A 56,852-nucleotide genomic window follows, 5' to 3' on the forward strand; every position below is an offset into this window, starting at 1 on the left:
TGGGACGTAAAGCGAAGCAGTCCCACACCCCTACCCCGGAGGACCGTCACCGGCAGCCGAACAGCCCCGCGCAGCGGCAACGCCCGCCGCAGGCGCAACGGCGGGGAACCCGAAAACGTCGGCCCAGGCAAAGCGCAGCGGAAGGGCCCGCCGCAGGCGCAACGGCGAGAAACAACCACGGCGGGACAGCCAAAAACGTGGGAGTCAAGCCAAGCGCAGCGGAAGGGACGGAACATCCCCCCGCTCAAAGCCGAACGTCTGGGCGTAGAGGGAGAGTTCCGCCTCCACCGCGCGGATGATGGTGTCCGCCCGCCGGAACCCGTGCCCCTCGCCGCGGAAGGCGAGGTACACGTGCGGGGTGCCGCGCCCGGCGACCGCGGCGAGGAAGCGTTCGCACTGGGCGGGCGGGCAGATCACGTCGTCCAGGCCCTGGAGCAGCAGGAACGGCGCGGCGATCCGGTCCGCGCGGTGCAGCGGCGAGCGCTCGCGGTAGCGGTCGGGGACCTCGGCGAGCGGGCCGACCAGTGACTCCAGGTACTGCGACTCGAAGTCATGGGTCTCGCCGTCGGCCCAGCCGGTGAGGTCCAGGATCGGATAGCTGATGGTGCCGCAGGCGTAGAGGTCGGTGCTGGTCAGCGAGGCGGCGGTGGTCCAGCCGCCGGCGCTGCCGCCGCGGATGGCCAGCCGGGCGCGGTCGGCGGTGCCCTCGTCGGCGAGCGCGCGGGCGACGGCGGCGCAGTCCTCGACGTCCACCACGCCCCACTGGCCGCGCAGCCGCTCGCGGTAGGCGCGGCCGTAGCCCGTCGAGCCGCCGTAGTTGACCTCGGCGACGCCGATGCCCCGGGAGGTGAAGTAGGCGATCTCCAGGTCCAGCACCAGCGGGGCACGGCCGGTGGGGCCGCCGTGCGCCCAGACCACGAAGGGCGGCAGCTCGCCGTCGGGGGCGGTGTGGTCGGGGCTGTGCGGCGGATGGATGTGGGCGTGGATGTCCCGCCCGTCGGGGCCGGTGAAGGTGCGGCTCTGCGGCCGGGGGTAGTAGGCCGGGTCGAGTGCGTCGACGTGCCGGCAGGCGATCGCCCGGGCCCGTCCGGTGCAGGCGTCCAGCTCGACGAGCTCGTACGAGCTGTGCGGACCGGCCGCGATGCCGATGACGCGGCTGCCCTGCACGGCGAGGGTGGGCGCCCACTCGGTCCACGGGCCCGCCGTGTCGACGAGGTCGCCGGTGACCGGGTCGAGGATGCCGAGGGTGGCCGTGCCCCGGCCGTGGATCACCGCGAGGGTGCCGTTGTCCAGGGGCAGGAACCAGCGCTCTCCGACGTTCCACAGCGGGCCGCCGAACTCCTCCTCGCGGGAGGGGCACAGCGCGCGGCTCGCGACCGCGCCGTCGTCGGGGTCGATGCGCTGCAGTTCCCACCAGCCGCTGCGGTCCGAGACGAACAGCAGCGAGCCGTCGTCGGCCCACTCGATCTGTGCGACGGACTCGCCGCCGGCGCCGGTGCCGAGGTCGCCGACGAGCGGCCGGACGTCCGCGAACTCGCCGGTGCCGGTGATCCGGGCGACCATCGCCACCGTGCCGTCCCAGGGCATCCGGGGGTGGTCCCAGGCGATCCAGGCGGCCCGCCGCCCGTCCGGGGAGATCCGCGGACCGGTGACGAAGCGGTTCCGGTCGTCGCTCAACTCCCGTACGCCGGAGCGGTGTTCGGCCGCGGAGCCGTCGAGCGGCACGGCCGCGATCACCCTGCGCACATCCGTCGGCCGCTCGCCGGTGAACTCCTCCAGGACGCACCACACCTCGCCGAGCTCCGGGCGCAGCACCGGATCGACCCAGCGCAGCCCGCCGCCGACGCCGGAGAGCGGGGTGAGCGGGCGCGGGTCGGCGCCGCCGTCCGACTCGTAGGCGTACAGCCGCTGGTCGGCGAAGTGGCTGAAGACGACCAGCGGGCCGCGGTCGGTGACCGTGCCGGCCCAGGGCTGGCCGCCGTACTCCAGTACCCGGCTGCGGACGTTCCAGGGGGCGGGCAGTACCGACTGCTCGGTGCCGTCCGGCCGGCGGCGGACCAGTGCCCGCCGGCCGCCCTCGCCGGGCCGTGGTTCCGTCCACCACACCTCGTCGCCGACCGCGCCGACGAAGGCCGGCCGGCCGTCGTGCGCGGCGACCGTCCGGGCGTCTATCGGGGAGGCCCAGGCGCCATAGGGGGCGGTGGTCACCATGCAGCAGTTCCTCTCGTCCAGCGGTCGGGCGGGCCCCGGCCGGTCAGGCCGCGCGCAGGAAGTGGTCGAGCACCCGGACTCCGAAGTGCAGGCCCTCGACCGGCACCCGCTCGTCCACGCCGTGGAAGAGCGCCTGGTAGTCGAAGCCTTCGGGCAGCTTGAGCGGCGAGAAGCCGTAGCCGGTGATGCCCAGTCGGGAGAACTGCTTGGCGTCCGTGCCGCCGGACATGCAGTACGGGACGACATGGCCGTCCGGGTCGAAGCGCTCGATCGCGGTGCGCATCGCGGCGTAGGTCGGGGAGTCGACCGGGGCCTGGAGTGCGACCTCACCGTGGTGGTACTCCCAGCTCACGTCGGGCCCGGTCAGCTCGTCCATGGTCGTACGGAACTCCGCCTCGCCGCCGGGGACGACCCGGCCGTCCACGTAGGCGACGGCGGAACCCGGGATCACGTTGACCTTGTAACCGGCCGTCAGCATCGTGGGGTTGGCGCTGTTGCGGACGGTGGGTTCGACCAGCTTGGCCGACGGGCCGAGTTCGGCCAGCAGCGCGTCGACGTCGAGGCGGGGGGAGGTGACGTCCACGTCGACGGCGTGCAGTGCGGCGAGTTCGGCGAGCGCGGCGCGTACGGTCGGGGTGAGCCGGACCGGCCACTCGTGGGCGCCGATCCGGGCCACGGCGGCGGCGATCCGGGTGACGGCGTTGTCGGGGTTGACCTTCGAGCCGTGGCCGGCGCGGCCGTGGGCGGTCAGCTTCAGCCAGGCCGTACCGCGCTCACCGGCCGCGATCGGGTAGAGCTGCAGTCCGCCGCCGGCGTGGAAGGTGAACGCCCCGGACTCGCTGATGCCTTCGGTGCAGCCGGCGAAGAGGTCGGCGTGCCGGTCGGCCAGGAAGCCCGATCCGTCGGCGGCGCTGGCCTCCTCGTCGGCGGTGAAGGCCAGCACGATGTCGCGCCGCGGCCGCACTCCGGTGCGCGCCCACTGCCGTACGGTGGCGAGCACCATCGCGTCCATGTTCTTCATGTCGATGGCGCCCCGGCCCCAGACCACACCGTCGCGGACCTCCCCGGAGAAGGGGTGGACGCTCCAGTCGGCGGGCTCGGCGGGCACCACGTCCAGGTGGCCGTGGACCAGCAGGGCGTCGGCGGCGGGGTCGGTGCCCTCGATGCGCGCCACCACGTTGGTACGGCCCTTGCTGCGCTCCAGCAGCGTCGGCTCCAGCCCGGCCTCGGCCAGCCGCTCGGCGACGTACTCGGCGGCCGGGCGTTCCCGGCATGCGCCGTCGCCCGCGTTGCCGGTGTCGATCCGGATCAGCTCCGAGGTGAAGCGCACGACCTCGTCCAGCGCCTGCTGATCGACGCCGGGGGCGTGCTCGGCTACGGGCTCCGCGAGCATCTCGACCTCAGCCATACTCTTCCTCCACGGCCGACGACACCACGGTGGTGACCGTCTTGAAGCACCTGATGGCTTCGTACATGTTCTGACTGGTATACGCGACGCGGCGTTCCCCGCTGCGCTCCACGCCGGGCACACAGGTCGCGGCGCCCACCAGATGCTCGGCGTCGAACTCCAGCTCGAAGCGGAACGGCCCGCGCCGGACCGGTTCGTGGCGCACGGCGAGCGCGGCGCCCTTGGCCGCCGCGGACCGGATGTCGGCCGCCGTACGGGCCGGTGGCCGGCAGACCGCCGCATAGCGCGAGACATAGTCCTTGACGGCCACCCCGGGCGCGTGCGGGGCGTAGCCCAGTGCGTCCTGGCAGGTGCGGTCGTCGCCGGTGACCAGCACCACCGGCACGCCGTACTCGGCGACCACGAGGGAGTTCAGATGCCCCTCGCTCGCCCGGGTGCCGTCGACCCAGACGCCGGTGAGCGTGTTGGCGAGGTAGGTGTGGGCGAGGACGCCCTCGGTGCCGGCTCCGGTGTGGTAGCCGACGAAGGCGATGCCGTCGACGTCGCCGTGCTGGACGCCCTCGACCATGCTCAGCGACTTGTGCTTGCCGGTGAGCATCTGGGCGCGCTCGTCGAGCTGTTCCAGCAGCAGGTTGCGCATCGACCAGTGGGCCTCGTTGATGAGGACCTCGTCGGCGCCGCCGTCGAAGAATCCGGCGACCGCCGCGTTCACGTCGGAGGTGAACATACGGCGGCAGCGCTCCCACTGAGGCGTGCCGGGCAGCACGTCGGCGGGCCAGGTCACGCCGGTGGCGCCCTCCATGTCGGCGGAGATGAGGATCTTCACATTCACCAGTCCTATCGCAGCTGGGAGGCGGTACGCACGGTTCCTGACAGCACTCGTTCACCACGGTTTCCAGCGGGCCGGCCGGACTCCCCACCCTAACCAGGCCCTTGGGGGTGACGCCCCGTCCAGCACCTTCCAGGGCCGCCCAGTTGGCCGCAAGACCGCGGCACCGGTGGCGCGGAAGCCGCGGAATGCTCGCGCGACGCAGCAACCCACACAGTTTCTGTCGCAAAGCGGAACGCCTTCAGCCAGAATGCGAACGGAGTTCCGACGGACTTCTGTCAGCTGCCGACGGCACTTGCCCGGTGCGGTAGAACATCCCGGACCGGCCTCCCACATGATGAGACAGAGGCAGAACGATGAGCAAAGCACTCAACGGCGTCTGGTTAGCGCAGTCCGGTGACGCACGGGCCGACGGCGACGGCGACGGAAATCAGCTCGCGATCCTCACCGAACTGGTCACGCAATCACTTTGCGATCGCAATCCGAGCTTCCGGGAATGCCTGGAGAACGGGGCCCGTACGCAGGTCACCCGACTGATCGAGGACGTCCTGCGCGGCGGCCGCCCGCTGCCCGAGACGGTGCGCGCGGTCATGCTGCGGACCGGCACCGACATCCACCTCGTGGCATCCGCGCTGGGCGACTGCCTCGTCAGCGCACCCGGCGAGGCGCCGGGCCTGCTGATCCCCGGCCCGCTCGCCGAGGACCCCGGCGGGCGGGCCCGGCTCAAGGGCGTACTGCGCCATCGCGCCGCCGCGGTCGGCCACGCGGTGCCGGCACACGACGCCGCCACCTCCGTGCGCTCCGCGACCCGCCTGCTGGCGCTGGCGGCCCCGTACGACGGACCCGACGCCGGAGTGATGTTCGTCGACGACCACCTCTCCTCCCTCGTCCTCCTGCAGGACGAGTCGCTGGCCCGCACGCTCATCGCGCGCCGCCTGAGCCCGCTGGCGGGCCTGTCCCCGGAGCGGTGCGAACGCCTGGAGGCCACCCTGCTGGCGTGGCTGGGCGGTATGGGCGCCCCCGAGGTGGCCAAGGCGCTCAGCATCCATCCGCAGACGGTGCGCTACCGGATGCGCCAGCTGGAGAAGCTCTTCGGTGCCCGGCTCCGGGACCCGCGGACCCGCTTCGAGATCGAGATGGCGCTCCGCAGCCGCCGGCTGATGGCCGGCGCCCACCGCCGCCGCGCGGCCGTGGCCCGCCGCCGGGCGGCCGGCGGGGCCCGCCGCGCCCTGCCCCGGCGGTAGCCGCCCGCCGAGGGCCCGCGCTCGCCCCCGGTTCCGTCCGGTTGCGAATCTCACACCCGCCCCCACCCCCGCAAATCCGGACAATCCACCCCAGGTGCCCGAGGCCGCCGCGTCGCCGCCCCGTATCGTCCCCCTTCATGCACGGAACACGCATATCGACCTGCACGCGCCGCGGGCTGGCCGCGCTCGTGGCTGCCGGGTCGCTGCTCACGGTGCTCACCACGGCGACCCCGGCCTCGGCCGGCACCGCCAGCACACCCGTGGACGGCGCCAAGGTCGTATGCACCTCGCAGAAGCCGGGTCTGGCCCCCGTCCTGTCGCAGGACATCGCCGACGCCCTCGACCGCCACAAGGCCGCGTCCGCGCTGGCCGTCTACGACCGGCGCACCGGGACCCGCTGCGAGTTCCGCTCCGGTACGCACTTCGACTCGGCGAGCGTGGTGAAGGTCACCGTGCTCGGGGCGCTGCTGCGGCAGGCCGAGGAGGCCCACCGCAAGCTCACCCCGCGCGAGGTCCGGCTGACCACCGCCATGATCACCAAGTCGGACAACGCCGCGACCTCGGCGCTGTGGCGCCAGATACGCCCCGCCGGGGTCAAGCGCTTCCTGACCCTGGCCGGAATGCGGCACACCGTCCCGGGCCGGGACGGAGCCTGGGGCCTCACCCAGGTCACCGCCGCCGACCAGCTCGCCCTGATGCAACTGCTCACGACGGACGGCCCGGTGCTCACCCGGGCCTCCCGCGGCTATGCGCTCGACCTGATGCACCGGGTCGCCCCCGACCAGCGCTGGGGAGTCCCCGCCGGCGCACCGGCCACCGCCACCGTCCACGTCAAGAACGGCTGGCTGCCGCGCAAGACCGACGGCTGGCGGGTCAACAGCGTCGGCACCTTCAACGGCGGCGCCCACGACTACGGCATGGCGGTCCTCACCACCGGGAACCACGCCATGCGCGACGGGGTGGCCGCCGTGGAGAGCGCGGCCCGCGTCATACACCGCGACCTGCTGCGCTGACGGACCGCCGCCCAGCGCCCCCGGCCCCGGCGGTACGACTAAGCACTCCCCCGAGTGACCGACACCGCGATCACCCCCGCGCGCGGGGCCGCCGGCGGTATCAACGCCGCATGATCAAGGCAGACCTCACGGGAGTTCCCGAAACGGCGTTGTGGACCCTCTATCACCGGGCCACCGAGGCCGCCCGCCCCGACACGGTGCTGCCCGACCCCCGCGCCGTACAGCTCGTCGCCGAAGTCGACTTCCCCTTCCGGGAGCGGCTGGGCGCCGCCCGCCCCTGGGTGGCGCAGGCGATCGCCCTGCGCGCCCTCGGATTCGACCGCGTGGTGGCCGAGTTCCTCGCCGCCCACCCGGACGGCACCGTGATCGCACTCGGCGAGGGCCTGGAGACCCAGTTCTGGCGGGTGGACAACGGCCGCGCCCGGTGGGTGACCGTCGACCTCACCGACCCGCTGGCGCTGCGCGAGCGGGTACTGCCGCACGGCTCGCGCCAGCGCCTCGTCGCCTGCGACGTCCGCGACAGCCAGTGGACGGCGGGCATCGACGCCTCACGGGGGGTCCTGGTGACCGCGCAGGGCCTGATGATGTACCTCCAGCCCGCCCAGGTGACCCAGCTGATCGCCGCCTGCGCCGGCGCCTTTCCCGGCGGCACGCTGGTGTTCGACTCCGTCTCGCGGCGCTTCAGCAACCGCACCCGCACCGGCGGGAAGGGGCCGGGCGGCCATCGTCTGCCCCCGATGGCCTGGGGCATGGACGCACACGAACGGGACCGGCTCCGTGCGGCCCATCCCGCCATCAGCGAAGTGTCCGACGTGCCGCTCCCCTCGGGCCGCGGCGTCCTCGGCTATCTCGCACCCCGCGCCGCGGCGCTGCCCCTGCTCCGCGGCGACCGGCCGCTCATCACCCGGCTGCGGTTCGGGGCCGGCCTGCCCCGGCAGGAGACGCCCGTCCTGCGGTAGGGCGCGGCTCGTCACCGTCTCTGCGGACCAGGGCGGGCGGTCGGGACGCCGCCCAGGAGGCGCGCGGTCAGTCCTCGTGGCCCAACTGGAGGTCGCGTTCGGTGCGTCCGCCGCCCGCCACCCGCAGGACGGTGGCCATCGGCGGGTACCCGGCGGCGATCACGGTGTATTCACCGGCCGACATGTCCACGAAGCGGAACAGTCCGTCGGCTCCGGTGGTCGCGGTGTCGACGACGTTGCCGGCGGCGTCCAGGAGGGTCACCCGGGCGTCCTCGACGGGACGGCCGCCGCCGGTCCGTACGGTCCCGCGCAGCACCGCGCCGCCGGCGAGTTCGATGTCCTGGCGGGTCTCGCGGGACGCCTGGACGGTGACCGGCAGCGCGGCCGGCCGGTACGCCGGGGAGCTGGCGGCGAGGGTGTACTCACCGGCCACCAACTCGCCGATGACATAGCCCCCTTCGCGCCCGGAGCGGGTGGTCGCGACGACCTCGCCGCGCACGTCGGTGAGGGTGACCATGGCGTCGCGTACGGGGGTGCCGTCGGCGGTGGTGACGGCGCCGGCCAGGCGTCCGGCACCGCCGAGCACCACGTCCAGCTCGACCGGCCGCTCGCCGACGGTGACGCTGACGGCCTGCGGCTGGTGCCCGCCGGCGGCCGCGATCAGCACATACGAGCCGGCGCCCGGGGTCCCCAGCGCATACCGCCCGTCGTCGCCGGTGGCGCCGCGGCCGACCTGCCGGCCGGTGACGTCGATGAGGGTGAGCGCGGCGCGCGGCACGATGGAGCCGTCGTGGTGCTGGACGGTTCCGCACACCGGGACGCCGGAGTGCCCGGTGGCGGGGTAGGCGCGGGGCCAGGCGTAAGCGGGCGCGGGGCCGGGCGGCTTGGCGACCGTCGCGTCCGCGGCGGAGCGGGCCGGCGGAACGGCGGCGGAGGCGGCCGCGTACGGCGCATGCGGGGTCGAGGAGGCCTGCGGGGCAGGAGAGGCGTGGGACACCAGCGGTTTCCCTTTCAGGAAGAAGGCGAGCACAAGGCCCAGGAAGAGCACCGGCACGAGGTAGCAGAAGATCCCCGGCATGGTGTGCGCATGGGCGGCGACATGGGTGTCGCGCAGCGGGGCGGGCAGCGCGCGCAGCAGCTGCGGGGTGATCGACTCCGGGTCGGGCAGCCGGCCCGGCCGCGGCAGCCGGTCGCCGAGCCCGGCGGCCAGCCGGTCGATGAGTACGGTGCCGAAGAGGGCGGCGGCGACACCGGCGCCGGTCTGCCGGAGGCCGCGGTCGGCGGCCACGGTGGCGGGACCACGGCCGCGGACACCGGCCCGTACGGCGAGTGCCAGCACCGGCAGGACGAGGCCGGTGCCGATGCCGAGGACGCCCGCCCAGAAGCTGTAGACCTCGGGGGCGGTGCCCGGCCGCATCCGCGACAGCAGCCACATCGCCTCCGCCGCCAGCGCACAGCCGAGAACGGGGAAGATCTTGTGGTGGCCGGTGCGGCTGATGAGCCCGCCGGAGACGAGGCAGGCAACCACCGTGCCGCCCGTCGCCGGCAGCATCAGCAGCCCGGATCCGGTGGCCGAGGCGCCGTCGGCGGGCTGCGAGAGGGCCGGCAGGTAGCTGGCGACGCCGAAGAGGGCGATACCGGCGACGGCCCCGGTCAGACCGGCGACGCTGCCGACCGGGGCGCGCAACAGCCGTAGCGGGACCGGTGGTTCGGCGGCGAAGTACTCGACGGTGCGGAGCAGCAGGGCGGAGCCGAGCGCGCCGGCGCCGAGGCCGAGGACGACCCGCGAGTCCCAGGCGTACTCCGTACCGGCCCAACCGGCCAGCAGGAACAGGCACAGGGCGCATCCGGCGAACAGCAGCACCCCGGCGAGGTCCGGTCCGCGGCGGCGGGCGGGCCGGGGCAGCCGGAGGGCGAAGGCGATGACCGGGAGCGCCAGGGTCCCGAAGGGGACGTTGAGGGCGAAGCACCAGCGCCAGGAGGCGTGGTCGGCGCAGAGGCCGCCGATCAGCGGCCCGGCGATGCAGCCGAGTCCGAGGGCGGCGCCGGCCAGGCCCAGGTATCGGGCGCGGGCGCGGGGCGGTACGACGTCGGCGATGACCGCCCGCGCGCCGATCACGAGCCCGCCGCCCCCGACGCCCTGTACCGCCCGGAAGGCGAGGAGTTCGTCCATGCTGCGCGACCAGCCGGCGAGCGCCGAGCCGGCGGTGAAGACGAGGACCGCGAGGAGGACGGCGGTCTTGCGGCCGAAGAGATCGCCGAGCCGGCCGTGGAGCGGCAGACCGAGGGCCGCCGCGAGGAGGCAGGAGGTCACCGGCCAGGAGGTCACCGGCCAGGACGACCCGGCCGGGCCGTGCAGCGCACCGGCGATCTCCGGGAGGGCAGTGGCGACGAGGGTCTGGCTGAACGCCGTGAGCAGCAGCATCAGCGTCAGGGCGGCGAAGACCGTGCGGACGCGGCGGGGGCCGAGCGGCACCGGCGCCGAGCCGCCCGGCCCCCCGGCCGGGTCGCCGGTGACCGGCGCCGTGGCCGCGCCGGGTGCGGGCGCATCGGGCCGCCCGGCCCGCCCGCCCAGGGTGGTCCCGCCCACGTGCTGCTCCCCTCGTCACGCCTGCTGCCGCCCAATTTCTCGCATTGGGCGACAACAGCCATCAAGCGCGGCGAAAGGGTGCGGGCGGGGCGGGATCGGACGTCAAGTACGTTGCCCCGGGCGCCCATTGGGCTCCTATCAGGGCTTTCCGTACGGAAGCGATCCGGCGAGCGGGAGACTTCGGCTCGCCGGAATCCACCCGAACCGGTGAGTGTGGCGACACACGCTCAGGGTGACGGAAGTGATGGGAGATCACTCCACCACGGAAGGGCGCGGTCACTTCTCCATACGGGCGGCGAGCTTGGCGAGGATGGCGTCGTAGATCCGGCCGAGACCCTTGGGCGCGAAGGTCCGCTCGAAGAAGCCGCCGATACCACCGGCACCCTGCCAGGTGGTGGTGACGACGACCTTGGCCCGCTTCTCGCCGGCCGGGGTGACGACCCATGTCGTCACCATCGAGGAGTTGCGGTCTTTCTCCACGAGCTGGCCGTCGGTCGGCTCATCGACCTCCAGCAGACAGTCGCGCACCCGCTTGCTCGTGGCCTGGAGCTTCCAGTGGACGAGGGTGCCCTTGCCGTCGCCGCCCTCGCGGACCTCGTACTCGCTGAAGTGCTCGGGCAGCAGCTGCTGGCGCGTGCCGCTGTAGTCGGCGAGCGCGTCGAACACGTCCTCCGGGTCCGCCGCGATCTCGCGCTGCGTGGTGGCCTCGACCTGACCCATGTGTGTCTTCCTCCAGTAGTCGGCTGCCGGTCCTGCGATGCGCCGCCAAGCCAACCACCACTGGGCGGCGCGCCCAAATCCGGGGGGACGGACCACAAGGGAACACTTGTTCTATTATTGCGACGGGGGCTCGGCAGCACGCAGAAGGAGGCCCGATGCGCTGGGACAATCTGAGCGAAAGCCGCTCCGCGCTGTTCGGCACGGACGTCGTCAGCCGCACGATCGACACCCCCGAGTTCCGCGGGATCACCTTCCACGAGGTGCGCGCCCGCTCGATCGTCAACCGCGTCCCGGGCGCCTCCCGGATGCCGTTCGAGTGGACCGTGAACCCCTACCGCGGCTGCAGCCACGCCTGCGTCTACTGCTTCGCACGCAAGACGCACGGCTACCTCGACCTGGACACCGGGCTCGACTTCGACTCGCAGATCGTCGTGAAGGTCAACGCCCCGGAACTGCTCCGCCGTGAGCTGGCCGGGCGCCGCTGGCGCGGTGACCACATAGCCATGGGCACGAACGTCGACTGCTACCAGCGCGCCGAGGGCCGCTACGGCCTGATGCCCGGCATCATCGAGGCGCTGCGCGACTACGCCAACCCCTTCTCGATACTCACCAAAGGCACGCTGATCCTGCGCGATCTGCCGCTGCTGCGGCAGGCCGCCGAGGTCACCGACGTCGGCATCTCGGTCTCCGTCGGCTTCCTGGACCGCGAGCTGTGGCGCACGGTCGAGCCCGGCACGCCCGCCCCGGAGCGCCGGCTGGACGTGGTGCGCACGCTCACCGGGCACGGCATCCCGTGCGGAGTGCTGATGGCGCCGGTGATCCCCTTCCTGGGGGACGCGCCGGAGCAGCTGCGCGCCACGGTCCGGGCCATCGCACAGGCCGGCGCCGGGTCCGTCACCCCGCTCGTCCTGCATCTGCGGCCCGGCGCCCGCGAATGGTTCATGGCCTGGCTGGCGCACCACCACCCGCATCTCGTACGGCGCTACGAGACGATGTACGCGGACGGCGCCTACGCCCCCAAGTGGTACCAGCGCCGGATCACCCGGCAGGTCCATGAACTCGCCGCCGAGTACGGCATCGGCCCGGCCCGTCCGGGCCAGCACCGCCGGATCCCGCCACCGGCCCCGGACCCCGCCCCGGCCCCGACGGCCGACACCCCTTCCGAACCGACACAGCTGACGCTGCTGTGAGCCCGGTTCGCTCCCGAGCCGCTGCTTTCCGAGTCGCCTGAGCCTGAGCCGCTTCCCATTCGCCTGCTTCCGCGCGGCTTTCCTTCCGAGCCGCTTGCGCGCGGGTCGTTCCTACCCGGCCGCTTGCGCGCGGCCCGCCCCTACCCGGCCGCTTCCGCGCTGAGGCTGGTTGCGCGGTCTCACGCGGAGGCGGCCGGGACCGCCTCCAGCGCCCGTGCCAAGCGGTTGCGCGCCTCCGTCTGGGCGGCGATCCGCCCGTCGATGGCGGCGAGCCGCTCACGGGCGATGCGCAGGCCCTCGGGGGACGGCGGGGCGGTGGTCATGTCCCCGTCCAGGCAGGGTGTGAAGCACCGGACGTCGGCGAGGGTCAGCCCGGCCGCCAGCAGATGCCGTATGTTGCGCACCCGCACGGCCGCGCGCTCGTCGTATTCGCGATAGCCGTTCGCCGCCCGCTCCGAGGAGATCAGTCCCTCACGCTCGTAATGACGCAGCGCACGCGCCGACGCTCCCGTGATCTCCGCCAGCTCACCGATCCGCACCGGTACGCCTCCCGTCCCCCGTTCGCCGCCGCCGACATCAGCCAGCCGCGCTTGCTCAGGAAGTGAACTCCTCGCGCCGGCGGTTGGTTCCCGCGATCAGCCCACCACCGCTCCCCCGTCCACCGGGAGAACCACCCCGGTCACGAACGACGCGGCCGGTGCGGCGAGCCGGGTGACCGCCCAGGCCACCTCCTCGGGGCGGCCGACCCGCCCCACAGGGGTGTGCTCGATCTGCCACTTCCGTACGGCCGCCCGCTGCTCCGCGGACCATCCCTGGTGCACCGCGATCGGGGTGTCGATCGCGCCGGGGGCGACCGCGACGACCCGTACGCCGCGCGGCGCGAGCTCCACCGCCCAGCTGCGGGTGAGGAGTTCGAGGCCCGTCTTGGTCGCCGCGTAGACCGAGTTGCCCGGCCAACCGCGCTGCCCGACCGAGGTGCTGATGTTGACCACGACGCCGCCGCTGCGTTCCAGGTGGGGCACCGCTTCCTGGGTCAGCAATACGGGCGCCACGAGGTTCGTCGCGAGCAGCGGCGCCATCTGCTCCTTGGTGAAGGTGCCGAGCGCCCCGCTGCCCACCACTGCCGCGTTGTTGACCAGGACGTCCAGCCGGCCGTAGGTCTCGACGACGTGGCGCACGATGTCCTCGGGTGCGCCGTCCGCCGTGACGTCCGCGACGTACGGAACGATCTCGCCGCCGCCGGCTCCGGCACCCGTCGCCGTCTGCGCCGCCGTCTCCGCCAGCGGCTCGGCCCGGCGCCCCACCGCCAGCACGCGCGCGCCCTCCGCCGCGAACGCGCGGGCGGTCGCGCGCCCGATCCCCGTCCCGGCCCCGGTGACGACCACGACCCTGCTGTCCGTACCGGGCGCAGCGGGCCCGGTGTGCGTTGTGTGTGTCATGCCGCGAGTCTCGAACCCTGACACCTGCGGCAAGGTCAAGCGGATGTCCCGGGGCCCCCGGAGCTCCCCCGGAAATCACCCGGAAATCACCCGGAATTCCCTTCGGTGATCCCGTGCCCGGCCTCCTACCCTCTCCGGCACGGACCGCCCGGCGGACGGGCCGACGGCAAGGCCGACGGCAAGGCCGACAGGTGGAGGGAATCGCCCCGGGTGCCGAGGAGTTGCCCGCGGCCCGTACGGCACGCGCGCGGGCGAGCGGGTTCCGCACGCTGTACCTGTGGGTGGTACGCGGCAACACCCTCGCCCAGCACTTCTACGAGCGGGCCGGTTTTGTACCGGACGGGGCGGAGGAGGCGTACGAGGTGGGCGGCCGCAGCGTCCCCGAGCTGCGCTACCGGCGCCCGCTGACGCCGGGCCCTGAGGTGTCGGGACCGGAGGTGCCGGGGTGAGAGTCACCGATAGCGGAGGCACCGGGTTCGGAGCCTCCCGCGTCCGACCCCCCGTCCGGCCCCCCGTCCGGGCCCCCGGCCGGGCCTGCATCGCCGTCGCTGCCCCGCCCCTCCCCCTCGGACCCGCCGCCCGCCGCCTCCTCGTGAACCCCCAGCCGGGCCAGCGACGCCGCCGCCGCGGCGGCCAGGCGGGGGTGGGCGACGGCGGCGGTCAGCGTGGGTACGGCGCGCCGGTCGCCCAGGGCGCCCAGGCCCTCGACGCAGGCGAGCGCCACCCGCCAGTAGGGGTTGTGCGGGGTCAGCAGCCGCTCCAGGGTCGCGATCAGCGCCGGTACGGACTGCGGGGCGCGGAGCTCGGCGAGCAGCCGGACCGGATGCAGTGCGTAGGCGGTGCGCAGCGGGTTGGTGGCGAGCGCGGCCGCGGCGCGGGCGGTACGCGGGTCGCCGAGCCGGCTCAGGGCGTGCGCGGCGGTGGCGCAGCGCACCGGGTCGCGGTAGTTCAGCAGCAGTACGAGCGTCTCGAAGGCGCGCTTGTCCCCGGCGCAGCCGAGGATGAAGGCGGCGATCTCCCGGGCCCACAGGGGACGTTCCACCGCGACCAGCATCCGGGCCAGTTCCTCCCGCCCGGCGGGGGTGTTCTTGCGGGCCAGCCCGAGCAGGCGCTCGTAGGCGACCAGATCCTGCGGGGAGCGGAGTTCGGCCCGCACCCGGTCCGTCAACTCGTGGAATTCGTCTTCCATTTGCCGCTTCCCTCCCGCCGGGCCATGCCGGGTCGACGACGTGGCCTGCACCACAGCCTAATGACCCGCATTACCCCTGGCGCTCTGGTTACCCACCGGTTAACCTTCTGGCACGAGCAGCACCACTGCTCAGGCGGCCTGGTGACGCAGCCGCCACAGAGTGAAGTCGGTTCGGCACCGCACAGCACGACACCAGTACGGAGCACACGGCACGGCCCCGGGACAGGGCCCGCCGCGCCTCCCGCACCGCCGGCGCTGCCAGCAGCGCGCTGCGGCCTTCGCGGCCTTCGCCGCTTCTTTGCCGTCGCGTATCGCTATGCCTGGCGTCCGCGCGGACACCCCTCAGTCGTCACTTCTCCCCTGCCCCCAGGGGAACACCCTCAGGAGTCTCGCGATGGACCCTCAGTCCACCCCTGATCTCTCAACCGAAGCCTCCCAACTGTCCCTTGCCACCGTGGCCGTCGTCGGTCTGGGGACCATGGGCACCGGTATCGCCGAGGTGCTGACCCGCGCCGGCCGTGAGGTCATCGGCATCGACACCGACGAAGCCGCGGCCCGGCAGGCCGTCACCGCGCTCGAAGCCGCCACCGCCCGCGCGGTGCGGCGCGAGCGGATCACCGAGCGGGAGCGCCAGGACGTCCTGGCCCGCTTCCGCACCTTCACCGATCTGCAGGCCGCCGCGGACGCCGACCTCGTCATCGAGGTGGTGCCCGAGGACTACGAGCTCAAGCGGCAGGTCTTCGCCGGGCTGGACGCCGTGGTGCGTCCGGACGCCATCCTGGCCACCGGCACCAACGCGCTGTCCGTGACGCGGCTGGCCGCCGACTCCCAGCGCCCCGAGCGGGTGCTCGGCGTGCACTTCTTCAACCCCGCACCGGCCATGAAGCTGGTCGAGGTGGTCTCCTCGGTGCTCACCGCGCCGGCCGCGGTCGCGGCCGTCACCCAGCTCGCCCGCGACCTGGGCAAGGACCCGATCTCGGTCGGCGACCGGCCCGGTTTCGTCGCCGACGGCCTGCTCTTCGGCTACCTGAACCAGGCAGCGGCGATGTACGAGTCCAAGTACGCGACCCGTGAGGACATCGACGCCGCCATGCGGCTCGGCTGCGGCCTGCCGATGGGCCCGCTCGCGCTGCTCGACCTGATCGGCGTGGACACCGCCCGTACGGTCCTGGAAGCGATGTACGCCGAGTCCGGCGACCGGCTGCACGCCCCCGCGCCGGTCCTGGGCCAGCTGGCCGAGGCGGGGCTGACCGGCCGCAAGGCGGGGCGCGGCTTCTACACGTACGAGGCGCCGGGCAGCCCCACGGTGGTGGCCGACGCCGAGACCCCGGCGGCGGCTGGCGGGGACGCCGCCGGACGCCCGGTCTCCAGCGTCGGCGTGGCCGGTTCCGGGACGATGGCGAGCGGTATCGCCGAGGTCTTCGCCAAGGCCGGCTTCAAGGTCGTGCTGGCCGCCCGCAGCCTGGAGAAGGCCGAGAAGGCCAAGGCCAGGATCGCCAAGTCGCTGGGCCGTTCCGTGGACAAGGGCAGGCTGACCGCCGAGGCCCGGGACGCCGCGCTGGCTGCGGTCACCCCGGCCGGCTCGCTCGACGCGTTCGCGGACGTGGACCTGGCGGTCGAGGCGGTGGCCGAGGACCTGGCCGTCAAGCAGCAGCTGTTCAAGGCGCTGGACAAGGTCTGCAAGCCGGGCGCCGTCCTGGCCACCACGACCTCCTCGCTGCCCGTCGTGGCCTGCGCCCGCGCGACCTCGCGCCCGCAGGACGTCATCGGGATGCACTTCTTCAACCCGGCGCCGGCGATGAAGCTGGTCGAGGTCGTGCGTACGGTCCTGACGGCGGACGACGTGCACGCCACGGTGCGCGAGGTGTGCACCAAGGTCCGCAAGCACGCGGTGGACTGCGGCGACCGGGCCGGCTTCATCGTGAACGCGCTGCTGTTCCCGTACCTGAACAACGCGATCAAGATGGTCCAGGAGCACTACGCGAGCCTGGACGACATCGACGCCGCCATGAAGCTCGGCGGCGGCTACCCGATGGGCCCGTTCGAACTCCTCGACGTGGTCGGCCTGGACGTGTCCCTGGCCATCGAGAAGGTCCTGTACGCCGAGTTCCGCGACCCGGGGCTCGCCCCCGCGCCGCTGCTCGAGCACCTCGTCGCCGCGGGCTGCCTCGGCCGCAAGACCGGCCGCGGCTTCCGTGAGTACGCCCGGCGCTGACGCGTGGCGCCGCCCCCGCCCGGCAGGGGGAGGCTGGGGTGGACTGCTGGAACCCGACGGCGGTCCACCCCCGCTCACAAGGGCGGAGGCGGCACCTCATGCCGCAGGTCGCGTAAATATGCAGTACCGTCCCCACATGTCCCAGCCCGCTCGCACGCAGCCCTCCGACGCCCCCGACACCAGCACTCCCGGCACTCGCCGCGCGGCCGCACAACGGCTCAAGATGCGCCGCGAATTGTCGGCGGCGGCCATGGAGCTGTTCGCGACCAAGGGCTACGAGGCGACCACCGTCGACGAGATCGCGGCCGCCGCGGGCGTCGCCCGGCGTACGTTCTTCCGCCACTTCCGTTCGAAGGAAGAGGCGATCTTCCCCGACCACGACGACACCCTCGTGCGCGCCGAGGCCGTCCTGGACGCCGCCCCGCCGCACGAGAACCCCCTCGACACGGTCTGCCGCGGCATCAAGGAGGTCATGCGGATGTACGCGGCCTCCCCGGCCGTGTCGGTGGCCCGTTACCGCCTGACCCGCGAGGTACCCACCCTCCGGGAGGCCGAGATCGCCTCGGTGGCCCGCTACGAGCGGCTGTTCACCCGCTACCTGCTCGGCCACTTCGACGAGGGCGCCCATCGCGAGGGCGACGACGACCCGCTGCTCGCCGAGGTCGCCGCGTCCGCCGTGGTGACCGCGCACAACCACGTCCTGCGCCGCTGGCTGCGGGCCGGCGCGGAGGGCGATGTCGAGGCCCAGCTGGACCACGCCTTCGAGATCGTCCGCGAGACCTTCGGTGCCGGCATCGGCGCCGGCCGCACCGCCACGGGGGAGCAGCCCCCGGCGGCCGTCTCACGGGAGGGCGAGGTCCTGGTCGCGGTGGCCCGCACGGACGCCCCGCTGGACGAGGTCATGCGCACCATCCGCAAGGCGATCAAGGACCGCAAGTAGTCCGCGGCGGTCTGACGGACGGGCGCCGGCCCGGCCCGTGACCCGAATGGCCTAATCACCACCCCGTACACGCTGTGTGCGGGGATAATTCCGCTGCGTTAACATCCTGCCGCCGATCGGGCGATCTGTTGCTCATGCGTGCCACCCGGATGACATCTGAGAGAAATTCTTGGCACTCAGTGTCTTGTCGACTGGCACGCGGTGTCATACGTTGAGGGTGTCCGGGCGGCCGGCGCGCAGAGATCCATCGCGCGCCGGCTGTCCCACCAGCCCCACGCGGCTGTCCGCCCGGACGCCTGCGTCACAGGCAACCTCCCAGCTCCGGCTGGGTTTCGCGCACACCAGCGCTGCCCGGCACCGCGGCCGGCGCCTCTGCACCCCAGCAGAGACGGCGGAAGCGGCGCCACCCCGGCCGAACCGACGGCACCACCTCCGCTCCACCCCCGACGTTCCCTCAAGCCGTTTCCCTCAACGGTTCCCCAAGCTCTCCACCTCGGTCGAGCAGGGGAGGCCCCAACCGCCGGAGGCACCCCGTGAACGAAATCCTGGACGCAATCCTCGCGCCTGACAGCACCAGCGCCGACTTCGCCGCGCTGCCCCTCCCCGAGTCCTACCGCGCGGTGACCGTGCACAAGGACGAGGCCGACATGTTCGCCGGCCTGCCCAGCCGGGAGAAGGACCCCCGCAAGTCGCTGCACATCGAAGACGTGCCGGTCCCCGAGCTCGGGCCCGGCGAGGCGCTGGTGGCCGTGATGGCCTCCTCCGTGAACTACAACTCGGTGTGGACCTCGATCTTCGAGCCGATGTCGACGTTCGGGTTCCTGGAGCGCTACGGCCGCCTCTCCGAGCTCACCAAGCGGCACGACCTGCCGTACCACGTCATCGGGTCCGACCTGGCCGGCGTGGTGCTGCGCACCGGGCCCGGCGTCAACGCCTGGAACCCCGGCGACGAGGTCGTGGCGCACTGCCTGTCCGTCGAGCTGGAGTCCTCCGACGGCCACAACGACACCATGCTCGACCCCGAGCAGCGCATCTGGGGCTTCGAGACCAACTTCGGCGGCCTGGCCGAGATCGCGCTGGTCAAGTCCAACCAGCTGATGCCCAAGCCCCGGCATCTGAGCTGGGAGGAGGCGGCGGCGCCCGGTCTGGTCAACTCGACCGCCTACCGCCAGCTGGTCTCGCAGAACGGCGCGGCGATGAAGCAGGGCGACAACGTCCTGATCTGGGGCGCGAGCGGCGGGCTCGGCTCGTACGCCACCCAGTTCGCGCTGGCCGGCGGGGCCAACCCGATCTGTGTCGTCTCCAGCGACCAGAAGGCGGAGATCTGCCGGAAGATGGGCGCCGAGGCGATCATCGACCGCAACGCCGAGGGCTACAAGTTCTGGAAGGACGAGCACAACCAGGACCCGAGGGAGTGGAAGCGCTTCGGGAAGCGGATCCGGGAACTGACCGGCGGCGAGGACGTGGACATCGTCTTCGAGCACCCGGGCCGGGAGACCTTCGGCGCGTCCGTGTACGTCACCCGTAAGGGCGGCACCATCGTGACCTGCGCCTCGACCTCCGGCTACCAGCACGAGTACGACAACCGCTACCTGTGGATGTCGCTGAAGCGGATCATCGGCTCGCACTTCGCCAACTACCGCGAGGCGTGGGAGGCCAACCGGCTGATCGCCAAGGGGAAGATCCACCCGACGCTGTCGAAGACGTACACCCTGGAAGAGACCGGGCAGGCGGCCTACGACGTGCACCGCAACCTGCACCAGGGCAAGGTCGGCGTGCTGGCGCTGGCGCCCGAGGAGGGTATGGGTGTGCGTGACGAGGAAATGCGCGCCAAGCACCTGGACGCCATCAACCGGTTCCGGAACGTCTGAGGCATCTCGGACGTTACGAACCACGAGGATTCGGGCCAGATATGACTGAGCGTCAGAAGGATCGTCCGTGGCTGATGCGGACCTACGCCGGGCACTCCACCGCCGAGGCGTCCAATGAGCTGTACCGGCGCAACCTCGCCAAGGGCCAGACCGGCCTGTCGGTCGCGTTCGACCTTCCGACGCAGACCGGCTACGACCCCGACCACATCCTCGCCCGCGGCGAGGTCGGCCGGGTCGGGGTCCCGGTGTCCCACCTCGGCGACATGCGGCGGCTGTTCCAGGACATCCCGCTGGACCAGATGAACACCTCGATGACCATCAACGCGACGGCGATGTGGCTGCTGGCGCTGTACCAGGTGGTCGCCGAGGAGCAGGGCGCCGACATCGCCAAGCTGTCGGGGACCACCCAGAACGACATCGTGAAGGAGTACCTCTCGCGCGGGACGCACGTCTTCCCGCCGGGGCCTTCGCTGCGGCTGACCACCGACATGATCACGTACACGGTCAACCACATCCCGAAGTGGAACCCGATCAACATCTGCAGCTACCACCTGCAGGAGGCGGGCGCCACTCCGGTCCAGGAGATCTCGTACGCGATGTCCACCGCGATCGCCGTGCTGGACGCGGTGTTCGCCTCCGGCCAGGTCCCCGAGGACCGCAAGGGCGATGTCGTCGCCCGGATCTCCTTCTTCGTGAACGCGGGCGTCCGCTTCGTCGAGGAGATGTGCAAGATGCGCGCCTTCGGCCGCATCTGGGACAAGATCACCCGCGAGCGGTACGGCATCGAGAACCCCAAGCAGCGCCGCTTCCGCTACGGCGTCCAGGTCAACTCGCTCGGGCTGACCGAGGCGCAGCCGGAGAACAACGTCCAGCGGATCGTGCTGGAGATGCTGGCCGTCACGCTCTCCAAGGACGCCCGCGCCCGCGCCGTCCAGCTCCCCGCCTGGAACGAGGCGCTGGGCCTGCCCCGCCCCTGGGACCAGCAGTGGTCGCTGCGCATCCAGCAGGTGCTGGCGCACGAGAGCGATCTGCTGGAGTACGAGGACATCTTCGCCGGCTCGCACGTCATCGAGGCGAAGGTGAACGACCTGGTCACCGACTGCCTCGCGGAGATCGAGCGGATCCAGGAGATGGGCGGCGCGATGGCCGCGGTGGAGTCCGGCTACCTCAAGTCGCAGCTGGTCTCCGCGCACGCCGAGCGGCGGGCCCGGATCGAGGCCGGCGAGGAGAAGATCGTCGGCGTCAACTGCTACGAGTCCACCGAGCCCAACCCGCTCACCGCGGACCTCGACACCGCCATCATGACGGTCGACCCGGCCAACGAGGCGCGCGTCGTGAAGGGCCTGCACGACTGGCGCGACAACCGCGACGAGTCGCGCGCCCAGGAGGCGCTGTCGGACCTGAAGAAGACCGCGGCGGGCGACGGCAACCTCTTCGCGGCCACCCTGGAGTGCGCGCGCGCCGGTGTGACGACCGGCGAGTGGGCCTGGGCGCTGCGGGACGTCTTCGGCGAGTTCCGGGCGCCCACGGGCGTCTCCAGCGCCCCCCTGGCGGTCGCCGCCGAGGAGGGCAGCCCGCTGGCGGCGGTCCGCGAGAAGGTCGCCAGGACCGCGGCCGAGGTGACGTCGGCGGACGGCTCCGCGAGCGGCGGCGGCAAGCTGCGGCTGCTGGTCGGCAAGCCCGGCCTGGACGGCCACAGCAACGGCGCCGAGCAGATCGCCGTACGGGCCAGGGACGCCGGGTTCGAGGTGATCTACCAGGGCATCCGGCTCACCCCGGAGCAGATCGTCTCGGCGGCGGTCGCCGAGGACGTGCACTGCGTCGGCCTGTCGATCCTGTCCGGCTCGCACGCCGAGCTGGTGCCGGAGGTGCTCAAACAGCTGCGCGACGCGGGCGCGGGCGACATCCCCGTCATCGTCGGCGGCATCATCCCCTCCGCCGACGCGACCGCGCTGCGGGAAGCCGGAGTGGCGGCGGTCTTCACCCCGAAGGACTTCGGTATCACGGAGATCATCGGCCGTATCGTCGACGAGATCCGGAACGCGAACCGGCTCGACCCCCTGGAGGTCCCGGCATGACCCCTCCCCCTCGGCTCCGTCCCCGGCGCTCCTGTCTCGCGGTCCCCGGCAGCAACCCGCGCTTCCTGGAGAAGGCCCAGGGCCTGCCCGCGGACCAGGTCTTCCTGGACCTGGAGGACGCCTGCGCCCCGCTCGCCAAGGAGGGCGCACGGCACACCATCGTCGATGCGCTGAACGGCGGCGACTGGACCGGCAAGACACGGGTCGTGCGGGTCAACGACTGGACGACGCACTGGACGTACCGGGACGTCATCACGGTCGTCGAGGGCGCAGGACAGAACCTCGACTGCATCATGCTGCCGAAGGTCCAGGACGCCCAGCAGGTCGTGGCGCTGGACCTCCTCCTCACCCAGATCGAGAAGACGATGGGTTTTGAGGTCGGCCGGATCGGCATCGAGGCGCAGATCGAGAACGCCAAGGGCCTGGTGAACGTCGATGAGATCGCCGGTGCCTCGCCGCGCCTGGAGACCATCATCTTCGGTCCGGCCGACTTCATGGCGTCGATCAACATGAAGTCCCTGGTGGTCGGCGAGCAGCCGCCCGGGTATGGCGCGGACGCCTATCACTACATTCTGATGCGCATCCTGATGGCGGCTCGGACCTACGATCTCCAGGCAATTGACGGTCCGTACCTTCAGATCAAGAACATTGACGGCTATCGCGAGGTGGCCGGCCGGGCCGCCGCGCTCGGCTTCGACGGCAAGTGGGTACTGCACCCGGGTCAGGTCGAGGCCGCCAATGAGGTGTTCTCACCCTCCCAGGAGGACTACGACCACGCCGAGCTGATCCTGGACGCCTACGAGTGGCACACCTCGGAGGCGGGCGGAGCCAAGGGTTCCGCGATGCTCGGTGACGAGATGATCGATGAGGCGAGCCGGAAGATGGCGCTGGTGATCGCCGGCAAGGGCCGGGCCGCCGGCATGGCCCGCACGTCCAAGTTCGAGGCCCCGGAGGCATAAGCACGATGCAGTTCGGCCGTACCTATGAAGAGTTCACCGTCGGCGATGTGTACAAGCACTGGCCGGGGAAAACCGTCACCGAATACGACGACCACCTCTTCTGCCTGCTCACGATGAATCATCACCCGCTGCACATGGACAGCAACTACGCGGAGCAGACCACCGACTTCGGAAAGAACGTCGTCGTCGGCAACTACATCTACTCGCTGCTGCTCGGCATGTCGGTGCCGGACGTCTCCGGAAAGGCCATCGCCAATCTGGAGATCGAGTCGCTGAAGCACGTGGCGCCGACCTTCCACGGCGACACGATCTACGGCGAGACGACGGTGCTCGACAAGACGCCCTCGAAGTCCAAGTCGGACCGCGGCATCGTGTACGTCGAGACCAAGGGCTACAAGCAGGACGGGACCCTGGTCTGCGTCTTCCGGCGCAAGGTGATGGTCCCCACGGCCACCTACATCAAGGAGCGCGGCGGCGAACAGCCCGGCCGCCCGGAGCTCAAGGCCCCGCCGGCCAAGAAGGAGAAGTAACCGCCATGAGCCGTCTTGCGCAGACCGAGGGCCTGACCGACATCCAGCGGGAAATCCTCTCCACCGTCCGCGACTTCGTGGACAAGGAGATCCTGCCGGTCGCCACGGAGCTGGAACACCGCGACGAATACCCGACGCAGATCGTCGAGGGCCTGAAGGAACTCGGCGTGTTCGGCCTGATGATTCCCGAGGAGTACGGCGGGCTGGGCGAGTCGCTGCTCACCTACGCGCTGACCGTCGAGGAGATCGCCCGCGGGTGGATGAGCGTCTCGGGCATCATCAACACCCACTTCATCGTGGCGTACATGCTCAAGCAGCACGGTACGCAGGAGCAGAAGGACTACTTCCTGCCGAAGATGGCGGCCGGTGAGATCCGGGGCGCCTTCTCGATGTCGGAGCCGGCGCTGGGCTCCGACGTGTCGGCCATCTCCTCCAAGGGCGTACGGGACGGCGAGGACTACGTCCTCACCGGCCAGAAGATGTGGCTGACAAACGGCGGCTCGTCCACCCTTGTGGCGGTGCTGTGCCGTACGGACGAGGGCCACCCGGAGGGCACCGCTCCGCACAAGTCGATGACGACCTTCCTCGTGGAGAAGGAGGCCGGGTTCGGTGAGGTGCGGCCCGGCCTGACCATCCCGGGCAAGATCGACAAGATGGGCTACAAGGGTGTCGACACCACCGAGCTGATCATGGACGGGCTGCGGATTCCGGCCGATCGGGTGCTCGGCGGCCAGACCGGGCGTGGCTTCTATCACATGATGGACGGCGTCGAGGTCGGCCGGGTCAATGTGGCCGCGCGGGGCTGCGGCGTCGCCCAGCGCGCCTTCGAGCTGGGCGTTTCCTATGCGCAGCAGCGACACACCTTCGGCAAGCCGATCGCCCAGCACCAGGCCATTCAGTTCAAATTGGCAGAAATGGCGACAAAGGTCGAAGCGGCCCATGCGATGATGGTTAATGCCGCTCGCAAAAAGGACTCGGGCCAGCGAAACGACCTCGAGGCGGGCATGGCGAAGTACCTGGCCTCCGAGTACTGCAAGGAGGTAGTGGAAGACGCGTTCCGCATCCATGGCGGTTACGGCTTCTCCAAGGAGTACGAGATCGAGCGCCTCTACCGCGAGGCCCCGATGCTCCTGATCGGTGAAGGTACCGCCGAGATCCAGAAAATGATCATTGGGCGCCGGCTACTCGAGGAGTACCGAATCCAGGGGTGAACGCCCCATTTAGGCTGGTTTGATCTAGACGAAGATCACACCCCGTCATGGTACTTCGGCCACGGATTGGCTCTGGCTCTTGGCCAGTTGCCGCTCGCAACCGATAGCATCCCCGGAAAGCCGCCGTCCCCCATACCCATATGCGGCATCCTCCGCTACGAAGGTCATCCATGCCCCACAGCCAATCCTCTGCACAACGCGACAGCCTGGCCGGCGTACGCCTCGCGCGCGGAGCGTCGCCGTGGCTCCTGCCGACCGTTGCCACGGCAGCGGTCAGCCTCGCCCGGTCCCGCCGTTCGGGTCGCTGGGCCGCCGTTGCCGTGCCCACCACCGCTCTGGCGGCGGGCATGCTGTGGTTCTTCCGCGACCCCGAGCGAGAGATCGCTCAGGGCCGGGTCATCTCTCCGGCGGACGGCGTGGTGCAGAGCATCATGCCGTGGAAGGACGGACGCACCCGCGTCGCGATCTTCATGAGCCCGCTGAACGTCCACGTCAACCGTGCGCCGCTGGCCGGCACGGTGACCTCCGTGGAGCACATCCCCGGCGGATTCGTTCCGGCGTTCAACAAGGAGAGCGAGAACAACGAGCGGGTCGTCTGGCACTTCGACACCGAGCTCGGCGACATCGAGATGGTGCAGATCGCCGGCGCGGTGGCCCGCCGTATCGTCCCCTACGTGCCCGAGGGCACCAAGGTGGAGCAGGGCGAGCGGATCGGTTTGATCCGTTTCGGCTCGCGCGTCGACGTCTACCTCCCGGAGGGCGTCGAGGTGGCGGTCGAGGTCGGCCAGGCCACCACCGCGGGGGTGACTCGCCTTGACCGTGATTGATCCTGAGACACAGGCGGGCTGGGCGCCCGAGACCGACGAAGACGAGGACGACATGCCGCTGTCCACGCGGCTGTCAATAGCGGACACCCTCACCCTCGGCAACGCGATCTGCGGCTTCATGGCGGTGTACTTCACCACCACCGGGGTCCTCATCCCGCACCTCACGGGGACCGAGGACGGCGGGATGGCGCGGCACAGCGCGGCCATGGCCGTGATCCTGATGCTGCTCGCGTCGGTCTTCGACCTCTTCGACGGGCTGGTGGCACGCAAGCTGCGGGCCTCGGCGATGGGGGCGGAGCTCGACAACCTCTCCGACCTGATCAGCTTCGGGCTGGCACCCGCGTACTTCGTGGTGACCTGGGGCATGGTCGCCCTCCAGAACGCGCACCAGCGGGTTTCCCTGGTGGCCGCGGTCGTCGTGCTGCTGGCGGTGGTGCTGCGGCTCGCGCGGTTCTCCTGCGTCACGCTGCGCGACGGGATCTTCCAGGGCATGCCGAGCCCCTTCGGCGCCCTGACCGTCGTCGCGATCGTGCTGCTGGAGCTGCCGTTCCTGCCGACGCTGCTGGCGATCATCGGGGTGGCCTGGCTGATGGTGAGCCGGGTCGAGTACCCCAAGCCGCGGGGACGGCTCGCGGTGGCGATGCTCAGCTGGATCGTGCTCAGCATGGGCATGCTGGCGGCCTGGGCGCTGGACGCCCCCGGCGGCCAGCTGCTGCTGCAGACCGGCTGCTCCCTGCAGGTGGTCCTGGGCGCGATGATCCCGCTGTTCGCGACGGCCCGGAGGGTCAACACCTTCCGCGACAACCGCCGCGAATCGCGCGCCGAGTCGCGCGCCGCGCAGCTGCCCTAGCGGACCGCACCACGACACACCACGCCGAGAGCCCCGAGCGAACCATTCGCTCGGGGCTCTCGGCGTTGTGTCAGGTGCGGCGGTTGCCGCCTCCGCCCTCAGACCAGGAAGTCGCGCGCCAGGTTCTCCGCCGCCCGCTCCAGCAGGGGGCCCGCCTCGGCCATACAGCGCGCCGGGTCGGACTCCAGGTCCGTGAGGGCGTAGGCGCGCTGGATGCCGGCCCGGCCCAGGGCCTCCTGCGGCAGCTGGAGCCGGCCGCAGACCGCGACCACGTCCAGGCCGGCCGCGCGGGCCGCGGCGGCGACCCCGGCCGGCGCCTTGCCGTGCAGCGTCTGCTCGTCCAGCGAACCCTCGCCGGTGATCACGAACGTGGCCCTGGCCAGCGCCGGCGCGAAGCCCAGCACATCGAGCATCACCTCGATGCCCGGCCGGAACTCCGCGTCCAGACCCACCAGCGCTCCGTAGCCGATACCGCCTGCCGCGCCCGCGCCGGGCGCCAGGGCGTGCTCCGCGGCCTTGGGGCCGACCGCGCGCTCCAGCACCTCGGCGTAGTGCGCCAGCGCGGCGTCCAGTACGGCCACGTCGTCCGCGCTCGCGCCCTTCTGGGGGCCGTAGACCGCCGGGGCGCCCTTGGGGCCCGTGAGGGGGTTGTCGACGTCGCTGGCGAGCACGATCCCGGTCGTGGCCAGCCGGGGGTCCAGGCCCGACAGGTCGGCCGTGGCGAGGTCGCGCAGCGGGCCGCCGCCGGGGGCGACCGGCTCGCCGTCCGCGTCCAGGAAGCGGGCGCCCAGCGCCGCGAGCATGCCCGCGCCGCCGTCGGTCGTGGCGCTGCCGCCGACGCCGAAGACGATGCTGGTCGCGCCCGCGTCCAGGGCCGCGAGCAGCAGCTCGCCGGTGCCGTACGTGGTGGCCGTCAGGGGGGCGAAGACACCCCCGGGGAGGTGCTGGAGGCCGGACGCCTCCGCCATCTCCACGACCGCGGTGCCGTCGTCGCGCAGCGCGAAGGTGGCCGTCACCGGCACGCCGGTGGGGCCGGTGACCCGCACCTCATGGCGGGTGAAACCGGCTGCGAGCGCCGCCGCGACCGTGCCGTCGCCGCCGTCCGCGACCGGGACGGCCGCCACGTCCAGATCGGGGACCACGCGCCGCAGACCGGCCGTGACGTGCTCGGCGACCTCGACGGCCGTGAGCGAACCCTTGAACTTGTCCGCGGCGATCAGCACATGTGCTGTGTGTGTCCTTGCTGCGTCCGCCACCGTGTTTCCCCTTGCTTTCGAACTGGCAGTCGCGCCGCTGTGACCTTATCCGGCGAGCGGCCCGGCGAACAGGGCGTTCCGGTCCGTGGCGCTCCCGGGCGCGCGGGAGCACACCCGCGAGGATCCGCCGGCCAGGGACCGGACTGCCCTAGGCTCGCGCCGTGACGACCACGGATTACGCCACGTACATCGCCGGACTGCCCCGTGTGCTCGCGGGTGCGGGAGCCGTCTTCCGCGATGCGGACGGCCGCATCCTGCTGGTGGAGCCCAACTACCGCGACACCTGGATCCTGCCGGGCGGCACCGTCGAATCGGACGCCGGTGAGTCGCCCCGCCAGGCAGCACGCCGGGAGACCGCCGAGGAGATCGGCCTGGACGTCGAGCTGGGCCCGCTGCTCGCCGTCGACTGGGTACGCGGGGAGGGGCGGCCGCCACTGGTGTCCTACCTCTTCGACGGCGGAGTGCTGGCCCCGGACCGGCTCGCCGCCATCCGGCTCCAGGAGGAGGAGCTGCTGTCCTGGCGCATGGTCCACTGGGACGAGGCCCAGACCCTCGTGAGCCGCCAGATGGCACTGCGCCTCGACGCCGCCCTCAAGTCCCTCGCAGCCGGCCGCGGACCGGCGGAGCTGGAGGATGGGGTGGCGCCGGCGGCGGGGGGTGCGGGGGGTGACGGCGGCGGGGGGTGACGGTGCTGATGGCGGGGCGGGGTGAGGTTAGTGGCGGGGGCTTGGGCGCGGCGGGGGTGGCGGGGACAGTGGGCGTGGCGGGGTGAGGTGGGGTGAGCAGCTGCTGGGAATATGCTTCGCGGCCGCCTCGTTGTGGCCCCGCAGGGGGCGCTGAAAACCCTTACGGGATGTGTTCCCATTCCCCCTAGGGTGGCTCCCCATGGAATACACCACCGCTCCTTCCGTGGAAGTGATCGCCGACAAGGCCGCGCAGGTGCCGGGAGTCATCGGGGTGATGCTCGGCGGGAGCCGTGCGCGGGGGACGCATCGAGCGGACTCCGACTGGGATCTGGGCCTCTACTACCGCGGCGAGCCCGATCTGGCCGGGTTGGCGGCGCTCGCCGCGGAGGTGGTCGGCGAACCCGTCGAGGTGTACGGGCCGGGCGCCTGGGGCGCATGGGTCAACGGCGGGGCCTGGCTCGTACTGCCGGACGGCAGCCATGTGGACTGGATCCTGCGGGATGCCGACCGGGTGCGGCGCGTGTGGGACGAGTGCCGCGCGGGCCGTTTCGAGATCGGTGTCCAGGCCGGTCATCCGCTCGGCTTCTGGTCGCCCGCCTACCCGGGCGAGGTGGCGCTGGGGCGGGTCCTCTCCGACACCGACGGGGAGCTGGCGCGCCTGAAGGAAGCGACTCAGGACTATCCGGAGGCACTTCGCGCTGCGCTGACCGGTGCCGCGGTGTGGGACGCGGGGTTCTCGGTGGCGATGGCGGGCAAGTCGTACGCGGCACAGGACGTCCTGCATGCGGCCCTGTGCCTGTCCCGGGCGGTCGGCTATCTCGTCCAGGCCCTCTATGCGCACCACGGAGTCTGGTGCCTCAACGAGAAGGGCGCGCTGGCGGGGGCCGCGGCCCTGCCGGAAACGCCGTCCGGTTTCGCGGACCGCGCCGCCGCTCTGCTTGCCCGGCTGGGGCGTACGGAGGAGGAGTTGGGGCGCACGCTCGCGGAGTCGGAGCGGCTGGTGGCCGACGTACGCGCGGTGGTGGGCGGCTAGCGCGGGGCTCTCCGCGGGGCCTCGTCGGGCGGTGGGCGGCTAGCGTGGGCCTCTCCGCGGGGCTTTCGGACGAGCCGGGCCCGTGGCGGTCCGGCGACGCGGCCCACGGTGCGCTGCCCGCCTAGCCTTGGACGCACCCCAGCGCCGCCGCCACCGCGACCACCGTGATCACCAAGAGGACGCCGGCGCCGTAGCACAGCCCCATCCTGATCTCCCGCTTGGCGCGCAGGGCGAGATACGCCGTCAGAAAGGGCAGCAGGACGGGGACGAGGAGCGCCAGGTGCCACTGCTGGTGAAAGATCGCCAGGGCGATGAGCAGCGGTGGCATCAGCAGTGTGCCGAACGCCGCATACAGGACGCGGTTCAGGAACCGCTCCATCGTGGCCACGTCGGCGTCATAGAGAAATCCCACGACCGCTCTGCACCTCTTCTCTTCCCCTTCTCTTCCTCACTGCCGCCGGCACATCGTATTGCTGAGACAGCAGGCCATACGGTCGGAGGGGTCAGCGGCTGATGCCGACCGCATGGCCGTAGGTCCGCGGATCGTTGACGAAATCGAGCATGGCGCGGGCCACGTCGGCACGGGTGATGACGGCGCCGGCCGGTCCGGCCTCGACGGCATGGCGGTACCGGCCCTCTCCCAGCTTGTCGAGCAGGCGGGGCGGGCGTACCGCGGTCCAGTCGAGGTCGCTGTCGCGCAGGACGGCCTCCATACGCGCCAGATCGGTGTACAGCTCCTTGAGCACCGCCCACAGCAGGGGCCCGAACACCCGGTGGGCGAGGAACGGCTGGCCGGCGCCGGTGCAGTTGAGCGGACCGGCGCTGACGACGAGCAGGCGCCGTACGCCGGTCGCGGTCATCGCCTCGACCACCGCGCGGGCCGAGGTGGAAGCGGGCCGCTGCGGGTCGTGTCGGCCGAGCTGGCCGATGCCGGAGAGCACCGCGTCGGCGCCGTCGACCACCGCCTTGACGGAGGTGGCGTCGAGTGCGTCCGTGCGGATGACCGTCAGGCGGTCGTGCCGTTCGGTCAGCTTCTCCGGGCTGCGGAGGGCGGCAGTCACTTCGTGCCCGTTCGCCAGGGCCTGGGTGACGAGCTGACGGCCGACTCCGCCGGACGCGCCGAGGACGGTGAGTTTCATGATCGCTCCCGGGGAGACGAAAACGCTGACGGGAAGGGTGAGTGAGCACTTACCAACCAGTGTGGGTGAGTGTTCACTCACCTGTCAATGTAGACTCGGCGCATGACCCGAGACGCCGCCGCTCCCCTGACCGGAGGCGCCCTGACGCGCTCCCGCATCCTCGATGCCGCCGCCACGCTGATGACGACCGTGGGCCTGACCCGTACGACGACCAAGCAGATCGCCCGGGAGGCCGGTTGCTCCGAAGCGGCTCTCTACAAGCACTTCCGGAACAAGGAAGAGATCTTCGTGAGGGTGCTGCACGAGCGCGCACCGCAGTTCTCGGACGCGCTGGAGCGGCTGCCGCAGCGGGCGGGCGACGAGCGGGGCCCGGCTTGGCATCTGAAGGAGGTGGCGCTGGCCGCCGTACGCTTCTACCGCCGTGCGTTCCCGATCGCCGCGTCGCTCTTCGCCAGCCCCGAGCTGCTGGAGACACACCGCCGCAGGCTGCACGAACTCGGCACCGACGGGCCGCAGAACGCCACCCAGCACCTGGCCGCGTATCTCGAGGCCGAGCAGGCGCTGGGCCGGATCTCGGCCGGTATCGATCCGCACGCGGCGGCCATCCTGCTCATCGGGGCCTGTTTCCACCGTGCCTTTCTCGACCTGTTCTTCGACTCCGAGGCGCCGCCCGGTGCGCTGCGCCCGGAGAGCGAGGAGGACTTCGCGGCCGAGACGGTACGGGCCCTGGTCGATGGCCTCGGGCCGGTGGGTGGGGCTTAGCCCTACCGGTGGGTGGGCTAAGCCCTGAGAGCGGGTGGGGCTAAGCCCTAGGTGCGGGTGGGGGCTTGGCCCTGAGAGCGGGTGGGGGCTTCGCCGTAAGGGAGGGGCGAACGCATCCCGTAGGGGATGCGAGGGCCCCTTGCGGGCCTCAACAAGGCGGGGTGGGAAGGTATTTCCGGGCGGCCGGTGATCTCCGCCGCGAACCGTGCGGGCCGTGCGAGCCGCGCGAGCCGTGCGAACCGTCAACCGCAGGCCTCCGCCGGGAACAGTGTGTCCTGTGTCTGTTCGAAGGCGAGCAGGCGGCGTTTGCGGTCCAGGCCGCCGCCGTAGCCGGTGAGGCTGCCGTCGGCGCCGACGACGCGGTGGCAGGGGACGATGATGCCGACCGGGTTGCGCCCGTTGGCCAGTCCCACCGCGCGGGCCGCCGACGGGGTGCCGAGCCGCTTGGCGAGCTGCCCGTACGAGAGCGTCTCGCCGTACGGGATGGTGCACAGTTCAGCCCAGACACGGCGCTGGAAGGGCGTGCCGCGCAGGGCGAGGGGCACGTCGAAGGTGGTCAGCTCGCCCCGGAAATAGGCCTGGAGCTGGGCGATGGCGGTGGCGAACGGCGGCTCGTCGGGGCCGGCCGGGCTCCCGAAAGTCTCCTGGGGCGGGCGGTGGCGCTGGTCGGTCATGTAGAGGCCGGTGAGTGCGGCGCCGGCGGCTACGAGGGTGAGGGGTCCCACCGGGGTGTCATTGAGGACGGTGTGGGTGAGGACAGCGGGGGTGGTGTCGGTGCGGGGGACGTTGGGGCTGGGGGCGTCGGAGCTAGGGGAGTCGGCGCGAGAGGCGTCGGCGCGAGAGACGTGAGCGTGGGGAGCCGGGGGCTCGGCGGCCTCGGCGGCCTTGGGGCTGTGAACGGTCATGGCTGCAGGCTCAGTTCGTCGGGAGGTGGTTGATGGGGTGGTCGTCGGTCGCCCAGAGGTACTGGACGGCGTAGGCACGCCAGGGGCGCCAGCGTGCGGAGTGCCGGACGAGGGCCGCGGGGGTGTGCGGCAGGCCGAGGCCGGCGGCGGCGCGGCGCAGTCCGAGGTCGGTGGGGGTGAAGGCGTCCGGGTCGCCGAGGCCGCGCATGGCGATGCATTCGACGGTCCAGGGCCCGATGCCGGGCAGCGCCGCGAGCTGTGCGCGGGCCGCGTCCCGGTCGCTGCCCACACCCAGTTGCAGCGCGCCGGAGCCGAGGGCGGCGATGACGCCGGTGAGCGTGGCGCGGCGGGTACGGGGCATGGCCAGCGACTCGGGGTCGAGCTCGGCGAGCGCGGCGGCGGACGGAAAGAGGTGGCTGAGGCCGCCGCCGGGGTCGTCGACCCGCTCGCCGTGGGCGCGGACCAGTCGTCCGGCGTGGGTACGGGCGGCCGCGGTGGAGATCTGCTGGCCGAGGACCGCGCGGAGGGCGAATTCACCGGCGTCGACGGTGCGCGGGACCCGGCGGCCGGGCGCCTTGTCGACCAGCGGCGCCAGTTGCGGGTCAGCGCGCAGCAGCCCGTCGACCGCCTCCGGGTCCGCGTCGAGGTCGAGCAGTCGGCGGCAGCGGGCGATGGCACCGGCCAGATCGCGCAGGTCGGTGAGGGCGAGCCGGCAGTCGATGTGGTCCGGCCGGGGGGCCAGTGCGACGATGCCGTGCCCGTAGGGGAGGCTCAGGGTGCGGCGGTAGGCGCCGTCCCGCCACTCCTCGACGCCGGGGACAGCGGTCGCAGCGAGGTGCCCGAAGAGGTTGTCGGGGTTCAGCGGCTGCCGGAAGGGCAGTCGCAGCGCGAGCGTGCCGGGCAGCGCGGCGTGCGGGCCGGGCCTGGCGCGCTGCCGCAGTTCGGTCGGGGAGAGCGCGAAGACCTCCCGTACGGTCTCGTTGAAGGTGCGGATGCTGGCGAATCCGGCGGCGAAGGCCACCTCGGCCATCGGCAGGGCGGTGGTCTCCACCAGGAGCCGGGCGGTCTGTGCGCGCTGGGCGCGGGCCAGGGCGAGCGGTCCGGCGCCCAGCTCGGCGAGCAGCTGCCGCTCGATCTGCCGGGTGCTGTAGCCGAGGCGGGCGGCGAGGCCGGGGACGCCCTCGCGGTCGACGATGCCGTCGGCGATCAGCCGCATGGCGCGGGCGACGAGGTCGGCCCGCTCGTCCCACTGCGGCGAGCCGGGGCTGGCGTCCGGGCGGCAGCGCTTGCAGGCGCGGAACCCGGCCTGCTGGGCGGCGGCCGCGCTCGGGTAGAACCGCATGTTCTGGGGCTTGGGCGGCACCACGGGGCAGCTGGGGCGGCAGTAGATGCGGGTCGTGAGGACGGCCGTGTAGAACCAGCCGTCGAAGCGGGCATCCTTGGACTGCACGGCGCGCAGACAGCGCTCGGTGTCGGTGTGCATGACCTCAGGATTGCTCAGCGGGCGGCTCCGGGCTGGCGAGAATCCGACATCAACGTCGGGCGACCAGGGATGCCGCAGGTCACCCGCCGTCACCCGGCCTCCGCTGCGGACTCCGCTGCGTACCCTCGGATGCTTCCCCCTGCCCCGCGAACCGATCGAGCGCCCCTATCACCGCCTCCTTCGTCGTACGGCTCCCCTTGTGCCCCGCGTCATCGATCACGATCAGCTCGGCGTCGGGCCAGGCGCAGGCCAGTTCCCAGGCGGTGTGTACGGGTGAGCCCAGGTCCTGGCGGCCGTGGATGAGCACCCCGGGGATACCGGCCAGCTTCCCGGCGTCGCGCAGCAGAGCGCCCTCCTCCAGCCAGGCGCCGTGCGAGAAGTAGTGCGAGCAGATCCGTACCAGGGCGAGGCGCGCCTTCGACGGCCGGTCGCCGTAGGGGTTGGCCGAGCCGGACGGCTCCAGGGAGAGCACCGCGTCCTCCCAGGCGCACCAGTCGGCGGTGGCCCGCTCCCGTACCGCCGGGTCGGGGTCCGCCGTCAGGCGTGCGTACGCGCCGACGATGTCGCCGTCCCGGTCCGTGCCGGGCGCGCCGGCGAGGAAGCGCTCCCACTCCTCGGGGAAGAACCGGCCGACGCCCCGGTAGAGCCAGTCGGTCTCCGAGCGGCGGGTCGTGGTGACGCCGGGGATGACGATCTCCGACACCCGCTCGGGGTGGCGTTGCGCATACGCGAGGATCAGCGTCGAGCCCCAGGATCCGCCGAACAGCAGCCAGCGGTCGATGCCCAGGTGGCCGCGCAATCGCTCCATGTCGGCGAGCAGATGGCGGGTGGTGTTGTGCCGCAGGTCCGTGGCCGGGTCGCTCGCGTGCGGGGTGCTGCGCCCGCAGCCGCGCTGGTCGAAGAGGACGAGGCGGTAGCGGTCCGGGTCGAAGTACCGCCGCGCCCTGGTGGTGCACCCCGACCCCGGTCCGCCGTGGACGACCAGTGCGGGTTTGCCTTGCGGGTTGCCGCAGGCCTCCCAGTACACGAGGTTGCCGTCGCCGACGTCGAGCATGCCGGTGTCATACGGCTCGATCGGCGGATAGAGCTCACGGGCCGTTTCTTCAGGGGGTGTTGACGTCTGTGCTGTTGATGTCTGTGCTGTTGACGTCTGTGCTGCGACCATGACCCCAGGGTGTCATGGGGGTCTGACACCTGGCCTTCGTCCGACCGGCCGGCCGTGGCGTCCCCTGTCCGTGAGCGCCCGTCAGCTCTCGGCCAGGGCCGTCTCGTACGCCTCGCGGGCGCGGTCGTCGAAGACGACGAAGCGGATCTCGTCGAAGGTGTCGGGGGAGGCGGCGACCGCGGCGCGTACGGTGGCGACGGCGGTGCGGGCGCCGTCGGCGATCGGCCAGCGGTAGACGCCGGTGGAGATGGCGGGGAAGGCGACGGTGCGGGCGCCCAGTCCGGCGGCCACCCGGAGCGACTGTTCGTAGCAGGAGACGAGCAGGCCGGTGCGGTCCTCGGTTTCGGAGTGCACGGGCCCGACGGTGTGGATCACCCAGCGCGCGGGCAGCCGGCCGGCGGTGGTCGCGACGGCCTGGCCGGTGGGGAGGCCGCGCCCGTACTGCGCGGCGCGCAGGGCGCGGCACTCGGCCAGGATCTCCGGGCCGCCGCGCCGGTGGATCGCGCCGTCCACTCCCCCGCCGCCCAGGAGCGAGGAGTTGGCGGCGTTGACCACGGCGTCCACGGTCTGTTCGGTGATGTCGCCCTGGACCAGGGTGAGGGAGGTGCCTTTGGTGCTCATGGTTTCCGAGGGTAGAGCCTGTCCGCGGCCGGTTTGCCGGACAGGCCCGGTACGGGTCCTCGGCGCGGCCGGTCGGGTCAGCGCCGGCCCGCCCGCAACCGCTGCCAGGCGCGCTGTCGCCCCCTCAGCGACGGCTCGCCCGCAACCGGCGCCACACCGTCTTCGCCGCATAGTGCCCGGACATGCCGTGTACCCCGGGGCCGGGCGGGGTGGCCTGGGAGCAGAGGAAGACGGCGGGGTGGGCGGTTTCGTAGGGGACGCGGGCGAGCTTGGGGCGGATCAGGAGGCGCAGGCCGGCCGCGGAGCCGGTGGCGGTGTCTCCGCCGACGTAGTTGGCGTTGCGGGCGGCGAGTTGCGGTGGTCCGGCGACCGCGCGGGCGAGCACGAGGTCGCGGAAGCCGGGGGCGAAGCGCTCGATCTGCCGCTCGACGACGTCGGTCGCGTCGCCCTCCCAGCCGTTGGGGACGTGCCCGTACGCCCAGAAGACGTGCTTGCCCTCGGGGGCGCGGGTGGGGTCGATCAGGCTGGGCTGAGCGGTGATCAGGAAGGGTACGGAGGGGTCCTGGCCGTGGGTGGCGGCGTGCAGCGCGGCGGCGATCTCGCCGCTGGTGGGGCCGATGTGGACGGTGCCGGCGCGGTGGGCCTCCTTGGCGGTCCAGGGCACCGGGCCGGACAGCGCGTAATCGATCTTGAAAACGCTGGGGCCGTACTTGACGTCGCGATAGGCGTTGCCCAGTCCCGCGATCCGGGCCAGCGCGGTCGGGGACGTGTCGAAAATATACGCCCGCGCCGGCGGCAGGTCGTCCAGGCGCTTGACCTCGAAGTCGGTGTGCACCGCTCCGCCGTGGGCGCGCAGCAGGCCGGCGAGGGCGTCGGAGATGGCCTGGGAGCCGCCGCGCGCCACCGGCCAGCCCTTGGCGTGCGCGGCGAGCGCGAACATCAGGGCGATGCCGGAGGTGCCGATGCCGCTGAGCGGGGCGATGGCGTGCGCGCCGAGGCCCGCCATCAGTGCGCGGGCCTTCTCGTCCTGGAAGCGGCGGTTGAGGAGGGTGACCGGCTGCGCCGCGACCAGGCCGAAGCGGGCGTACGTCAGCGGGTCGGTGGGCAGGCCGAGCCACTGGGTGCGCAGGAAGTCCTGCGCCATGGCCTCCCACTTGCCGATGAACGGCGCGACCAGCCGGCGGTATGTGCCGGCGTCGCGCGGGCCGAAGGACATCGCCGTCTCGCCGACGGAGTGGGCGAGCACGGCGGCCGTACCGTCCGGGAACGGATGCGCCATCGGGAGGTCCGGGTGCAGCCATTCGAGGCCGTAGCGCTCCAGCGGCATCTTGGCGAAGGCGGGCGAGCCCACGCCCGTCGGGTGCACCGCCGAGCAGGGATCGTGGCGGAAACCGGGGAGGGTGAGCTCCTCGGTACGGGCACCTCCGCCGATGGTGTCGCGGGCCTCGAAGACCTCGACGGACATGCCGCGGCGGGCCAGTTCGACGGCCGCCGTCAGGCCATTGGGTCCTGCCCCGATCACCACGGCATCGAGCATCCTCGGCACCTGCGCCACTCCCCTCGTGTCCGACCCTCGTCGGTGAGGATCAGTTGGCGGCCGCCAGCAGTCCGAGGATACGCCGCGCGGTTTCGGCGTCACGTGCCGCCGTGAAGGGCAGCGCATTGCCGCCTTCGATACGGAACGGCTGCCCGGCGATCGTGCCGCTGGCGCCGCCCGCCTCATGGACCAGCAGCAGCCCGGCGGCGTGGTCCCAGGCGTTCTCCCAGCTGAAGGCCGTGGCGTCGAGCTCGCCGCGGGCTATGTGCAGATACTCCAGGCCCGCCGAACCGCAGGGCCGCGGGGCTATGCCGCCGGTCTCCAGCGCGGCCAGCACGCGCTTCTGGTCGTCGTTGGTGAAGTCGTAGTGGGAGATGGCGACATCGAGGACCGCGTCCGGGGCGGGGCTGCCGGCGTCGAGCGGTACGCCGTTGAGCCGGGCGCCGGCGCCGCGGCGGGCGACCGCCATCAGGCCGAGCGCGGGGGCGTACGTCCAGGAGGCCAGCACCTCGCCCCGGTGGGCGAGCGCGACGAGGGTGGCGAAGCCGGGGTCGCCGTGCACGAACTGGCGGGTGCCGTCGACCGGGTCGACGATCCAGACGGGGGCGTCGCCGTGCAGGGCGTCGAGCACGCCGGGGTCGGCGTGCACCGCCTCCTCGCCGACCACCCGGGAGCCGGGCAGCAGGGCCGTGAGCGCGGCGGTGAGGTGCTCCTCGGCGCGCCGGTCGGCGATGGTGACGAGGTCGTGCGGGCCGTTCTTCTCGACGATGTCCTCGACGGCGAGCTGACGGAAGCGCGGCATGATCTCGTCGGCCGCGGCACAGCGGACGGCGGCTTCGACGGCCGCCAGGTCCAGCCCGGAGAGGTCCGGCGAGAAGGTCATCGCGGGGGCATCGGTGATGTTCGTGGTCACTCCCGGATCTTGGGTGCGAAGTGCTTCGATCATGTGTCCATGGAAACATGAGCCACTGACACCGCGGCTGGACCGCAGGTGAACTCCGGGTGCCATGGAGGGCACGCCGAGGTGGCCCGGGCCGCCGGCCCTTCAGCGCCCGACCGCGTACCCCTGCATCCCCCGGGGATTGGCCCCCGCGGAGAGCACCCCGCTCTCCGGGTCCCGGGCCACCGCGCACAGCCGCCCCTCGGACCAGGGGTCACCCACCGTGACGAGGTGCCCACGCCGCCGCAGCCCGTCGATGACCCCGTCGCCGATCCGGGACTCCACGGTCACGCTGCCCGGCCGCATCCCGCGCGGGAAGAACGAGCCCGGGAAGGAGTCCTGGTGCCAGTTCGGGGCGTCGATGGCGCCCTGCAGGTCGAGCCCGCCGCGGACCGCCGCGCGCAGCGCCACCGCCAGGAAGAAGTGGACCTGCCACTGGTCCTGCTGATCACCGCCGGGCGTGCCGAAGGCCATGACCGGGACGCCGTCGCGCAGCGCGAGGGACGGGGTGAGGGTGGTGCGGGGGCGCCGGCCGGGGGTGAGGGAGTTGGGCAGGCCCTCCTCCAGCCAGGCCATCTGCAGCCGGCTGCCGAGCGGGAAGCCGAGGGCGGGGACGACGGGGTTGGACTGCAGCCAGCCGCCGGAGGGCGTAGCGGAGACCAGGTTGCCCCAGCGGTCGACGACGTCGATGTGGCAGGTGTCGCCCCGGGTGCCGCCGTTGTGTCCGACGGTCGGCTCGCCCGCGCCGCTGCCGGAGATCCCCAGGGGGTCGAAGACGGCTTCGCCGTCCGCGACCGCCGTCGCGTGCTTGCTCAGCCGCGGGGTCCGCCCGTCGGGGCTGCCGGGCCGCAGCTCGTACGAGGCGCGCTCGCCGATCAGCGCCCGCCGGGCGGTGTTGTACCGGTCGCTCAGCAGGGCGTCGAGCGGTACGTCGGCGGCGTCCCCGTACCAGGCCTCCCGGTCCGCCATCGCCAGCTTGCTGCCCTCGATGAGCAGATGCACGTACTCGGGGCTGCCGTATGCCGGCAACTCCTCGGGCAGCAGGGCGAGTTGCTGCAGAAAGGCGGGCCCCTGGCACCAGCCGCCCGCCTTGGCGACGGTCCATCCGTGCCACTCGTAGGTGGCGGGCGCTTCGTAGGTGGCGGAGAAGGCGGCCAGATCGTCTCCGGTGAGCGTGCCGGCGTGCCGTTCACCCGAGGTGTCCATGGCGGGGCGGGCCGCGAATGCGGCGAGCGCCTCGCCGATGAAGCCCTCGCGCCAGATGCGGCGGGCGGCGTCGATCTGCGCCGTCCGCCCGGCCGAAGCGGCCTCGGCCTCCGCGATCAGCCGGCGCCAGGTGGCCGCCAGCCGCTGGTTGCGGAGCAGCCCGCCGGGGGCGACGGGCTTGCCGTGCGGGAGGTATATCTCGGCGGAGGAGGTCCACTCCGTCTCGAACAGCTCGCGGACCGCCTCGATGGTCTCGCCGATCCGCTCGACGGCGGGGTGGCCGTGCTCGGCGTATCCGATGGCGTACCGCAGCACCTCGGCGAGGGTCTTGGTCCCGTGGTCGCGCAGCAGCAGCATCCAGGCGTCGAACGCGCCGGGGACCGCGGCGGCGAGCGGCCCGCTGCCGGGCACCAGGTCGAGCCCGAGCGAGGTGTAGTGCGCCACGCTCGCACCGGCCGGCGCCGGGCCCTGGCCGCACAGCACGCGCACCGGTCCGTCCGCGGGCGCCAGGATGATCGGCACCTCGCCCGCGGGCCCGTTCAGATGCGGCTCCACCACATGCAGCACGAACCCGGCCGCCACCGCCGCGTCATAGGCGTTTCCGCCGTCCTCCAGCACGGCCATCGCGGACTGGGAGGCGAGCCAGTGCGTGGTGGCGGCCATCCCGAAGGTGCCTTGCAGGGTGGGGCGGGTGGTGAACACGGGCAGCTCCTGATCCGACGCGGGGTCACAGTGACGCGTGGGGCGATCGTGTGTACGTATCCCCTCGTACCCTGCTTCCCGCGGCCTCGCACCGGACTGCCAGAAAACTGACAGGACGTCGTCCTGCGCGCTGCGTACGCTCGCACCATGACCGGCACCGACCAGCCCCGCGACCGATCCGACCAGCCGCACGACCGCGCCGGCCGGACGTCCCGCCGCCCCCTCGTCGCGATCCTGAGCGGCGCCGGGATCTCCACGGACTCCGGAATTCCGGACTACCGCGGGCCGAACGGTTTGTGGCGGCGCGACCCGGAGGCCGAGAAGCTGGTCACCTATGACGCGTATATGAGCGACCCGGAGATCCGGCGGCGGTCGTGGCGCATGCGGCAGGAGAGTCCGGCTTTCCGGGCGAAGCCGAACGCCGCCCATGAGGCGGTGACCCGCCTGGAACGGTCCGGGACGCCGGTGCGGGTGATCACACAGAACGTCGACGGACTGCATCAGCTCGCCGGCCTGCCCGAGCGCAAGGTGCTCGAACTGCACGGCACGGCACGGGCCGTCGTCTGCACCCGCTGTCACGCCCGGTCGTCGATGCGGGAGGCGCTGGCGCGGGTGGCCGCGGGGGAGCCCGATCCGCCGTGTCTGGTGTGCGGCGGGATTCTGAAGTCGGCGACGGTGATGTTCGGCGAGCGGCTCGATCCGCAGGTGCTGGGTACGGCGCTGGGCGTGGCCAAGGCCGCCGAGGTCTTCGTCGCGGTCGGCACCACGCTCCAGGTGCAGCCGGCGGCTTCGCTCGCCGGGGTGGCCGCCGAGCACGGCGCGCGGCTGATCATCGTCAATGCCGAGCCGACGCCGTACGACGCGCTGGCCGCCGAGGTGATCCGCGAGCCGATCGGCAGTGCGCTGCCCGCGCTGCTCGCGGAACTGGCGGACCCTTCCTGAGCCCTCGTCAGGAACGTTCGGCCCCGCGGGAATTCGCCGCCACACGTTCGGCCGTGCTCAGCGCGACATCGGAAACCAGGCTATGCATCATGATCGCATGATCACTAAAAGGATGAATCGCCCGAAGAGGAACGTCCCGCGGCTGCTGGCCGCTACCGCCGCCCTGGGCGTCGCGCTGGCGACCGGGCCGGCGACGGCCGCATCCGCCCTGGCCGCGACGCCCGACGCGAAGACCCCGAAGACCACGCCCGCCGGGGTCCCGACCGGTGGCGAAGACGACGAATGCCTCCTCGGTCTGGTCTGCATCTGAGGGACGTCCCGGGTGATCACGAGACCTGACACCGGTCACCCGGGCGCAGAAAGCAGAGGGCCGCACCCCGGACGGGGTGCGGCCCTCTGCCGTGGGTGCTTATGCCGGCCAGCCGCCGTACGGCACGGTGATGAGCTCCATGGCATGGCCCGCCGGGTCCATGAAGTAGACGCCGCGGCCGCCGTCGTTGTGGTTGATCGCACCCGGCTGCTGCCGGTGCGGATCGGCGTAGTGCTCGATGCCGAGCCGCCTGATCCGCGCGTATGCCGCGTCGAACTCCTCCTCGGAGACCAGGAAGGCGTAGTGCTGCATGGCGATGTGGTCCGCGGGGATGGTGGCGAAGTCCAGCGTGACGCCGTTGCTCAGGCTGACCGCGATGAACGGGCCCCACTCCGCGGTGATCTCAAGGCCCATCAGATCCGCGAAGAACTGCGCGGACTCCCGGTTGTCCCGGGCGTGGACGATCGTGTGGTTCAACTCAACTGACAAGGAATGCCTCCGAAGGCATCTCCCGACACCTCCATGCCTCACCCGACCGGTGACCGACACGCGATGTCGCCGTCGATCCTAGCGCCCGGCTCCGACATGAGCCGGCGGGGTCGGCCTCCGCCGCAACGCCGTCGGCGAGTGGTGGCAACCCGCCATTGCGGTGAGATCGCACCTCCTTGAGTTTTCGATCACCAGGAGTCGCGTACCTAGACGGGGGAAAAACCGATTGAAAGGAATGGATACATGCGTATTCGTACCGCGCTCGCTGCGACCGTCCTGGCCGGGATCTCCGTGCTCGGCGGGGCCGGTGCCGCACTCGCGGCCGGCCCCGGGCCAGGCGACTACGGGAGCAGCTCCGGCGACTACACCAACGGCGCCGGCGCCGGCGACCAGAACCGCTGGGGCGCCGGCCCGAACACCGCAGGCGGCTACAGCATGCCCGAAGCGGGCGGCAACACGGGCAGTGCCAGCGGAAACGGCAACGCGGGCATGCCCGGCGGAGACGCCAGCGGAAGCATGCCCGGCGACACCGCCAAGGGCGTGCCCGGCGGGAACGAGGGCGCGGGCGCTCTCGGATTCTGACCTCCGGCCGGCCCGTTCCGCCTGCTCGCGGGACGGACGGGCCGGCCGGCCGCCCTGGTACGCGGGGTCAGGCGAACGCGGGGATGATCTCCGCTCCGTAGGCGTCGATGGTGGCCTCCCTGGCGTCGTGCATGGCGTAGACCGCGAACTGGTCGACGCCCAGCTCCTTGAGCGCCCGCAGCTTGTCGATGTGCGCGGCGGCCGGGCCGAGCAGGCAGAAGCGGTCGACGATGGCGTCCGGCACGAAGACGGTGTCGGGGTTGTCCGCCCGGCCGTGGTGGGAGTAGTCGTAGCCCTTGCGGGCCTTGATGTAGTCGGTGAGCTCGTCGGGGACCATCCCGGAGTGCTCGCCGTAGCGGGCGACGAGGTCGGCGACGTGGTTGCCGACCATCCCGCCGAACCAGCGGCACTGCTCGCGGGCGTGGTCGAGGTCGTCGCCCACGTAGGCGGGTGCGGCGACACAGATCGTGACGGCGGACGGGTCGCGTCCGGCGTCCGCCGCGGCCTGCCGTACGGCCTTGATCATCCACTCGGTGAGGAAGGGGTCGGCGAGCTGGAGGATGAAGCCGTCGGCCAGCCGTCCCGCCATGGCGAGCGCCTTGGGGCCGTACGCGGCCATCCAGACCGGGAGTTTGCCGTTCTTGATCCAGGGGATCCGGATGCGGTGGCCGCCGACCTCCGCCTCCCGGCCCTCGGCGAGGTCGCGGATGGCGCCGATCGCCTCCCCCAGCCGGGCCAGGGTGTTGGGCGGCCGCCCGGCCACCCGCATCGCGGAGTCGCCGCGGCCGATCCCGCAGACCGTGCGGTTGCCGTACATCTCGTTGAGGGTGGCGAAGGTGGAGGCGGTGACCTCGGGGGTGCGGGTGGAGGGGTTGGTGACCATCGGGCCGACGATCAGGCGCTCGGTGTGTTCCAGGACGCGGCTGTAGATGACGAAGGGTTCCTGCCACAGCACGGCCGAGTCGAAGGTCCAGCCGTAGCGGAAGCCGTTGCGCTCGGCGCGGCGCATCAGGGCCACGACGGCGGAGGCGGGCGGGTCGGCCTGCAGGACAACTCCGAAGTCCACAGCGCGCTCCTTAGAAGAGATCCTTGACGAGGTCGCCGGGTTGGGGGGCGGCGGCCGTTAGATGAGGTACTGACAGGTGCCGCGCGGGATGTACTGTCCGTGTCCCGCGCGACCGGTGAACTCCCGCTGGTCGATGACGAGTTCACCCCGCGAGAGAACGGTCTCGACCCGTCCGGTGAGCCGTTTTCCCTCGTACGCCGAGTAGTCGACGTTCATGTGGTGGGTCTCGGCCGAGACGGTCTGCTCGGCGGTGGGGTCGTAGATGACGAGGTCGGCGTCGGCGCCGGGGGCGATGGTGCCCTTCTTCGGGTAGAGGCCGAACATCCGGGCCGGGGTGGCGCAGGCGATCTCGATCCAGCGGCGGCGGCTGATGCGGCCCTCCACGACTCCCTGGTGGAGGAGGTCCATCCGGTTCTCGATGCCGGGCATACCGTTGGGGATCTTGGAGAAGTCGCCGCGGCCGAGCTCCTTCTGCCCCTGGAAGCAGAAGGGGCAGTGGTCGGTGGAGACGACCTGGAGGTCGTTGGTGCGCAGCCCGCGCCACAGCGCCGCCTGGTGCTCGCGGGGCCGCAGCGGTGTGGAGCAGACGTACTTGGCGCCCTCGAAGATGGCCTGCGGACGCTGCCCCCGGGTGACGGTCTGCGGCCGGCCCTTCCACAGCAAGCCGTGTCGCACCTTGTGCAGCGAAGCCTCGAAGGCGACACGTGGTGGCACCACTCTCGATTTCTTCTTCGGCCGTGGGAAGTGGATTTCGATGCGTGACCACTGCTCGTCGGTGAGCGGCGGGGGAACGAGGCGTTGGTTGTCACTGAACCAGGCTTCGAAAGGACAACCCTCGTTACGGAGGTTGCCCGGGACATCACTGGTCACCTCTATTCGGACATCGAGGAGGTCGAGGAGCTCGCACTTCTTGTCGAGCGACAGGTGGTCCAGCTGCGGGCGCATCTGCCAGGCGAGTTCCAGGACTTCTTTGACTCCGGTCCTTCTGCTGCCGGGCCTCAAGGAACCATTCCGTGGCATCGTCGCACATCACACGGAAGTGCTGTTCCTTCTCCCTGAGCTCCTCCTTCACCTCTGCGATGGCCGCTTGGAGGTCCGCGTCCGTTGCGGTGTCGTCGCCTTCATCGGCAGCCACCACCGCTGCGAGTGCGACGAGTTTCTTCTTGCTCATGCGACGGGTCTCTTCGATCTGGGCATCCACATCAGCGATGCGCTCACGGTACGCCTCCACCGTGTTCGGGACGTCGCCCAGCCACTCTTCGGCGAGCCGTCTGAGTTTCTCCTGGTCTCCGAGGATTTTCGTGATCTCCACCCATACCGCGTCTTCGAGCGGCCTGGCCAAAACCTCCTGGCAGCCGCACGGGTGCGCGGCGCGGTGACCGGTACAGCAATAGGTCGCCCGATTGCGGGTCTCGCGGTACGTGCCCACATGATGGTGTCCGCACAGCCCGTGGACACGACCGGTCAGGAGGTATCCCTTTTCCGTGGCCTTGCTGAAAGAGCGGCCCGTGAGGGCCCTGCGCACCTGCTCGACTCTTTCCGGCAGCAAGGGGACAGGAACGGGGATCCGAACGGTTTCTCCGTAGAGGGGCTGGCCATCGGTCCCACGTCGGACGGCACTGCCTCGGGGATGCTCGGTGTTGCGGTAGATGATGTAGCCGTCGAGTGCCGTCTGGCTGAAGGTGCGGATCAGATTGGCGCCGGTCCACGGGAGACCGCGCGCTGTGGTGAAGCCAAGCGCGTTGAGTCCTCTTGCCGCCTCTTCAGCGCTACGGCGTTCGTCCACGATGAGACGTGCCGCCGCCTCCAGCAGTCGGACACCCTCCTCGCGGAGCGTCGGAGGCTCGGTCGATCCCTTTCCCGCGGGTTCCAGCCAGAACGGCAGCACGCCTCCCGGCCATCCTCCGGCCGAGAGCTTCTTCTCACGGCCCCCATGGTGCGATCAAGGACCTTCGCGTGTTCAAGTTCGGCCATGTAGGCGAGGAGGCCGAGTTGGATGCCGAACATCTCGTCGTCGCTGTCGATGCGGCCGTCAGCGGTGGCAACGCGGACGTTCTGGTCGGTGGTGTCATAGACCCAGCGGTGAATGTCCTTCATCGTCCGACCGATACGGTCGAGTTTCCCGAACACGACAATATCGAAACACCCCGCCAGGACATCGGAGTTGAGGGGCGTTCAGGTCGCGCCGTTGCGTCAACTTTCCCGAGACGCCGCCATCCGTGCATACCTCGAACGTGTACTTACCTTTTCCGATCTTGTAGTCGAGCCATGCTTTGCACTCATCCAGCCGAACTTCAAGGCCGTAGCCTTTGAGCTGTTTGACGGTAGAGACTCCCAGGTAAATGGCAACCTGAACAGGCCCGACTCTCCCGTCTCTCCCATCTCTACGCACGCTCGCGCCAGTCACAGTACGTCGATGCATACATTCTTCCCCTGAGCGCATGAATCCCCAACGCACTATTGCCGTCGGGGCGAACCGCAGCCACACCCTATTAGAAGAAATAGAGGCATCCGCTACCCTTTAGGTTCCTCATTTTGACACCCCATACCCCTTTTCGATATTCGCGAAAAGAATTGACGCCAAGCGCATCCGCGTTGCCGGTCCGAAGGTCCGCGGTGTCCAGCTCACGGTGATGATCTGTCGATGCCCATCGCCGGACGTGCGGAGAGGTGGCTCGTCCACCTCTCACTGGTCGCCACCTCCGATATCGCGAGTGGCGTGATGAGGCGCAGTCGGGAGCGTCATCGGTGCACTCCCGGGCGAACTCCGGCGACGCGGTCACCCAGCTCGGCCTGGACACCAACGTCCAGGCCGGCGGTGGTGTGGAGCGTGCCGCTGGCGGGAGGGTCAGTGACGCTCATGCCGACGCCGCTGGGTGCAGGTCGGCGGCCAGGTGAGTCAGTGGCGAGCCACCTGCGAGCCACCGCCGATCCAGTACCGGGCGGGGCGGTGCTCTCCATAGGCATGGCCCGGAAATTCTTTGTGTTCGATTCTCGGACGATGGACCACCGGGGTGGTGCTGGTCATGCGGGGCGGGCCGGTGGCGGGCCATCGCACATGCCGGGCCAGCAGCCGAGCGGTCGCCCGGCGTTGGCACGCGGGCGGTCCGTGGGTGGCACGGAGCGGTGAGAGGGCTTGCGGCGACAGTGATCGCCACTCCCCCGCAAGGAGCTACACCCACGGTGTGCCGGTGCCCACCAGCACGCCGCAGGCGCTCTCCATGGGGCCGGGGCCGGGCCGGATACGGGGACGCCCTCGCCGTGACCGTCATCGTCCGGACGAGGCAATCAGCCGGTCACCCAGCGGGCGCACAACGAAAATTCACCCGCCGAACGACGGCTGCTGCTGCCCACTGGCCATCCTGCTCACGCCCGGACAGCGGGATGATGCCCCGCAGTTACGGCTGCCGGCCCCCACAGCCCTGCACAGGGTGATTGCGCAGCCCGGAGTTGATCGCGAGCCCTTAGGCGCCACTCTCCCCCTGGAGGTGACAACGCTCAACCTCGATCTGATTCTGTCGGGCGATTTCAAGGATTCCCTCGACGGCGTCCTTGAGAGCGCGTTCCAAGGTCTCCAGCTTCGGGATTCGCTGCTCAAAATCGGGAGCAGCGCTCACCCCCGCCCAAGCACTTCGATAGGCATCTTCCAGATCTAGCACCACCTCAACAATTTCCGCATGCTGATCCAGTGACAGGCCGACCGAACCTTGCATACCCATGCTCAGTTGAGCCCTGGTCGAGATCACATCACCGACCAGCCGAATATGCCCCACTCCGACTTTTTTACTCAACAGGATCTCGGCCAGAACAGCGTCATGGTGTTCCTCGTGCCCAGTCATCACTTTTCCCTTAATCTAGCGATCTCTTGAGTTTGATCATTCCTCGTGCACCAGGCGGAATGTCCACTCCACCGGCTCTCAATATATCTACACAGTATGTGACGCAACTGTTGTGGATTCCGTCGTAGGGGCCAAGGTCTGCGTTAATGGACCGTAGCTGCGCGTCGATGGCTGCATTCACATCAGGTACATCGAAGATTCGCTCTTTCACGTTCGGTCCCAGACGTTGAGCGCCCGCCCCAGTCGTTGGGAAGCCGTTCGGATTGCCCTCTCCGTCCCACCCATTGATGATTTGTTCGGTCTCCATGTACCGGCCGTTGCCTTCGACACGGATGGTCGCATGCCCCTGATCCTCATCCCAGCGCACCGTCGCGCGTCCGCTGTACGGCGAGAGCCCGAGAGGGTCTGTCCAAGTGTGGGGGTTGTGGACGTACGTGGTCGGGTTGGGGGCGGGGGTGAGCCCAAGGGGGTCAGGGGCTGTGTAGCGGGCGGTTTCGGGGTCGTAGGTCCGGAGGTAGTTGTAATGGTGTTCGGTTTCGGGGTCGAAGTACTGGCCGGGGAAGCGGAGAGGTGTGTATGCGGTGGCGCCCACGTTCCAGACGGTGGAGCCCCAGAGGGTGGTGCGGGCGCGGGCGACGATGAGGCCGGCTTCGTCGACGAGCTCGGTGGGGGTGCCGACGAGATCGGTGATGACGGCGAAGAAGCGCTGGTCGACCTCATGCTGCGGCGCGTCGACTGCGGTGCGGCGTTCGCGCTGTGTCAGGGGTTTGAGGCCCTGGTGGTCCCAGGTGATGGTCGATTGCGTCGAGTCACCTTGGAGGAGCGTGGTTTGCTCGCACAAGGTGGTGCGGTCCCAGGTGAAGAGCACCTGCTCAGCGATGCTCTCGCCGTCTTCGGCCAGGCGTAGCTTGGCGGTGCGCCGGCCGAGAGGGTCGTAGGTGTAGCGCCAGGTGGTGCCGTCGGGGGTGGTACAGGCGGTCAGGCGGTCTTCGGCGTCCCAGGTGTAGCGCCAGGTGTCGGGCTTGTGCGACAGGCGGGTCTTCTGACGGAGTGTGGTGCGGCCGGCCGCGTCGTATTCGTAGCGGACGGCTCCGGCGCGGTTGATGCGCGTGCCGGTGTAGGTGCGTTCGCCCCGGGCCTCGCGGGCGGGGTGCCGGTCGGGCCAGGTGGCATGGGCCTGATTGCCGGCCGCGTCATAGGCGTAGGTCTCGGTCCAGTTGTGGGCGGAGACGGTGGTGACACGGCCGACGGCATCGAGTTCGAAGCGGCGAACACCGTTGAGGTGGTCGGCGATGCCGGTGAGATAGCCGTCTGCGCGGTAGGTGTAAGCACGGCGCTGAACGGTCTCAGCGGCTACGGTCACGTGCTGGTCTGTGAGACGGCCGAGGGCGTCGAATTGGTTGGCGAAGGTGATGTCGCCGAGAGTGCGGGAGAGCTCCTGGCCCAGCGCGTCGTGAGCGAAGGCCAGGGTACGGCCGGAGACGTCAAGTCCGGTGCAACGCCCTGCCGCGTCATAGGCCCAAAGGCTCACCGCACCGGTGGGTGTCGTGCGGGACAGGCGACGGCCGAGGGCGTCGTACGTGTAGGTGGTGGTGCGGCCGTTCACCGTCTCGCCGACGATCCGGCCGAACTCGTCGCGGGAGTAGCGCAGTTCGCTACCGGGTCCGGCGATTCGGGTGAGATGCCCGGCAGCGTCGTAGGAGAAGGTGGTGCGCTCACCCTCGACTTCCTTGGCGACCATACGGCCAAGGGCGTCGCGCTGGAAGCGGATGGTGTGGCCCAGCGGGGTGGTGCGGGAGGTCAGGCGCCCTGCCGGGTCGTGAGCGTAGGTCTGGGTGCGGTTGTCGAAGTCCGTCTCCGCGATCAGACGGCCTGCCAGGTCATATTCGTACCGCCAGGTCAGGCCCTGGGGGTTGATGACCTTCATGAGCTTGAGTTCGGTGTCGTGAACGAACTCGTGGCGAGCCCCGTCCGGGCCGGTACGTGCCTTCAGCTGGTCGAAGTGACCGTATTCGAACATGGTGGTCTGACCCAGAGGGTCGGTGTGCGTTGTGCAGTTGCCCTCGCCGTCATAGGTCCAGGACTCCCGAGTGGCATCCGGATGGACGCGGGCCGTGAGGAGTCCCTCGGAGTTCCATTCGTACCGAGTGGTGTTGCCGAGGGGGTCGGTGACGGAGGTCGTGCGGCCGAACCTGTCCCGGCTGAACACTGTGACGGCACCGAGCGGGTCAGTGACGACAACCGGAAGCCCCGCCTTGTCGCACTCGATTCCACTGGTACTTCCCAGCGGGTCGGTGACCGACGTCAGGCTGCCGCGTGCGTCGTAAGTGAAACGGGTGGTTTGACCCGCGGAGTCGGTGACGGCAATCCGGTTGCCCTTGGCGTCGTACTCCTGATGGAAGGTCCGGCCATCCGGGCCGGTGACCTCCGCAGGCAGTCCGAGGTCGGTGTACGTGGCACTGCTGCTGCCGCCGTCGGGGCGGACGACACCGATGAGGCGCCCGTCCTCGTCGTAAGTGAACTGTGTGGTGGCGCCGAGGGGATCGGTGGTCTGCAGCGGCCGGTCGTGCGTGTCATACGCGGTGCGGGTGGTGTTCCCCAGCGGGTCGGTAACGGCCACAACCCGGAGACGGTCGTCGATGAGGTAGCGGGTGCTGGCGCCCTCTCCGTTGATGTGCGTGGTGATGCGGTGGCCGGTCTCCGGATCGGCTTCGCCGTAGGTGAATCGGTTCTCCAGGTGCCACTCGGCTCCGGACTGGGCGGTGCAGCGGTGCCGGTGGTCGTAGGTGTACTCGTAGCGGGAGTCGTTGGAATCGACCCAGGCCGTCATCCGATGCTCGGCGTCGTACTCGAACCTCGTCACCGCACCGGTGGAGAGAGTGACCGACGTGAGGTTGCCCCTCTCGTCGTGCCCGTACGACCTGATCAGCTGGTCCGAGCCATCGTCACCCCCACCCACCAGGTGCAGGGCTGTGAGGCGGCCGCTCTCGTCGCAGGTCAGCTTGAGCTCATAGCCGGCGCTATGGCGTATCGCGTACGGGACGCCGGTCTCATCCGCGTAGTCGAAACTGATCCGGTTCCCGTTGCGGTCGGTGATCTCATCCGGCAGGGCAACGCCTGGGGCGTGCAGGGCATCGCTGAAGTAGCGGGTCTGGCCCGTCTCCGGGTCGTGGACGGCCCAGTCGCCCTGGTCAGTACGCGTCAGAGACCAGCCCGGACCGTGCTTCGGCAGTACCCGCTCACCGGTTTGCGGGATGGCATAGCGCAGCAGCATGCCGGACTCGGTGACGAAGACGACCTCTTCGGCATCGATCTCCAGGTGCTGGTCCACCGTGGAGGACCATGACGGCCCTATGTGCCGTCCGATGCGGGTGGAGGACTCGTACTTGCGGGTGAAGACCAATGGCAGGGCGCCGGGCAGCACGATGTCGGTCTGGGACAGGAACACCTTGCCCGTGGCCAGATCGACAGGGTCGGTGCCCTCGGTGCTCTTGCCCTCATCCTTGCGGGTCTTGTCGTGCGGATGATCGGCGTCGGCCTGCTTCGCCGCCTCGCTCTTCGCGGGTCCCTTGGCGTGGGGGCCCTTCGCGCGTGGCGCAGTGCCGCTGCGGCTGCCGGGTCCTGAGCCGGCCCCGCCGTTGGGGGCTTGCGGGTCCTTCTTCCCGTCCTTGCCGAGGCCCTTGAAGTGGTCGGAGAGCTTCTGGTCGTTGTCGTGGTGGTTCTTGGCCATCTGCTTGATGCCGCGGGTCATGTTGTCGTCGAGGTGCTTGGCGGTCTTCTTCACCGCGTCCTCGATGCCCTCGATGACCTTGTCCAGCATCACGTTCGCCGCATCGGCGATCGCGTCCTTGCCGCGGGTACGGCCGTGGTGGCTCCTGGCCCGGCCGAGCTTGCCACCGGCCTTGTTCCGGAACGTACCGCCTGCGCTCTCCAGGCTCGTCACGACCTGATCATGCTGGTCCTTGTCGAAACTGAACCCGCCACTGCCGCCGGCACCACTACCGCTGCTGCCACCATGGCTGCCGCCTCCGCCAAGACCGCCACCCCCACTGCGGCGGCCGCCCGCGCTGAGAAGTTCCATGGGGTTGTCAGCGGCGGATTTGGCGGCGTCCTTCGCATCACTGACACCCTGGCTGAAGCCTTCCCTACCCGCCTTGGCAGTCTGCCCCAGGTCCACTCCGTCCTTGACGCCCAGCGCGTTGGCGCCGAGTTGCACGACCAAGTCGCCGACCATCGCGCCGAGGGCCTCCTCGACAGGAGTAAGGGCGATGCTGACGACCTGTTCGGCGACCTGCTGGCAGACCTCCTTGAACAACCGCTTGAGGATCACCCGGGTCACCTGCGTCGCACCCAGCGCACCCAGCTCCGACAACCCCAGAGTGAACGGCGCCGCGACCTGCGCGGCAATCACCTCTGCCGCCAAGATGCCAAGCTGGACGAGCGCACCGATCTTCGCGCCCTCGATGAGGATCGCGACGCCGTCCATCGCCGTCGCCGCCATACGGCCACAGTCGGCGAGGCCCTTCAGGTGGGTGCCGTTGATCTTTCCCCAGTGAGCGTTCAGCGCCTCCACGGCCACGGAGCCACCCGCCGAGCCGACCAAGCCCTGGATCGCGGTGTGAGCCTCGTTCGCGCCCTCGTCGATGTCGTCGGCGAACTCCCGCATGGCATTGGCCATCTCGCGGTAGTCGTCCTCATCCACGTTCGGCCACGACACGCCGATCAGGTCCAGCAGCTCATCCGCCCACCCAGGCAGCACAACACCCACGACGAAGACATCCCCCCGTTGATCAACAGTCAGATGATCACACGCTCTCACCTGGGCAGACGGTTCCTCAAGACAGCAATGGGCCCCCTTCCCCGGGCTTGTTGCTGCAGCTACCAGGACTACTCCGCAACCCCGCGTCCGACGCAAACAAATCTGCGTTCCGCACCGTTGACGGCTATCCGCCGCGCCAGGTGCGGCCGGGGCTGTCAACTTAACTTCACAGGCCCGATCTGCGCTGATCGGCCCCCGATGGGGACCTGAGTCGGCCTATGCTCCGGGGACATCTGGCACTTTTGACGGTAGGAGTTGTGATCTGCGCAGATACGTCCCCTGGACCAGCGCAACGCACATCCGGTGCACGACATATGTGATGGATCGACACAACTCCAAGCGGGGCTCCTGTCAGCGGCGTGCCCCTGGAGACGCCGCCTCCCGCCGGGCCCGAACCGTGGCCTCGTCGGCCGCGACGAGACCACGACGGGCATATCGACGGGGCAATCCTGCTTAGCCCCTGCAACAGCGTCCACACTCTCCGCATGCGCTTCGCCATTGGTGTCACTTACGTCACCGCTGATTTACGGGTCCTTGATGCCACGCACTGCCACCGGACCATATCGGGCGGCCTCGCCACCAGCCCCGTCGCATGCTGGAAGCAGGCTCCGATGCCATGGCCACCTGGGGCGTGGCGCCTGGCGTGTTCCTCCAGGTGACCCCGTGAACACCGCGAGGCTGGTCCTCGTCGCCACGGCGCTGGGTGGTGCGGCAGGCCTGCTCGTACGGCGCGTCGTCTACCGCTTGGCCGTCGAACCAGATGCGCAGCCGCGCAGCTCCTGCCCCCGTGGTGACCGGTGTGCTGGGTGCGGTCCTGGCGGCCGCGGTCGGGCCGCACCCAGAGCTGGCGGTGTGGCTGCTGCTGGCGCCGGTCGCCGTGGCGCTCGCGATGATCGACTGGAAGGTGCACCGTCTCCCGGACGTCCTGACCCTGCCGATGGCCGGCGCCGCCGTGCTGCTCCTGGGCGTCGCTGCCCAGTTGCCGGGCCACCGCGGCTCCTGGACGACCGCTGTGGGGCGGAGCTCTGGCGCTCGCGGGCTTCTACCTGCTGCTCGCGTTGATCAGTCCGGGCGGGATGGGGATGGGTGACGTCAAGCTGAGCCTCAGCCTCGGCGCGGTCACCGGCTGGTACGGCTGGCTTGCCGTGTTCATCGGCGCGCTGGTGGCATTCGTCGCCGGCGCGGTCTACGGCGGCATCGTGCGGATCCTCCGGCGCCGTGCGGGCAGAGAGTCGGCGGTGCCGTTCGGGCCGATGATGTTCCTCGGTGCCCTGTTCGGCCTGCTCTGGGGCACGTAGGCGAGCCGCTGTACTGCTCCAGCGGCGCAGGCTTCACCGACGAGCTGCACGCCAGGAAGGTCAGCAAAGGTCAGCGTCAGTGCCAGTTGGCGACCGGGTGACCGTCCGCATCGCGCTCGGGCGGTTCCGGGAGGGAGCGCGCACGGCCGAGGGCGATCCGGTGGGCCGTCCACGCGGTGGCGACCGCATCCAGTACGCCGTCCGGCGGGGTGCGCCCCGCATCCCCCAGGTCGTTCGGGCGGACAATTCCGGCTCCGGCGAGGAGCGAGCGCCGCGCCATCTGCCCCGCCCAGCTCTTCTTGCGGGCAAGCAGCGCCATTCCGCCCGCCAGGGCCCGGAACGACACCTCCGGGTGCACTTCGAAGCGCTAGTCGCCCCCAGGTTCCGCCAAGCAGGCGTTCGCCTCACGCAGTTTGGGCACCAGCCCCCAGCTCTGACGGCTCAGCCCGGCCCCGGTCGGTTCGCAGCACCGGCGCCCCGCATCGTCGTACGTCTCCTCCTGCCACACCGCGCGCGGCGGCACCCGGAAGACGCTCCCCTTGAGCGGCCCCAGCAAGGCCGCCGCCTCGGTGTCCGCCCGCCGCCACCCGGTTTCGAGCAGCCCCAGCGGCATGTCCACGGCCACGCCCGCGATGCCGCCGGCCGCGGCAACGGGCAGGAGGGAGCGCAGGGCGGTGACGGCCCGTGCCTGCGCGAAGCGGCCGTCGCGGAGCTCGACCGCCAGCCAGCCGCCCAGGCAGGCGTCGACGTCGAGGACGGTCACCATGTCACCGCCATGTCAGTCAGTATCCTCGAACGGGGCCGTCGGGGAACGGCCCGTCGGGGAGTACCCGTACTCGCCGTAGAGCCGGACGAAATGAGCGAGGACGACGGTCCGGCGGCGTACGAGTCCCTGATGCGTCCGCTCGTACAGCTCGACCCACTCCTGGCCGCCGGGCCCGATCGGCTGCACCAGGCGGCCACCGACCCGCAGCTGTGCGACCAGCGGCGGCGGCACTTCCGGGAAAGCGGCACAGACCACGATCGCATCGAATGGAGCCCGGTCCGCCGCACCCAGGCTGCCGTCGCCTACGACGATCTCGGCATTCCCTATCCCCTGCCCGGCGAGATTGGTCCGGGCCTGCTCGGCCAGATCCGCCCACCGCTCGACACCCACGACGTACGCCGCGAGGCGGGCCAGCAGCGCGGTCTGGAAGCCGAGACCGCTGCCGACCTCCAGCACGTGCTCATCCCCGGTGAGGCCGAGTGCGGCAACCATCATCGCCACAAGGGAGGGCTGCGTCGTCACCTGGCAATGAGCGATCGGAATCGGCACGTCCGCGTACGCCGAAGCACGGTGGACGGCCGGGACGAAGGCCACGCGCGGGGTCGCGCCGAGGACGCGCAGCAGGCGCTTGTCCGTCACGCCGGAGGCCCTGGCGGCTTCGACCAGATTCCCGAGGCCCGCATTCGCGGGGTCCCGGTTGTCGTGGGGATGAGGCATCGTGACCGCCTCCCGTCCAGGCTATCTCGGACGTCACGTGGGATCACGGTGGTCGGCGTTTTCAGCCCGCCCAGGATCGCCGGCACCCCGCGGTGCCTCTTGACGGCGCACGTCCACCCCGCCCACCGCGCGGAGCGACGCACGCAGCCACCTTCACGCGAAAAATCCCGGGCAACCGCAGGTAAGAGAGCAGGTAAGGGAGGAAGTCCTACGGGGCGTCCGCTCGCCCTGACCAGGATGTTGGATGTTCTTCTGGTCAGGGTCACGTGGTCCGGCGGATCGGCCCGTACGTCGGGGCGGCGTCGGTCTCACTGCCGCAGAGCAGGGATGACGCCCGCCCCGTACCCGTCGATGAGGTCCTCCCGGGCGTCGTGCATGGCGTATATCGCAAAGTGGTCGACGCCCAGTGCCTGCAACGTCCGCAGCTTGTTGATGTGTTGCTCTTCGGTGCCGATGATGCAGAAGCGGTCGACGATCTCGTCGGGTACGAAGGCGGTGTCAGGATTGTCGGCGCGGCCGTGGTGGGCGTAGTCGTAGCCGTCGCGGTCCTTGATGTAGGCGGTGAGGGCCTCGGGGACGGCGGCGGAGTGCTCGCCGTATTTGGCGACGAGGTCCGCGACGTGGTTGCCGACCATGCCGCCGAACCAGCGGCACTGCTGGCGTGCGTGCGCCAGCGCGGCAGGAGAGGTGTCGTCGGTGAGGTAGGCAGGTGCTGCCACGCAGATCGTCAGCGAGGACGGGTCGCGGCCGGCGGCAGCCGCCGCGTCCCGTACGGCCTTCACCATCCACTCCGTCAGATACGGGTCGGCCAGCTGGAGGATGAAGCCGTCGGCCTGCCGGCCGGCCAGGGCCAGTGCCTTCGGGCCGTACGCCGCCATCCATACCGGCAGGCGGCCGTCGCGCACCCAGGGGATCCGCAGGGTCCGACCGTCCACCTCGGCCTCGCGGCCCTCCGCCAGATCGCGGATGACGTGGATCGCCTCACCGAGCGTGGCCAGCGTGTTCGGCTTCCGTCCAACGACCCGCATCGCCGAGTCACCCCGGCCGATACCGCACACCGTGCGGTTGCCGAACATGTCGTTCAGCGTCGCGAAGGTCGACGCGGTCACCTCCCACGTGCGCGTCCCAGGGTTCGTCACCATCGGACCGACCGTCAACTCACTGGTCTGTGCCAGGATTTGGCTGTAGATGACGAAGGGCTCCTGCCAGAGCACCGCCGAGTCGAAGGTCCAGCCGTAGCGAAAGCCGTTGTTCTCCGCACGCTGCATCAGGTCGACAACCTTCGAGGCGGGCGGGTCCGTCTGCAGGACGATTCCGAAATCCACGGTGGGGCCTCCTATTGAAGGTACTGGCAGGTGGCGCGCGGCATGTACTGGCCGTGTCCGGCGCGCCCGGTGAACTTGCGCTGGTCGATGACGAGTTCACCGCGTGACAGGACCGTTTCCACCTGGCCCGTGACGCGCCTGCCCTCGTATGCCGAGTAGTCGACGTTCATGTGGTGCGTCGCCGCCGACATGACCTGCTCGGCGGTCGGGTCGTAGATGACCACGTCCGCGTCCGCGCCGGGCGCGATCGTGCCCTTCTTTCCGTACAGCCCGAACATGCGGGCCGGACTGGCGCACGCGATCTCGATCCAGCGGCGGCGGCTGATGTGCCCGTCCACGACCGCCTGGTGGAGCAGGTCCATGCGGTTCTCCACGCCGGGCAGACCATTGGGGATCTGGGAGAAATCGTCCCGGCCCAGCTCCTTCTGGCCCGCGAAGCAGAACGGGCAGTGGTCGGTGGAGACCACCTGGAGGTCGTTGGTGCGCAGGGCCCGCCAGAGTGCCGCCTGGTGCTCGCGGGGCCGCAGTGGCGTGCTGCACACGTACTTCGCGCCCTCGAAGTCGGGCTCGGCCAGGTTGTCCGTGGACAGGTACAGGTACTGCGGGCAGGTCTCCCCGAAGACCGGCAGCCCCATGTCCCTGGCCGCCGTCAGCTCCGCGACGGCCTCCTGCGCGGCCACATGCACCACGTACAGCGGGGAACCCGCCACCCGGGAGAGCTGGATCGTCCGGTGCGTCGCCTCCGCCTCCAGCAACGCCCTGCGCACCTCACCGTGGTACCGCGGCGCCGTCTGGCCCCGCTCCAGCGCCTGTTGCACCAGCACGTCGATCGCGATGCCGTTCTCCGCGTGCATCATGATCAGCCCGCCGTTGTCCGCGGCTCGCTGCATCGCCCGCAGAATCTGCCCGTCGTCGCTGTAGAAGACCCCCGGGTATGCGGTGAAGAGCTTGAACGAGCTCACTCCTTCGGCCACGAGCCCGTCCATCTCCC

Annotated in this window: 48 protein-coding genes and 3 pseudogenes (1 of these 51 running past the window's edge); 22 read left to right on the forward strand and 29 right to left on the reverse strand. The window is 70.9% G+C overall.

All coding sequences use genetic code 11. The features are described from left to right. Nucleotides 1–204: 204 nt before the first annotated feature. Genes ACWD6P_RS22370 through ACWD6P_RS22380 form a run of 3 tightly spaced genes read right to left on the reverse strand, consistent with a single transcriptional unit; the run spans nucleotide 205 to nucleotide 4,445 of the window. Nucleotides 205–2,211, reverse strand: coding sequence for a prolyl oligopeptidase family serine peptidase (locus tag ACWD6P_RS22370; RefSeq protein WP_451445901.1), 2,007 nt, complete (start codon nucleotides 2,209–2,211; stop codon nucleotides 205–207). A gap of 43 nt (nucleotides 2,212–2,254) precedes the next feature. Beyond that, on the reverse strand, nucleotides 2,255–3,619 hold the full coding sequence (locus ACWD6P_RS22375) for a M20/M25/M40 family metallo-hydrolase (protein ID WP_451445902.1): 1,365 nt from the start codon (nucleotides 3,617–3,619) through the stop codon (nucleotides 2,255–2,257). Further along, a complete protein-coding gene (locus ACWD6P_RS22380; RefSeq protein ID WP_451445954.1) occupies nucleotides 3,612–4,445 on the reverse strand; it encodes a M55 family metallopeptidase in 834 nt (277 codons plus the stop codon). The genes ACWD6P_RS22375 and ACWD6P_RS22380 overlap by 8 nt, the downstream gene beginning before the upstream one ends. Nucleotides 4,446–4,804: 359 nt before the next feature. Between ACWD6P_RS22380 and ACWD6P_RS22385 the strand changes: the two genes are divergently transcribed. The 3 genes from ACWD6P_RS22385 to ACWD6P_RS22395 all read left to right on the forward strand — a co-directional run bounded on the left by ACWD6P_RS22385 (nucleotide 4,805) and on the right by ACWD6P_RS22395 (nucleotide 7,664). Further along, entirely contained in the window at nucleotides 4,805–5,692 is an 888-nt protein-coding gene (locus ACWD6P_RS22385) for a PucR family transcriptional regulator (RefSeq protein ID WP_451445903.1), read from the forward strand. Nucleotides 5,693–5,829: 137 nt separating this feature from the next. Next, the gene (locus ACWD6P_RS22390) at nucleotides 5,830–6,705 is read left to right on the forward strand and encodes a serine hydrolase (protein ID WP_451445904.1); all 876 of its coding nucleotides are present in this window, start codon (nucleotides 5,830–5,832) and stop codon (nucleotides 6,703–6,705) included. A 110-nt stretch (nucleotides 6,706–6,815) separates the two neighbouring features. Next, nucleotides 6,816–7,664 (forward strand): class I SAM-dependent methyltransferase, encoded by an 849-nt coding sequence (locus tag ACWD6P_RS22395; RefSeq protein WP_451445905.1) that lies wholly within the window; start codon nucleotides 6,816–6,818, stop codon nucleotides 7,662–7,664. 67 nt (nucleotides 7,665–7,731) lie between these two features. On the opposite strand, the gene ACWD6P_RS22400 is transcribed toward ACWD6P_RS22395, so the two are convergent. Both ACWD6P_RS22400 and ACWD6P_RS22405 read right to left on the reverse strand, forming a co-directional pair. Further along, nucleotides 7,732–10,254: an MFS transporter gene (locus tag ACWD6P_RS22400; protein WP_451445906.1), complete on the reverse strand. Its 2,523-nt coding sequence runs from the start codon at nucleotides 10,252–10,254 to the stop codon at nucleotides 7,732–7,734. 276 nt (nucleotides 10,255–10,530) lie between these two features. Further along, entirely contained in the window at nucleotides 10,531–10,974 is a 444-nt protein-coding gene (locus tag ACWD6P_RS22405) for an SRPBCC family protein (protein ID WP_451445907.1), read from the reverse strand. A 155-nt stretch (nucleotides 10,975–11,129) separates the two neighbouring features. On the opposite strand from ACWD6P_RS22405, the gene ACWD6P_RS22410 reads away from it, so the two are divergent. After that, a complete protein-coding gene (locus ACWD6P_RS22410; protein WP_451445908.1) occupies nucleotides 11,130–12,164 on the forward strand; it encodes an Rv2578c family radical SAM protein in 1,035 nt (344 codons plus the stop codon). A 179-nt stretch (nucleotides 12,165–12,343) separates the two neighbouring features. On the opposite strand, the gene ACWD6P_RS22415 is transcribed toward ACWD6P_RS22410, so the two are convergent. Together ACWD6P_RS22415 and ACWD6P_RS22420 are read right to left on the reverse strand one after the other, a co-directional pair. Continuing rightward, a complete protein-coding gene (locus tag ACWD6P_RS22415; protein ID WP_451445909.1) occupies nucleotides 12,344–12,703 on the reverse strand; it encodes a MerR family transcriptional regulator in 360 nt (119 codons plus the stop codon). Nucleotides 12,704–12,799: 96 nt separating this feature from the next. Then, on the reverse strand, nucleotides 12,800–13,603 hold the full coding sequence (locus tag ACWD6P_RS22420) for an SDR family NAD(P)-dependent oxidoreductase (RefSeq protein ID WP_451445910.1): 804 nt from the start codon (nucleotides 13,601–13,603) through the stop codon (nucleotides 12,800–12,802). 191 nt (nucleotides 13,604–13,794) lie between these two features. Between ACWD6P_RS22420 and ACWD6P_RS22425 the strand changes: the two genes are divergently transcribed. Next, nucleotides 13,795–14,052, forward strand: coding sequence for a GNAT family N-acetyltransferase (locus tag ACWD6P_RS22425; protein WP_451445911.1), 258 nt, complete (start codon nucleotides 13,795–13,797; stop codon nucleotides 14,050–14,052). Here ACWD6P_RS22425 and ACWD6P_RS22430 read toward each other — a convergent pair. Beyond that, nucleotides 13,995–14,792, reverse strand: coding sequence for a HEAT repeat domain-containing protein (locus tag ACWD6P_RS22430; RefSeq protein WP_451445912.1), 798 nt, complete (start codon nucleotides 14,790–14,792; stop codon nucleotides 13,995–13,997). The two genes, ACWD6P_RS22425 and ACWD6P_RS22430, sit on opposite strands and share 58 nt — an antisense overlap. Nucleotides 14,793–15,186: 394 nt before the next feature. Here ACWD6P_RS22430 and ACWD6P_RS22435 point away from each other — a divergent pair, with 394 nt between their 5' ends. From ACWD6P_RS22435 to pssA, 9 genes are all read left to right on the forward strand, one after another. Beyond that, nucleotides 15,187–17,007, forward strand: coding sequence for a 3-hydroxyacyl-CoA dehydrogenase family protein (locus tag ACWD6P_RS22435; RefSeq protein ID WP_451445913.1), 1,821 nt, complete (start codon nucleotides 15,187–15,189; stop codon nucleotides 17,005–17,007). A 136-nt stretch (nucleotides 17,008–17,143) separates the two neighbouring features. After that, on the forward strand, nucleotides 17,144–17,947 hold the full coding sequence (locus tag ACWD6P_RS22440) for a TetR family transcriptional regulator (protein ID WP_451445914.1): 804 nt from the start codon (nucleotides 17,144–17,146) through the stop codon (nucleotides 17,945–17,947). Nucleotides 17,948–18,480: 533 nt separating this feature from the next. After that, nucleotides 18,481–19,818 (forward strand): crotonyl-CoA carboxylase/reductase, encoded by a 1,338-nt coding sequence (gene ccrA, locus ACWD6P_RS22445; RefSeq protein ID WP_451445915.1) that lies wholly within the window; start codon nucleotides 18,481–18,483, stop codon nucleotides 19,816–19,818. A 41-nt stretch (nucleotides 19,819–19,859) separates the two neighbouring features. Next, nucleotides 19,860–21,896, forward strand: a complete 2,037-nt coding sequence (locus ACWD6P_RS22450; RefSeq protein WP_451445916.1) for a protein meaA — start codon at nucleotides 19,860–19,862, stop codon at nucleotides 21,894–21,896. Next, nucleotides 21,893–22,855, forward strand: coding sequence for an HpcH/HpaI aldolase/citrate lyase family protein (locus ACWD6P_RS22455; RefSeq protein ID WP_451445917.1), 963 nt, complete (start codon nucleotides 21,893–21,895; stop codon nucleotides 22,853–22,855). The genes ACWD6P_RS22450 and ACWD6P_RS22455 overlap by 4 nt, the downstream gene beginning before the upstream one ends. 5 nt (nucleotides 22,856–22,860) lie before the next feature. Continuing rightward, a complete protein-coding gene (locus ACWD6P_RS22460) occupies nucleotides 22,861–23,385 on the forward strand; it encodes a MaoC family dehydratase (RefSeq protein WP_451445918.1) in 525 nt (174 codons plus the stop codon). A 5-nt stretch (nucleotides 23,386–23,390) separates the two neighbouring features. Next, nucleotides 23,391–24,596 (forward strand): acyl-CoA dehydrogenase family protein, encoded by a 1,206-nt coding sequence (locus ACWD6P_RS22465; RefSeq protein ID WP_451445919.1) that lies wholly within the window; start codon nucleotides 23,391–23,393, stop codon nucleotides 24,594–24,596. Between the two features lie 170 nt (nucleotides 24,597–24,766). Next, the gene (locus ACWD6P_RS22470) at nucleotides 24,767–25,423 is read left to right on the forward strand and encodes a phosphatidylserine decarboxylase (RefSeq protein WP_451445920.1); all 657 of its coding nucleotides are present in this window, start codon (nucleotides 24,767–24,769) and stop codon (nucleotides 25,421–25,423) included. Further along, nucleotides 25,410–26,273, forward strand: a complete 864-nt coding sequence (gene pssA, locus ACWD6P_RS22475) for a CDP-diacylglycerol--serine O-phosphatidyltransferase (protein ID WP_451445921.1) — start codon at nucleotides 25,410–25,412, stop codon at nucleotides 26,271–26,273. Before ACWD6P_RS22470 ends, pssA begins: the two co-directional genes overlap by 14 nt. Nucleotides 26,274–26,371: 98 nt before the next feature. On the opposite strand, the gene ACWD6P_RS22480 is transcribed toward pssA, so the two are convergent. Further along, nucleotides 26,372–27,496: a glycerate kinase gene (locus ACWD6P_RS22480; RefSeq protein ID WP_451445955.1), complete on the reverse strand. Its 1,125-nt coding sequence runs from the start codon at nucleotides 27,494–27,496 to the stop codon at nucleotides 26,372–26,374. 194 nt (nucleotides 27,497–27,690) lie between these two features. Between ACWD6P_RS22480 and ACWD6P_RS22485 the strand changes: the two genes are divergently transcribed. Beyond that, nucleotides 27,691–28,215, forward strand: coding sequence for an NUDIX domain-containing protein (locus ACWD6P_RS22485; protein WP_451445922.1), 525 nt, complete (start codon nucleotides 27,691–27,693; stop codon nucleotides 28,213–28,215). A 199-nt stretch (nucleotides 28,216–28,414) separates the two neighbouring features. Beyond that, nucleotides 28,415–29,248 (forward strand): nucleotidyltransferase domain-containing protein, encoded by an 834-nt coding sequence (locus ACWD6P_RS22490; RefSeq protein ID WP_451445923.1) that lies wholly within the window; start codon nucleotides 28,415–28,417, stop codon nucleotides 29,246–29,248. A 121-nt stretch (nucleotides 29,249–29,369) separates the two neighbouring features. Here ACWD6P_RS22490 and ACWD6P_RS22495 read toward each other — a convergent pair whose 3' ends face one another. Both ACWD6P_RS22495 and ACWD6P_RS22500 read right to left on the reverse strand, forming a co-directional pair. Next, nucleotides 29,370–29,660, reverse strand: a complete 291-nt coding sequence (locus ACWD6P_RS22495) for a hypothetical protein (protein WP_451445924.1) — start codon at nucleotides 29,658–29,660, stop codon at nucleotides 29,370–29,372. 91 nt (nucleotides 29,661–29,751) lie between these two features. Next, the gene (locus tag ACWD6P_RS22500; RefSeq protein ID WP_451445925.1) at nucleotides 29,752–30,387 is read right to left on the reverse strand and encodes an NAD(P)-dependent oxidoreductase; all 636 of its coding nucleotides are present in this window, start codon (nucleotides 30,385–30,387) and stop codon (nucleotides 29,752–29,754) included. A 102-nt stretch (nucleotides 30,388–30,489) separates the two neighbouring features. Here ACWD6P_RS22500 and ACWD6P_RS22505 point away from each other — a divergent pair, with 102 nt between their 5' ends. Next, nucleotides 30,490–31,149, forward strand: coding sequence for a TetR/AcrR family transcriptional regulator (locus ACWD6P_RS22505; RefSeq protein WP_451445926.1), 660 nt, complete (start codon nucleotides 30,490–30,492; stop codon nucleotides 31,147–31,149). Between the two features lie 242 nt (nucleotides 31,150–31,391). Here the strand turns inward: ACWD6P_RS22505 and ACWD6P_RS22510 are convergent, their stop codons facing one another. From ACWD6P_RS22510 to ACWD6P_RS22540, 7 genes are all read right to left on the reverse strand, one after another. Further along, nucleotides 31,392–31,874, reverse strand: a complete 483-nt coding sequence (locus tag ACWD6P_RS22510; protein WP_451445956.1) for a methylated-DNA--[protein]-cysteine S-methyltransferase — start codon at nucleotides 31,872–31,874, stop codon at nucleotides 31,392–31,394. Between the two features lie 190 nt (nucleotides 31,875–32,064). Beyond that, the gene (locus tag ACWD6P_RS22515) at nucleotides 32,065–33,537 is read right to left on the reverse strand and encodes an AlkA N-terminal domain-containing protein (RefSeq protein WP_451445927.1); all 1,473 of its coding nucleotides are present in this window, start codon (nucleotides 33,535–33,537) and stop codon (nucleotides 32,065–32,067) included. Between the two features lie 79 nt (nucleotides 33,538–33,616). After that, a complete protein-coding gene (pip, locus tag ACWD6P_RS22520) occupies nucleotides 33,617–34,702 on the reverse strand; it encodes a prolyl aminopeptidase (protein WP_451445928.1) in 1,086 nt (361 codons plus the stop codon). Nucleotides 34,703–34,783: 81 nt separating this feature from the next. Then, nucleotides 34,784–35,323: an O-acetyl-ADP-ribose deacetylase gene (locus tag ACWD6P_RS22525; RefSeq protein WP_451445929.1), complete on the reverse strand. Its 540-nt coding sequence runs from the start codon at nucleotides 35,321–35,323 to the stop codon at nucleotides 34,784–34,786. 124 nt (nucleotides 35,324–35,447) lie between these two features. After that, nucleotides 35,448–36,860 carry a phytoene desaturase family protein gene (locus ACWD6P_RS22530; RefSeq protein WP_451445930.1) on the reverse strand — a complete coding sequence of 471 codons (1,413 nt, stop codon included), beginning with the start codon at nucleotides 36,858–36,860 and terminating at the stop codon, nucleotides 35,448–35,450. 49 nt (nucleotides 36,861–36,909) lie between these two features. Further along, nucleotides 36,910–37,743, reverse strand: coding sequence for an inositol monophosphatase family protein (locus ACWD6P_RS22535; protein WP_451445957.1), 834 nt, complete (start codon nucleotides 37,741–37,743; stop codon nucleotides 36,910–36,912). Between the two features lie 162 nt (nucleotides 37,744–37,905). After that, a complete protein-coding gene (locus tag ACWD6P_RS22540) occupies nucleotides 37,906–39,708 on the reverse strand; it encodes a gamma-glutamyltransferase family protein (RefSeq protein ID WP_451445931.1) in 1,803 nt (600 codons plus the stop codon). A 147-nt stretch (nucleotides 39,709–39,855) separates the two neighbouring features. On the opposite strand from ACWD6P_RS22540, the gene ACWD6P_RS22545 reads away from it, so the two are divergent. Together ACWD6P_RS22545 and ACWD6P_RS22550 are read left to right on the forward strand one after the other, a co-directional pair. Beyond that, entirely contained in the window at nucleotides 39,856–40,650 is a 795-nt protein-coding gene (locus ACWD6P_RS22545) for an SIR2 family NAD-dependent protein deacylase (protein ID WP_451445932.1), read from the forward strand. A 97-nt stretch (nucleotides 40,651–40,747) separates the two neighbouring features. Further along, nucleotides 40,748–40,960: a hypothetical protein gene (locus tag ACWD6P_RS22550; RefSeq protein ID WP_451445933.1), complete on the forward strand. Its 213-nt coding sequence runs from the start codon at nucleotides 40,748–40,750 to the stop codon at nucleotides 40,958–40,960. Nucleotides 40,961–41,059: 99 nt separating this feature from the next. On the opposite strand, the gene ACWD6P_RS22555 is transcribed toward ACWD6P_RS22550, so the two are convergent. Beyond that, nucleotides 41,060–41,449, reverse strand: a complete 390-nt coding sequence (locus ACWD6P_RS22555) for a VOC family protein (protein ID WP_451445934.1) — start codon at nucleotides 41,447–41,449, stop codon at nucleotides 41,060–41,062. 243 nt (nucleotides 41,450–41,692) lie between these two features. Here ACWD6P_RS22555 and ACWD6P_RS22560 point away from each other — a divergent pair, with 243 nt between their 5' ends. Then, nucleotides 41,693–42,031 (forward strand): hypothetical protein, encoded by a 339-nt coding sequence (locus ACWD6P_RS22560; RefSeq protein WP_451445935.1) that lies wholly within the window; start codon nucleotides 41,693–41,695, stop codon nucleotides 42,029–42,031. Between the two features lie 67 nt (nucleotides 42,032–42,098). On the opposite strand, the gene ACWD6P_RS22565 is transcribed toward ACWD6P_RS22560, so the two are convergent. From ACWD6P_RS22565 to ACWD6P_RS22590, 6 genes and pseudogenes are all read right to left on the reverse strand, one after another. Beyond that, nucleotides 42,099–43,097 carry a TIGR03842 family LLM class F420-dependent oxidoreductase gene (locus ACWD6P_RS22565; RefSeq protein WP_451445936.1) on the reverse strand — a complete coding sequence of 333 codons (999 nt, stop codon included), beginning with the start codon at nucleotides 43,095–43,097 and terminating at the stop codon, nucleotides 42,099–42,101. A gap of 57 nt (nucleotides 43,098–43,154) precedes the next feature. Continuing rightward, nucleotides 43,155–43,703 (reverse strand): annotated as a pseudogene (locus ACWD6P_RS22570) (amidohydrolase family protein); the annotation flags it as partial. Between the two features lie 253 nt (nucleotides 43,704–43,956). After that, complete coding sequence (locus tag ACWD6P_RS22575) at nucleotides 43,957–44,985, reverse strand: hypothetical protein (protein ID WP_451445937.1); 1,029 nt, start codon at nucleotides 44,983–44,985, stop codon at nucleotides 43,957–43,959. 41 nt (nucleotides 44,986–45,026) lie between these two features. Next, a pseudogene (locus ACWD6P_RS22580) lies at nucleotides 45,027–45,251 on the reverse strand (recombinase family protein); the annotation flags it as partial. Nucleotides 45,252–46,561: 1,310 nt separating this feature from the next. Next, the gene (locus tag ACWD6P_RS22585; protein WP_451445938.1) at nucleotides 46,562–46,936 is read right to left on the reverse strand and encodes a hypothetical protein; all 375 of its coding nucleotides are present in this window, start codon (nucleotides 46,934–46,936) and stop codon (nucleotides 46,562–46,564) included. Nucleotides 46,937–46,946: 10 nt separating this feature from the next. Beyond that, complete coding sequence (locus ACWD6P_RS22590) at nucleotides 46,947–51,704, reverse strand: DUF6531 domain-containing protein (RefSeq protein WP_451445939.1); 4,758 nt, start codon at nucleotides 51,702–51,704, stop codon at nucleotides 46,947–46,949. An 811-nt stretch (nucleotides 51,705–52,515) separates the two neighbouring features. Between ACWD6P_RS22590 and ACWD6P_RS22595 the strand changes: the two genes are divergently transcribed. Then, the gene (locus ACWD6P_RS22595; protein WP_451445940.1) at nucleotides 52,516–52,845 is read left to right on the forward strand and encodes a hypothetical protein; all 330 of its coding nucleotides are present in this window, start codon (nucleotides 52,516–52,518) and stop codon (nucleotides 52,843–52,845) included. Further along, nucleotides 52,781–53,053, forward strand: coding sequence for a prepilin peptidase (locus ACWD6P_RS22600; protein ID WP_451445958.1), 273 nt, complete (start codon nucleotides 52,781–52,783; stop codon nucleotides 53,051–53,053). Before ACWD6P_RS22595 ends, ACWD6P_RS22600 begins: the two co-directional genes overlap by 65 nt. A 76-nt stretch (nucleotides 53,054–53,129) precedes the next feature. On the opposite strand, the pseudogene ACWD6P_RS22605 reads toward ACWD6P_RS22600, so the two are convergent. The 4 genes and pseudogenes from ACWD6P_RS22605 to hydA all read right to left on the reverse strand — a co-directional run. Then, nucleotides 53,130–53,819: pseudogene (locus ACWD6P_RS22605) on the reverse strand (DUF429 domain-containing protein). 12 nt (nucleotides 53,820–53,831) lie between these two features. Then, entirely contained in the window at nucleotides 53,832–54,536 is a 705-nt protein-coding gene (locus ACWD6P_RS22610) for a protein-L-isoaspartate O-methyltransferase family protein (protein WP_451445941.1), read from the reverse strand. 308 nt (nucleotides 54,537–54,844) lie between these two features. Beyond that, a complete protein-coding gene (locus tag ACWD6P_RS22615; protein WP_451445942.1) occupies nucleotides 54,845–55,861 on the reverse strand; it encodes a TIGR03842 family LLM class F420-dependent oxidoreductase in 1,017 nt (338 codons plus the stop codon). An 11-nt stretch (nucleotides 55,862–55,872) separates the two neighbouring features. Next, nucleotides 55,873–56,852: the 3' portion of a dihydropyrimidinase gene (gene hydA, locus ACWD6P_RS22620; RefSeq protein WP_451445943.1), read on the reverse strand. The gene runs 412 nt beyond the window's last position; only the last 980 of its 1,392 coding nucleotides appear in the window; the start codon falls outside the window, past its right edge; the stop codon is at nucleotides 55,873–55,875.

Source organism: Streptomyces sp. NPDC002446, from assembly GCF_053595675.1.

Excerpts from the sequence above, each read along its gene's own strand:
- ACWD6P_RS22375 (WP_451445902.1), bottom strand. The coding sequence starts at position 3,619 with ATGGCTGAGGTCGAGATGCTCGCGGAGCCCGTAGCCGAGCACGCCCCC.
- ACWD6P_RS22545 (WP_451445932.1), top strand. The coding sequence starts at position 39,856 with ATGACCGGCACCGACCAGCCCCGCGACCGATCCGACCAGCCGCACGAC.
- ACWD6P_RS22610 (WP_451445941.1), bottom strand. The coding sequence starts at position 54,536 with ATGCCTCATCCCCACGACAACCGGGACCCCGCGAATGCGGGCCTCGGG.
- ACWD6P_RS22430 (WP_451445912.1), bottom strand. The coding sequence starts at position 14,792 with ATGGAAGACGAATTCCACGAGTTGACGGACCGGGTGCGGGCCGAACTC.
- ACWD6P_RS22515 (WP_451445927.1), bottom strand. The coding sequence starts at position 33,537 with ATGCACACCGACACCGAGCGCTGTCTGCGCGCCGTGCAGTCCAAGGAT.
- ACWD6P_RS22535 (WP_451445957.1), bottom strand. The coding sequence starts at position 37,743 with ATGACCTTCTCGCCGGACCTCTCCGGGCTGGACCTGGCGGCCGTCGAA.
- ACWD6P_RS22460 (WP_451445918.1), top strand. The coding sequence starts at position 22,861 with ATGCAGTTCGGCCGTACCTATGAAGAGTTCACCGTCGGCGATGTGTAC.
- ACWD6P_RS22500 (WP_451445925.1), bottom strand. The coding sequence starts at position 30,387 with ATGAAACTCACCGTCCTCGGCGCGTCCGGCGGAGTCGGCCGTCAGCTC.
- ACWD6P_RS22530 (WP_451445930.1), bottom strand. The coding sequence starts at position 36,860 with ATGCTCGATGCCGTGGTGATCGGGGCAGGACCCAATGGCCTGACGGCG.
- ACWD6P_RS22465 (WP_451445919.1), top strand. The coding sequence starts at position 23,391 with ATGAGCCGTCTTGCGCAGACCGAGGGCCTGACCGACATCCAGCGGGAA.
- ACWD6P_RS22525 (WP_451445929.1), bottom strand. The coding sequence starts at position 35,323 with ATGAGCACCAAAGGCACCTCCCTCACCCTGGTCCAGGGCGACATCACC.
- ACWD6P_RS22450 (WP_451445916.1), top strand. The coding sequence starts at position 19,860 with ATGACTGAGCGTCAGAAGGATCGTCCGTGGCTGATGCGGACCTACGCC.
- ACWD6P_RS22455 (WP_451445917.1), top strand. The coding sequence starts at position 21,893 with ATGACCCCTCCCCCTCGGCTCCGTCCCCGGCGCTCCTGTCTCGCGGTC.
- ACWD6P_RS22490 (WP_451445923.1), top strand. The coding sequence starts at position 28,415 with ATGGAATACACCACCGCTCCTTCCGTGGAAGTGATCGCCGACAAGGCC.
- ACWD6P_RS22410 (WP_451445908.1), top strand. The coding sequence starts at position 11,130 with ATGCGCTGGGACAATCTGAGCGAAAGCCGCTCCGCGCTGTTCGGCACG.
- ACWD6P_RS22560 (WP_451445935.1), top strand. The coding sequence starts at position 41,693 with ATGCGTATTCGTACCGCGCTCGCTGCGACCGTCCTGGCCGGGATCTCC.
- ACWD6P_RS22395 (WP_451445905.1), top strand. The coding sequence starts at position 6,816 with ATGATCAAGGCAGACCTCACGGGAGTTCCCGAAACGGCGTTGTGGACC.
- ACWD6P_RS22550 (WP_451445933.1), top strand. The coding sequence starts at position 40,748 with ATGATCACTAAAAGGATGAATCGCCCGAAGAGGAACGTCCCGCGGCTG.
- ACWD6P_RS22420 (WP_451445910.1), bottom strand. The coding sequence starts at position 13,603 with ATGACACACACAACGCACACCGGGCCCGCTGCGCCCGGTACGGACAGC.
- ACWD6P_RS22390 (WP_451445904.1), top strand. The coding sequence starts at position 5,830 with ATGCACGGAACACGCATATCGACCTGCACGCGCCGCGGGCTGGCCGCG.
- ACWD6P_RS22370 (WP_451445901.1), bottom strand. The coding sequence starts at position 2,211 with ATGGTGACCACCGCCCCCTATGGCGCCTGGGCCTCCCCGATAGACGCC.
- ACWD6P_RS22585 (WP_451445938.1), bottom strand. The coding sequence starts at position 46,936 with ATGACTGGGCACGAGGAACACCATGACGCTGTTCTGGCCGAGATCCTG.
- ACWD6P_RS22405 (WP_451445907.1), bottom strand. The coding sequence starts at position 10,974 with ATGGGTCAGGTCGAGGCCACCACGCAGCGCGAGATCGCGGCGGACCCG.
- ACWD6P_RS22470 (WP_451445920.1), top strand. The coding sequence starts at position 24,767 with ATGCCCCACAGCCAATCCTCTGCACAACGCGACAGCCTGGCCGGCGTA.
- ACWD6P_RS22385 (WP_451445903.1), top strand. The coding sequence starts at position 4,805 with ATGAGCAAAGCACTCAACGGCGTCTGGTTAGCGCAGTCCGGTGACGCA.
- ACWD6P_RS22505 (WP_451445926.1), top strand. The coding sequence starts at position 30,490 with ATGACCCGAGACGCCGCCGCTCCCCTGACCGGAGGCGCCCTGACGCGC.
- pip (WP_451445928.1), bottom strand. The coding sequence starts at position 34,702 with ATGGTCGCAGCACAGACGTCAACAGCACAGACATCAACAGCACAGACG.
- ACWD6P_RS22440 (WP_451445914.1), top strand. The coding sequence starts at position 17,144 with ATGTCCCAGCCCGCTCGCACGCAGCCCTCCGACGCCCCCGACACCAGC.
- ACWD6P_RS22435 (WP_451445913.1), top strand. The coding sequence starts at position 15,187 with ATGGACCCTCAGTCCACCCCTGATCTCTCAACCGAAGCCTCCCAACTG.
- ACWD6P_RS22595 (WP_451445940.1), top strand. The coding sequence starts at position 52,516 with ATGCGCAGCCGCGCAGCTCCTGCCCCCGTGGTGACCGGTGTGCTGGGT.